Origin of the sequence: Paenibacillus sp. V4I3 (genome assembly GCF_030817215.1) — a bacterium.
Taxonomy (GTDB): Bacteria; Bacillota; Bacilli; order Paenibacillales; family NBRC-103111; genus Paenibacillus_E.
In genome coordinates, this window is the sequence record NZ_JAUSZA010000001.1 from 7,567,699 (window position 1) to 7,624,598 (window position 56,900).

The 56,900-nt window shown below is 43.3% G+C and carries 62 protein-coding genes, 2 pseudogenes and 1 other annotated feature (2 of these 65 only partly in view); of the genes and pseudogenes, 8 read left to right on the forward strand and 56 right to left on the reverse strand.

The window, feature by feature from the left end; translation table 11 throughout:
• On the reverse strand, positions 1–521 hold the 5' portion of the coding sequence (locus QFZ77_RS34740; protein ID WP_307447669.1) for a gamma-glutamyl-gamma-aminobutyrate hydrolase family protein. It extends 187 nt beyond the left edge of the window; 521 of the gene's 708 nt are visible here — the first part of the coding sequence; its start codon is at positions 519–521; its stop codon lies beyond the left edge, outside the window.
• A 45-nt stretch (positions 522–566) separates the two neighbouring features.
• The gene (locus tag QFZ77_RS34745; RefSeq protein WP_307447673.1) at positions 567–1,988 is read right to left on the reverse strand and encodes an NAD-dependent malic enzyme; all 1,422 of its coding nucleotides are present in this window, start codon (positions 1,986–1,988) and stop codon (positions 567–569) included.
• 222 nt (positions 1,989–2,210) lie between these two features.
• Between QFZ77_RS34745 and QFZ77_RS34750 the strand changes: the two genes are divergently transcribed.
• The 3 genes from QFZ77_RS34750 to QFZ77_RS34760 all read left to right on the forward strand — a co-directional run bounded on the left by QFZ77_RS34750 (position 2,211) and on the right by QFZ77_RS34760 (position 6,162).
• On the forward strand, positions 2,211–3,182 hold the full coding sequence (locus tag QFZ77_RS34750; RefSeq protein WP_307447676.1) for a LysR family transcriptional regulator: 972 nt from the start codon (positions 2,211–2,213) through the stop codon (positions 3,180–3,182).
• A 168-nt stretch (positions 3,183–3,350) separates the two neighbouring features.
• Complete coding sequence (locus QFZ77_RS34755) at positions 3,351–4,364, forward strand: hypothetical protein (protein WP_307447679.1); 1,014 nt, start codon at positions 3,351–3,353, stop codon at positions 4,362–4,364.
• Positions 4,365–4,731: 367 nt separating this feature from the next.
• Complete coding sequence (locus QFZ77_RS34760; RefSeq protein ID WP_307447682.1) at positions 4,732–6,162, forward strand: peptidoglycan DD-metalloendopeptidase family protein; 1,431 nt, start codon at positions 4,732–4,734, stop codon at positions 6,160–6,162.
• Positions 6,163–6,310: 148 nt separating this feature from the next.
• Here QFZ77_RS34760 and QFZ77_RS34765 read toward each other — a convergent pair whose 3' ends face one another.
• The 9 genes from QFZ77_RS34765 to QFZ77_RS34805 form a co-directional block, all read right to left on the reverse strand.
• On the reverse strand, positions 6,311–6,775 hold the full coding sequence (locus QFZ77_RS34765) for a Fur family transcriptional regulator (RefSeq protein ID WP_307447684.1): 465 nt from the start codon (positions 6,773–6,775) through the stop codon (positions 6,311–6,313).
• 25 nt (positions 6,776–6,800) lie between these two features.
• Positions 6,801–7,637: an AAA family ATPase gene (locus tag QFZ77_RS34770; RefSeq protein WP_307447686.1), complete on the reverse strand. Its 837-nt coding sequence runs from the start codon at positions 7,635–7,637 to the stop codon at positions 6,801–6,803.
• 36 nt (positions 7,638–7,673) lie between these two features.
• Positions 7,674–8,138 carry a hypothetical protein gene (locus tag QFZ77_RS34775; protein ID WP_307450065.1) on the reverse strand — a complete coding sequence of 155 codons (465 nt, stop codon included), beginning with the start codon at positions 8,136–8,138 and terminating at the stop codon, positions 7,674–7,676.
• 81 nt (positions 8,139–8,219) lie between these two features.
• A complete protein-coding gene (gene rpmG, locus QFZ77_RS34780) occupies positions 8,220–8,369 on the reverse strand; it encodes a 50S ribosomal protein L33 (protein ID WP_029195131.1) in 150 nt (49 codons plus the stop codon).
• 34 nt (positions 8,370–8,403) lie between these two features.
• Entirely contained in the window at positions 8,404–9,630 is a 1,227-nt protein-coding gene (locus tag QFZ77_RS34785; protein ID WP_307447691.1) for a GTP-binding protein, read from the reverse strand.
• A 65-nt stretch (positions 9,631–9,695) separates the two neighbouring features.
• Positions 9,696–10,661, reverse strand: a complete 966-nt coding sequence (locus QFZ77_RS34790) for a metal ABC transporter substrate-binding protein (protein WP_307447693.1) — start codon at positions 10,659–10,661, stop codon at positions 9,696–9,698.
• A gap of 13 nt (positions 10,662–10,674) precedes the next feature.
• Positions 10,675–11,562, reverse strand: a complete 888-nt coding sequence (locus QFZ77_RS34795; protein WP_307447696.1) for a metal ABC transporter permease — start codon at positions 11,560–11,562, stop codon at positions 10,675–10,677.
• Positions 11,508–12,215 carry a metal ABC transporter ATP-binding protein gene (locus tag QFZ77_RS34800; RefSeq protein ID WP_307447699.1) on the reverse strand — a complete coding sequence of 236 codons (708 nt, stop codon included), beginning with the start codon at positions 12,213–12,215 and terminating at the stop codon, positions 11,508–11,510. Before QFZ77_RS34800 ends, QFZ77_RS34795 begins: the two co-directional genes overlap by 55 nt.
• 303 nt (positions 12,216–12,518) lie before the next feature.
• Positions 12,519–13,211 (reverse strand): TetR/AcrR family transcriptional regulator, encoded by a 693-nt coding sequence (locus tag QFZ77_RS34805; protein ID WP_307447704.1) that lies wholly within the window; start codon positions 13,209–13,211, stop codon positions 12,519–12,521.
• Positions 13,212–13,245: 34 nt separating this feature from the next.
• Here QFZ77_RS34805 and QFZ77_RS34810 point away from each other — a divergent pair, with 34 nt between their 5' ends.
• Positions 13,246–13,467, forward strand: a complete 222-nt coding sequence (locus QFZ77_RS34810) for an alpha/beta-type small acid-soluble spore protein (protein ID WP_307447707.1) — start codon at positions 13,246–13,248, stop codon at positions 13,465–13,467.
• Positions 13,468–13,547: 80 nt separating this feature from the next.
• Here the strand turns inward: QFZ77_RS34810 and QFZ77_RS34815 are convergent, their stop codons facing one another.
• Positions 13,548–14,393 carry an ATP-dependent DNA ligase gene (locus tag QFZ77_RS34815; RefSeq protein WP_307447710.1) on the reverse strand — a complete coding sequence of 282 codons (846 nt, stop codon included), beginning with the start codon at positions 14,391–14,393 and terminating at the stop codon, positions 13,548–13,550.
• A gap of 890 nt (positions 14,394–15,283) precedes the next feature.
• A complete protein-coding gene (locus QFZ77_RS34820) occupies positions 15,284–15,550 on the reverse strand; it encodes a hypothetical protein (RefSeq protein ID WP_307447713.1) in 267 nt (88 codons plus the stop codon).
• A gap of 129 nt (positions 15,551–15,679) precedes the next feature.
• Between QFZ77_RS34820 and QFZ77_RS34825 the strand changes: the two genes are divergently transcribed.
• Positions 15,680–15,883: a hypothetical protein gene (locus QFZ77_RS34825; protein ID WP_307447716.1), complete on the forward strand. Its 204-nt coding sequence runs from the start codon at positions 15,680–15,682 to the stop codon at positions 15,881–15,883.
• 111 nt (positions 15,884–15,994) lie between these two features.
• Here QFZ77_RS34825 and QFZ77_RS34830 read toward each other — a convergent pair whose 3' ends face one another.
• From QFZ77_RS34830 to QFZ77_RS34845, 4 genes are all read right to left on the reverse strand, one after another.
• The gene (locus QFZ77_RS34830) at positions 15,995–18,244 is read right to left on the reverse strand and encodes a stalk domain-containing protein (RefSeq protein ID WP_307447718.1); all 2,250 of its coding nucleotides are present in this window, start codon (positions 18,242–18,244) and stop codon (positions 15,995–15,997) included.
• 561 nt (positions 18,245–18,805) lie between these two features.
• Positions 18,806–19,264 carry a hypothetical protein gene (locus QFZ77_RS34835; protein ID WP_307447720.1) on the reverse strand — a complete coding sequence of 153 codons (459 nt, stop codon included), beginning with the start codon at positions 19,262–19,264 and terminating at the stop codon, positions 18,806–18,808.
• 13 nt (positions 19,265–19,277) lie between these two features.
• A complete protein-coding gene (locus tag QFZ77_RS34840; RefSeq protein WP_307447723.1) occupies positions 19,278–19,580 on the reverse strand; it encodes a hypothetical protein in 303 nt (100 codons plus the stop codon).
• Between the two features lie 874 nt (positions 19,581–20,454).
• A complete protein-coding gene (locus QFZ77_RS34845; protein ID WP_307447726.1) occupies positions 20,455–21,627 on the reverse strand; it encodes a YbfB/YjiJ family MFS transporter in 1,173 nt (390 codons plus the stop codon).
• Between the two features lie 132 nt (positions 21,628–21,759).
• On the opposite strand from QFZ77_RS34845, the gene QFZ77_RS34850 reads away from it, so the two are divergent.
• Both QFZ77_RS34850 and QFZ77_RS34855 read left to right on the forward strand, forming a co-directional pair.
• Complete coding sequence (locus QFZ77_RS34850) at positions 21,760–22,629, forward strand: LysR family transcriptional regulator (RefSeq protein ID WP_307447728.1); 870 nt, start codon at positions 21,760–21,762, stop codon at positions 22,627–22,629.
• A gap of 165 nt (positions 22,630–22,794) precedes the next feature.
• Positions 22,795–23,895 (forward strand): GerAB/ArcD/ProY family transporter, encoded by a 1,101-nt coding sequence (locus QFZ77_RS34855; protein ID WP_307447731.1) that lies wholly within the window; start codon positions 22,795–22,797, stop codon positions 23,893–23,895.
• Between the two features lie 3 nt (positions 23,896–23,898).
• Here QFZ77_RS34855 and QFZ77_RS34860 read toward each other — a convergent pair whose 3' ends face one another.
• The 34 genes and pseudogenes from QFZ77_RS34860 to QFZ77_RS35025 all read right to left on the reverse strand — a co-directional run bounded on the left by QFZ77_RS34860 (position 23,899) and on the right by QFZ77_RS35025 (position 52,962).
• Complete coding sequence (locus tag QFZ77_RS34860) at positions 23,899–24,126, reverse strand: hypothetical protein (RefSeq protein WP_307447734.1); 228 nt, start codon at positions 24,124–24,126, stop codon at positions 23,899–23,901.
• Positions 24,126–25,292: a Ger(x)C family spore germination protein gene (locus QFZ77_RS34865; RefSeq protein ID WP_307447737.1), complete on the reverse strand. Its 1,167-nt coding sequence runs from the start codon at positions 25,290–25,292 to the stop codon at positions 24,126–24,128. Before QFZ77_RS34865 ends, QFZ77_RS34860 begins: the two co-directional genes overlap by 1 nt.
• Entirely contained in the window at positions 25,289–26,806 is a 1,518-nt protein-coding gene (locus QFZ77_RS34870) for a spore germination protein (RefSeq protein ID WP_307447740.1), read from the reverse strand. Before QFZ77_RS34870 ends, QFZ77_RS34865 begins: the two co-directional genes overlap by 4 nt.
• A gap of 230 nt (positions 26,807–27,036) precedes the next feature.
• Complete coding sequence (ltrA, locus tag QFZ77_RS34875; RefSeq protein ID WP_307440052.1) at positions 27,037–28,203, reverse strand: group II intron reverse transcriptase/maturase; 1,167 nt, start codon at positions 28,201–28,203, stop codon at positions 27,037–27,039.
• A gap of 249 nt (positions 28,204–28,452) precedes the next feature.
• Positions 28,453–28,641 carry a hypothetical protein gene (locus tag QFZ77_RS34880; protein ID WP_307440050.1) on the reverse strand — a complete coding sequence of 63 codons (189 nt, stop codon included), beginning with the start codon at positions 28,639–28,641 and terminating at the stop codon, positions 28,453–28,455.
• Between the two features lie 466 nt (positions 28,642–29,107).
• Complete coding sequence (locus QFZ77_RS34885) at positions 29,108–29,344, reverse strand: tautomerase family protein (RefSeq protein WP_307447744.1); 237 nt, start codon at positions 29,342–29,344, stop codon at positions 29,108–29,110.
• A 37-nt stretch (positions 29,345–29,381) separates the two neighbouring features.
• Positions 29,382–29,501, reverse strand: a pseudogene (locus tag QFZ77_RS34890) (NAD(P)H:quinone oxidoreductase, type IV); the annotation flags it as partial.
• A gap of 15 nt (positions 29,502–29,516) precedes the next feature.
• Positions 29,517–30,590: an NAD(P)H-dependent flavin oxidoreductase gene (locus tag QFZ77_RS34895; RefSeq protein ID WP_307447747.1), complete on the reverse strand. Its 1,074-nt coding sequence runs from the start codon at positions 30,588–30,590 to the stop codon at positions 29,517–29,519.
• A 63-nt stretch (positions 30,591–30,653) separates the two neighbouring features.
• Positions 30,654–30,977 carry an NIPSNAP family protein gene (locus QFZ77_RS34900; RefSeq protein WP_307447751.1) on the reverse strand — a complete coding sequence of 108 codons (324 nt, stop codon included), beginning with the start codon at positions 30,975–30,977 and terminating at the stop codon, positions 30,654–30,656.
• A 61-nt stretch (positions 30,978–31,038) separates the two neighbouring features.
• Positions 31,039–31,782: an SDR family NAD(P)-dependent oxidoreductase gene (locus tag QFZ77_RS34905; protein ID WP_307447753.1), complete on the reverse strand. Its 744-nt coding sequence runs from the start codon at positions 31,780–31,782 to the stop codon at positions 31,039–31,041.
• A gap of 209 nt (positions 31,783–31,991) precedes the next feature.
• The gene (locus tag QFZ77_RS34910) at positions 31,992–32,444 is read right to left on the reverse strand and encodes a DsbA family protein (protein ID WP_307447756.1); all 453 of its coding nucleotides are present in this window, start codon (positions 32,442–32,444) and stop codon (positions 31,992–31,994) included.
• Positions 32,441–32,623 (reverse strand): DsbA family protein, encoded by a 183-nt coding sequence (locus QFZ77_RS34915; RefSeq protein ID WP_307447758.1) that lies wholly within the window; start codon positions 32,621–32,623, stop codon positions 32,441–32,443. Before QFZ77_RS34915 ends, QFZ77_RS34910 begins: the two co-directional genes overlap by 4 nt.
• Positions 32,620–33,161, reverse strand: a pseudogene (locus QFZ77_RS34920) (NAD(P)H-dependent oxidoreductase). Before QFZ77_RS34920 ends, QFZ77_RS34915 begins: the two are co-directional and overlap by 4 nt.
• A gap of 70 nt (positions 33,162–33,231) precedes the next feature.
• A complete protein-coding gene (locus QFZ77_RS34925; RefSeq protein ID WP_307447761.1) occupies positions 33,232–33,672 on the reverse strand; it encodes an NIPSNAP family protein in 441 nt (146 codons plus the stop codon).
• A gap of 138 nt (positions 33,673–33,810) precedes the next feature.
• The gene (locus QFZ77_RS34930; protein ID WP_307447764.1) at positions 33,811–34,047 is read right to left on the reverse strand and encodes a tautomerase family protein; all 237 of its coding nucleotides are present in this window, start codon (positions 34,045–34,047) and stop codon (positions 33,811–33,813) included.
• A gap of 53 nt (positions 34,048–34,100) precedes the next feature.
• Positions 34,101–34,838: an SDR family NAD(P)-dependent oxidoreductase gene (locus QFZ77_RS34935; protein WP_307447768.1), complete on the reverse strand. Its 738-nt coding sequence runs from the start codon at positions 34,836–34,838 to the stop codon at positions 34,101–34,103.
• 91 nt (positions 34,839–34,929) lie between these two features.
• Positions 34,930–35,562, reverse strand: a complete 633-nt coding sequence (locus QFZ77_RS34940) for a DsbA family oxidoreductase (RefSeq protein WP_307447771.1) — start codon at positions 35,560–35,562, stop codon at positions 34,930–34,932.
• The gene (locus tag QFZ77_RS34945; protein ID WP_307447773.1) at positions 35,559–36,101 is read right to left on the reverse strand and encodes an NAD(P)H-dependent oxidoreductase; all 543 of its coding nucleotides are present in this window, start codon (positions 36,099–36,101) and stop codon (positions 35,559–35,561) included. Before QFZ77_RS34945 ends, QFZ77_RS34940 begins: the two co-directional genes overlap by 4 nt.
• Before the next feature lie 70 nt (positions 36,102–36,171).
• The gene (locus QFZ77_RS34950; RefSeq protein WP_307447776.1) at positions 36,172–36,495 is read right to left on the reverse strand and encodes an NIPSNAP family protein; all 324 of its coding nucleotides are present in this window, start codon (positions 36,493–36,495) and stop codon (positions 36,172–36,174) included.
• A gap of 60 nt (positions 36,496–36,555) precedes the next feature.
• The gene (locus QFZ77_RS34955; RefSeq protein ID WP_307447779.1) at positions 36,556–37,302 is read right to left on the reverse strand and encodes an SDR family NAD(P)-dependent oxidoreductase; all 747 of its coding nucleotides are present in this window, start codon (positions 37,300–37,302) and stop codon (positions 36,556–36,558) included.
• Positions 37,303–37,448: 146 nt separating this feature from the next.
• Positions 37,449–38,348: a hypothetical protein gene (locus QFZ77_RS34960; RefSeq protein WP_307447781.1), complete on the reverse strand. Its 900-nt coding sequence runs from the start codon at positions 38,346–38,348 to the stop codon at positions 37,449–37,451.
• A gap of 206 nt (positions 38,349–38,554) precedes the next feature.
• Positions 38,555–39,250 (reverse strand): DUF7002 family protein, encoded by a 696-nt coding sequence (locus QFZ77_RS34965; protein WP_307447784.1) that lies wholly within the window; start codon positions 39,248–39,250, stop codon positions 38,555–38,557.
• A gap of 23 nt (positions 39,251–39,273) precedes the next feature.
• Positions 39,274–40,197, reverse strand: coding sequence for a LysR family transcriptional regulator (locus tag QFZ77_RS34970; RefSeq protein ID WP_307447787.1), 924 nt, complete (start codon positions 40,195–40,197; stop codon positions 39,274–39,276).
• Positions 40,198–40,444: 247 nt separating this feature from the next.
• Positions 40,445–41,428: an SLAC1 anion channel family protein gene (locus tag QFZ77_RS34975; RefSeq protein ID WP_307447790.1), complete on the reverse strand. Its 984-nt coding sequence runs from the start codon at positions 41,426–41,428 to the stop codon at positions 40,445–40,447.
• A gap of 53 nt (positions 41,429–41,481) precedes the next feature.
• Positions 41,482–41,700, reverse strand: coding sequence for a hypothetical protein (locus QFZ77_RS34980; RefSeq protein ID WP_307447794.1), 219 nt, complete (start codon positions 41,698–41,700; stop codon positions 41,482–41,484).
• 165 nt (positions 41,701–41,865) lie between these two features.
• The gene (gene ilvN, locus QFZ77_RS34985; protein ID WP_307447796.1) at positions 41,866–42,414 is read right to left on the reverse strand and encodes an acetolactate synthase small subunit; all 549 of its coding nucleotides are present in this window, start codon (positions 42,412–42,414) and stop codon (positions 41,866–41,868) included.
• Entirely contained in the window at positions 42,411–44,156 is a 1,746-nt protein-coding gene (gene ilvB, locus QFZ77_RS34990) for a biosynthetic-type acetolactate synthase large subunit (protein WP_307447799.1), read from the reverse strand. The genes ilvN and ilvB overlap by 4 nt, the downstream gene beginning before the upstream one ends.
• 66 nt (positions 44,157–44,222) lie before the next feature.
• Positions 44,223–44,492, reverse strand: a binding site (T-box leader).
• A gap of 273 nt (positions 44,493–44,765) precedes the next feature.
• Positions 44,766–45,119, reverse strand: coding sequence for a DoxX family protein (locus tag QFZ77_RS34995; RefSeq protein ID WP_307447802.1), 354 nt, complete (start codon positions 45,117–45,119; stop codon positions 44,766–44,768).
• Between the two features lie 53 nt (positions 45,120–45,172).
• On the reverse strand, positions 45,173–46,243 hold the full coding sequence (locus QFZ77_RS35000; protein ID WP_307447804.1) for an LLM class flavin-dependent oxidoreductase: 1,071 nt from the start codon (positions 46,241–46,243) through the stop codon (positions 45,173–45,175).
• 43 nt (positions 46,244–46,286) lie between these two features.
• Positions 46,287–46,772, reverse strand: a complete 486-nt coding sequence (locus tag QFZ77_RS35005) for a MarR family winged helix-turn-helix transcriptional regulator (protein ID WP_307447807.1) — start codon at positions 46,770–46,772, stop codon at positions 46,287–46,289.
• 12 nt (positions 46,773–46,784) lie between these two features.
• Positions 46,785–47,558, reverse strand: a complete 774-nt coding sequence (locus tag QFZ77_RS35010) for a pirin family protein (RefSeq protein ID WP_307447810.1) — start codon at positions 47,556–47,558, stop codon at positions 46,785–46,787.
• A gap of 1,530 nt (positions 47,559–49,088) precedes the next feature.
• Positions 49,089–50,408 carry an MFS transporter gene (locus QFZ77_RS35015; RefSeq protein ID WP_307447813.1) on the reverse strand — a complete coding sequence of 440 codons (1,320 nt, stop codon included), beginning with the start codon at positions 50,406–50,408 and terminating at the stop codon, positions 49,089–49,091.
• Between the two features lie 1,023 nt (positions 50,409–51,431).
• Complete coding sequence (locus tag QFZ77_RS35020; protein ID WP_307447816.1) at positions 51,432–52,247, reverse strand: TrmH family RNA methyltransferase; 816 nt, start codon at positions 52,245–52,247, stop codon at positions 51,432–51,434.
• Between the two features lie 10 nt (positions 52,248–52,257).
• The gene (locus QFZ77_RS35025; RefSeq protein ID WP_307450068.1) at positions 52,258–52,962 is read right to left on the reverse strand and encodes a potassium channel family protein; all 705 of its coding nucleotides are present in this window, start codon (positions 52,960–52,962) and stop codon (positions 52,258–52,260) included.
• Positions 52,963–53,074: 112 nt separating this feature from the next.
• On the opposite strand from QFZ77_RS35025, the gene sspI reads away from it, so the two are divergent.
• Entirely contained in the window at positions 53,075–53,278 is a 204-nt protein-coding gene (gene sspI, locus QFZ77_RS35030; RefSeq protein WP_057307674.1) for a small acid-soluble spore protein SspI, read from the forward strand.
• 59 nt (positions 53,279–53,337) lie between these two features.
• Here the strand turns inward: sspI and QFZ77_RS35035 are convergent, their stop codons facing one another.
• The 5 genes from QFZ77_RS35035 to glpK form a co-directional block, all read right to left on the reverse strand.
• Positions 53,338–54,063, reverse strand: coding sequence for an MtnX-like HAD-IB family phosphatase (locus tag QFZ77_RS35035; protein WP_307447819.1), 726 nt, complete (start codon positions 54,061–54,063; stop codon positions 53,338–53,340).
• A 113-nt stretch (positions 54,064–54,176) separates the two neighbouring features.
• Entirely contained in the window at positions 54,177–54,521 is a 345-nt protein-coding gene (locus QFZ77_RS35040) for a hypothetical protein (protein WP_307447824.1), read from the reverse strand.
• Complete coding sequence (locus tag QFZ77_RS35045) at positions 54,493–55,311, reverse strand: glycoside hydrolase family 3 protein (RefSeq protein WP_307447827.1); 819 nt, start codon at positions 55,309–55,311, stop codon at positions 54,493–54,495. Before QFZ77_RS35045 ends, QFZ77_RS35040 begins: the two co-directional genes overlap by 29 nt.
• Before the next feature lies 1 nt (position 55,312).
• Positions 55,313–55,459: a hypothetical protein gene (locus tag QFZ77_RS35050; protein ID WP_307447830.1), complete on the reverse strand. Its 147-nt coding sequence runs from the start codon at positions 55,457–55,459 to the stop codon at positions 55,313–55,315.
• Positions 55,460–55,462: 3 nt separating this feature from the next.
• Positions 55,463–56,900 carry the 3' portion of a glycerol kinase GlpK gene (gene glpK, locus QFZ77_RS35055; protein WP_307447833.1) on the reverse strand. Its footprint extends 71 nt past the window's final position, so 1,438 of the gene's 1,509 nt are visible here — the last part of the coding sequence; its start codon lies off the right edge, out of view; the stop codon is at positions 55,463–55,465.

A 56,900-nucleotide genomic window follows, 5' to 3' on the forward strand; every position in this document is an offset into this window, starting at 1 on the left:
GCTTGATGGTGGTAGCTGTTCACCTTAAAACGGGTGGATTGAACAGCTTGATGGAGCAGCGAGTTTTCTGCAACATCTACAAAATGCGTTACGTGGCTCCGGGGCGCATTTTGTCTATGCTGCAAAAGCTGATGATCATGTTGGGCATAAATGTCCTGAAAGAGATCCCCGCCAGCAGAAACGTTAATCATTTGACTGCCTCTGCAGATGCCCAGGATTGGTTTGTCTAATTTCAAAAATTTGCTTATCATCATAATTTCGAAATGATCCCTTTCAGGGCATACTTCACCTAATTCCGGATGAGGTTCTTCTCCGAAAATATTGGGATCAACATCTCCTCCTCCAGTAACCAATAAGCCGTCAATTGATTCCACCAGCCGGTCTACTTCTGAATCCTCCGATAAATTAGGCAACACGATCGGCACTCCGCCCGCTTTTACAATTGCACGAATATTACTCAACCCGGTAGTCAGCAGTTTCTCATCTCTGATATTCGATGTAATTCCAATAATAGGTTTCAATTCATACACTCCTTCTGAAAAATACCACGAGTTTATATATCTTTATTAGCGGAAATCCTTCGGCACTTTTTTGGCTACACCCGTACGAATAGCCGCTTCAATTACCCGGTTCCGAACTGCGCTAACTACTTTATGATTAAATACGCTTGGTATAATATGACTCTTGCTTCTGTCCTCGTCAGTAATGATCGAGGCGATAGCTTCGGCTGCTGCAAACTTCATTTCTTCATTGATTGTAACTGCTCTGCAATCCAAGGCCGCACGAAATATTCCTGGAAAACAAAGCACGTTGTTGATTTGATTCGGATAATCCGATCGTCCTGTTGCAATTACCGCAGCTATATCTTCGATATCCTCCGGGAGAATTTCCGGATCGGGATTGGCCATGGCGAACACGATTGGATTTGCCGCCATCGTCATGACATCCTCTCTCGTTAACAAACCTCCAGAGGAAAGACCGATAAATACATCTGCTCCTCTTAACGCATCGCGTAAGGTGCCCGAAAGCCGCTTTGGATTCGTTTCCATTGCGAACCATTCCTTCATCGGATTATCATACTTTTGGTCAGCGGTCAGTATCCCCCGCCGGTCAACGCCCACGATCTCCTTTACACCTGCGGCAAGCAACATACGGGTACAGGCCACCCCGGCAGCGCCAACCCCGCATACAACAACCTTGATCTCCTCCATAGATCTGTTCACGAGTTTCAAAGCATTGAGCAACCCTGCATACATGACAACCGCTGTCCCATGCTGGTCATCATGAAAAACCGGAATATCCAATTCTTCACGCAGCCGTTTTTCAATCTCAAAACACCGTGGCGCTGAAATGTCTTCAAGATTAATCCCGCCGAATACGGTGGCTATATGCTTTACGGTTTGGATAATTTCTTCCGTATCCTGAGTACTGATACAGATCGGGAAGGCGTCTACTCCGGCAAATTGTTTAAACAAGACCGCCTTTCCTTCCATGACCGGCATAGCTGCACTGGGCCCAATGTTTCCAAGCCCGAGAACAGCACTTCCGTCAGAGACCACAGCTACTGTATTTTTCTTGATGCTGAGAGTAAACGCTTTGGCAGGATCTTCTTTGATCGCCATACATACTCTGGCTACATCCGGTGTATACACCCGGGACAAATCGTCACGGTTTTGAACCGGGCTTTTGGGCACTGTCGAAATTTTTCCACCAAGATGCAGCAGAAAGGTACGGTCGGATACATGGATCAGCTTTATCCCTGGGATTCTAGAAACCGCTTCCTCAATTTTACCGATTTGCCCTGCGTCAGCGGCATTTATCGTGAGGTCTCTTACTGAGATATTCTTTCCCGCATCCACCAGATCAATGGCTATGATGTCCCCCCCTGCCCCTGTAATGCCTGTCGCAACCTCACCGAATTTGATATGAGAGTCCATTTCAATACGCAGTATAATATTTTCTCCTTTATTAAAGGCTATTTTCCCCATACTCTTTCCCCTCTCACAGCGCTTATGAAAACGCTTTACTATGTTTATAGTTTAATACGACATGAGAAAAATTGGAAATACTGCTTCCTTATAAATATATAAGTAGAAATTATTAATTGTCGTTATCCTGATAGTGTTTCGAACAATTCCGGTTACAAAAGCAGATTGAAATGCTATAATAAATTGTCGAATCATATTGTCATATATTAGGAGATAGCTCATATGCAAGTAAGTTATTTGTCATTACGTTATTTTATGGAAGTCGCTTTTTGTCTTAACTTCAGCCATGCAGCCCAGAAATTGCATATTTCCCAGCCCGGATTGAGCCAGCAAATCACAGCGCTCGAAAAAGAACTCGGCATTAAACTGTTGAACCGTTCGACCCGAAACGTTACATTGACCGCAGAAGGCGATTATCTTCATAAAAATCTTTTACCCTCATTCGATAACATTGAAAAAACCATCTCGCAGCTTGTGGAAGCCGGAACTGTCCCGCAAACGACTATTCGAATCGCGACCGTTCCGTCCGCTGCAAGCAATATGGTCCCTTACCTTATTAAAAAATTAAAAGAAGAGCATCCGTTAATCGAATTTTATATCAAGGAGACAACCTCCGTTCACGCAGCCGAGCTTGTACAGAAAAGCGAATATGATCTCGCCTTTATCCGAACTCCTATAGACCTCAAACAGACGATACAGCCGCCGCTTAAGTGGTTAGAGTTTTCCAAGCATCCTATGAAGGTGGCTTTATCCTGCCAGCATCCGGCAGCCGTACAAGATGAGATCGATCTTTACGAGCTTAAAAACGAAACTTTTTTACATTATGACCCTAAGCATTCGCCGTCTCTTTATTATTTGCTGGAGCATGCATGCCTTACCGCAGGATTCATTCCAAAAACCATCGGGGCCGGGCCGGAAATTTTGACCATTGCCAATCTGATCTCCAATGGAATCGGGATTACCTTAATGCCGCAGGATATGCTGGAACTTTTAAATTCTTACAAGATCAAAGCTATTGCATTGAAAAACCTGTCTCTTTTCAGTTCGATTTCTGTCATTTGGAACGACGTAAGCGTACCTTTAATTACGAAGGACGCATTGTCTATATTGGAGCATTTACCGCATTACACTACAAAAGAGTCTATGAAATCCAAGACATTATCATCTCAAACCGTAGGACAGCATCCATCATGAATCGGGATGCTGTTTTTTTAATGGCGAAAACGGTCTCTCAACCTTGAGGGCCTGGCATAACTCTACTTATAATCCCTGATTATAAATGTATAATATATTCATATTTTCACTTTATTTCTGATGATGTTACATTGTTCATGAAATACATTTAAGAGAGGGGTAAGGTTCATGAATTCTGTAAAAATGAATGTCATTTCCTATGGCTTAGGTCCAATAGGCATCAAAATTATGCAAAGCTGTTTGCAATCCGATCATATTCGGTTAATTGGTGCGGTTGATATTGATCCTCAAAAAATCGGAAGGGATGTAGGAGAACTAGCAGAGAGTACTGCTGTGGGGATTAATGTTGTTCAGAGTTTAGATGAAATCGATACGGCACGGCTGGAGGGGCGCAAACTTGCACTCCATGCAACAGGATCCAACCTGCCACAGGTTTGGCCGCAAATTAAGCAGTTACTTGATCAAGGATATTCCGTCATTTCTACCTGTGAACAATTAGCTTATCCATGGCACCGCTATTCGGAATTGTCCAAAGAAATTGATTTATATGCACGCGATAAAAGGCAGTTTGTAATTGGTACCGGAGTTAATCCGGGATATATCATGGATTCTATGACTTTATTTTCCACTTCTGTGACGCAATCGTTGTCGAAAATTAAAATCTACCGTAAGGTAGATGTTTCCAAACGCCGTATTCCACTGCAGAAAAAAGTGGGTATCGGTATGTCACCGGAAGAATTTCACCAGCTTGCACAAAACGACCGCATAGGTCATGTCGGACTTGAGGAATCATTGCGTCTTGTTGCTTATGGTTTGAATCTGACCTTAACCGAAGTTATTAACAAGATTGAACCAACCATCTCCCAAGAAGACACTGTCTTAGCAATAGGACCCTTAAGTAAAAATGAAGTAAACGGCTTGCATCAAAATTCAACGGGTTCTACGAAAGAAGGGATACCCATTGAATTGGACCTGATTATGTCTGTAGACGTTGTTACGGAGGACAGGATCATTCTGGAAACGAATGATATGGGTACTGTAGAGTTTGTTGTCCCACAAGGTATTTTTGGCGACACCGCTACCATCAATGTTGTAGTTAACACCGCAAAAACGATGCATTCGTCTAATCAGGTTGGTTTGTTAACCATGGCAGACATTCGGCTTACCAGAAATTTAATGTAAGGTACACGTTCTATTTTTAAAAATATCATTTCAAACATATAAAACAACTAATCCCTTGCCTTTCATACAAGCATGGGGTTATTTTTTTAGAAATTTAGGCGAATATATAACCCCTAATTATAGAAATATAAGTATTTCGTATTTCATTTAAGAAATTTTCAATGTTACAATTCAAAAAAGAAAGCGTTTACAAAATTATCCTGTTCAATTTCTTGCATATTAGAAAGGAGGTGAGGCCATGAGCTCTACATTAGTTTTCCAGTTTTACTAACGTTTTTTCTATGGATTTGTTAGTTAGGTTCGTTTTAGAACAACGATGCTAATTTCGTACAGGATCTATATTTCGATACGATTAGGAGGAGATTTTATGTCTACGTTACAGAAGCAGAAGCGCTTATTAAAGAAAAGCATTTTTTGGAGTTTATTGATGAGCGTACTTTTCCTTGTATTATTTAATACGAATGTCCTTGCAGCACTTCCCGCACCCACCGGACTTAAGGCTAATTCCGGGAATGGCCAAGTGACTCTGTATTGGAATGCCGTATCCGGCGCTGTTAAACATAAGATTTCGCGGGCTACCTCCAGCGATGGCAAATACAAGCACATTGCCAACAATATTACATCGACGTCTTTTACCAATACCGGGGTAGACAACGGGACTACTTACTGGTATAAGGTGGCGGCTATCGATTCCGAGGGAAACACAAGTGAGTATTCCAGCGCTGTTTCAGCCAAACCGAGTGCGGTTCCAGCTGCACCGACCGCATTGATAGCAGTATCGGATGATGGACAAGCTGTTCTCTCTTGGGAAGCATCGGGCAGCAATACGAGCTATACGGTTAAGATGAAAACATCCTCGACCGGGTCTTATTCGACTGTGGCAAGCGGAGTAAACAATACGACATTTACCAAATCAGGCTTGACAAACGGCTCTATATATTACTTTGCCGTCAACGCTACCAACTCCGGCGGTACCAGCGCCGATTCGAATGTCGCTAGGGTTACTCCTGTGGCCCCGCCTGCAAGCAGCGTCTATTGGCCTCTAAGCTTTTCAACTGCTGTCAATGGGGACGAAATCCGCTATCCATACGGTCCCCGCAGGCCCGGGGATTATGATTACCATGGTGGGATCGACATAAATGCTCCGGAAGGCACCCCTGTCTATGCCATGATGGATGGAACCGTAACTAATATTACTCCGGATAACGGCAGCTCAGGTCCCGGCAACAAAGTCCTTGTCAATCACGGAAATAAACATTGGACCGGTTATTTACATCTTAGCGCGTTCGCTTCGGGACTGACTGTGGGTCAAACGGTTCAAGCCGGCGATCTGATTGGATATGTGGGGCACACCGGCGCGAATTCCGACCATTTACACATTACTTACATGGTAGGACTAACCTCCGAAACCAATAACGAATCCAGAAGCAAGAACCCGTTGGAAATACTGCCTCATAGCCAACCGACGGTCACCGCAGCGTTCCGCACCGATACAAGCAATACAGTTGACATCAACATCCCTGTCCAACAGAGCACTATTCGCTGGATCATTCTGAAGGGCCAAGGACAAACAATAATCGCAGATTACTATGATATCGTTGGCCAAGGTTCAACGAACCGTAACAATCAGAGCCAGTATGGCATGTATATTGACGTTGACGCTCCTGTCGATCCATACCCGGCAGGCGGAGGAAATCTGCATCTTTTTGTGCGGCCTGATCCTTCTTCCTCCTTCGTCGCGGACAGAATTATCATTAAAGACTTTAACGGTAACACACTGATTGACGAGACAAAATAAAAAAGTCTGCATCAAAAAGGAGCTGTCCTAGTCAGTTATGACTTTGGAGACAGCTCCTTTTAAATTGCTGCACCCGTACGTCCGTTCCATGGACAACCCTGTCCTCACCGCTATATTAATTAAATATTGCAGGAGCCTTACTTCCTTTCTAGGCATGATCTGAATGGTTAATTAGAATGCAATCTGTACAATAACCATAGACATCAAGCTTGTAGCTAATGGGCTTGAAACTGTTGGTTAGTGTTGGGAGCTCGATCCGCTCGGTCACTAAATCAATGGGTACGGATCTCTCGCAGTCAACACAGATCAGATGGTACTTTGGATTCTCCCGATCAATGATTCGAAATCTCACCTCATCCCCCAGAACAAAGGATTCAATGATCATCAGTTCAATAAAAAGTTTGATGTTTTGGTATATCGTGCCATAACTCAGTCCTATAAATTGTTTTTCCATCTTCTGATAGATATCAATGGCAGATAGAGGCCTTGCGGAGTTTAAAATAAGATCTATCATTGCTTTGCGCTGTTCAGTTAAACGCATGCCTTTGCTAGCTAATTTCTTAAACTGTTCCTGCAGGTCATGTTGTTCAATTATTGGATGCTGTCCCTTCATTCGAAGCGCTCTCCTTCTACTTCAGCTATGATATGGCTCCAACTGGTGCGGCATCTCTAGGTAAAGTTCTTGGATTGTAAGCTGCATAACCGTGAGCGATTTTGTCGTAACTCATTTCACTATCTTCAATAATCATTTTGCGCTTGGCCTTCAAAATAATTTGTTCAATGTCGGCAAAACTGCAGCCCTGCAGCAGCTCTTTCGACTGTTCAATGAGCTTTCTCTTTTCCTGCGAAACCCCAAGTAGTTTTGTCAAAAATACATCAAGCTCCGCCCTGCCTGGCAATTCATACGTCATTCGCGTATCAAACCGGCGCCACACTGCCGTATCCAATTCCTCTTCCAAATTCGTCGCAGCCATAAATGTGCTATTACTATGGAATTCATCGAGGCATTGCAGCAAAGTATTGACCACTCGCGCCATCTCTTTCACTTCATCAATAGAATCTCTAGCCCTTGCAATGGCATCGAATTCATCGAGAAACAGCACACATGGCGCCAGCTTGGCGAATTCGAAAATTTTACGAATATTCGATCCCGTTTCACCGAGATGACTATGAATAATCGCATCCAATCGAACGACAATCAGTGGAAGCTCCAAGCGGGACGCCAGATAATAGGCCGTTAGTGTTTTCCCTGTTCCCGGAGGGCCAAACATAACGATTTTGTTCGGAATTGATACCTCGGCTTCTTCGAACTTCTGCTTCATATTCTGAATGGTTATAAATTCTTCCACGATTTGCTGATTGTTTTCTTGCAGGACGATATGTTTGATTTTCTTCAGGCACTCATCAGGTGTATAAACAGTTGCCGTTTCAATCCCTTTGGATTTGGGCAGCCTGATATTTTTTTTAGTGGTCATTCTTTATTTGCTCCTCGTTTTGTACGTATTCGGTGCCTAAACCTCATTCTCAAAAGACTCAGCGCATTGCTGGATCATCTGACAGAAGGAACGGTTGTGGCCTATGTAAAAGGATGAAAGATCGTATCGGTTCCTTGCGGGTTCAAAGGAAATCAATAAGCGATGTCTCATGCGCTTCATGGTCAATTGGACAAATTGCTCGGCTCGCTGAGATGCTATGATCGTGAGATAAGCATACAGGGAATGGTCTTCTGGTTCATCAAGTGGGCTTACACCTGCACAAGAGAATTCAGTCGCAATTTGCTTCTGCTGAAGCAGCATCAAGGCTGGAAACAATTCCGCATCCACGTGGATATGTCCGAGAAGTGTCGTCTTCTTAGCATGCTTGCGCTGTTTCTCACGTGCTGCCCATTGCAATAACTCTTGCTCGCGGCGGCGCCACTGAGCATCTGTGTGATGACTTAGAATGACTTCGCTTTCCTCATTGGGTTTCAAACTCATCAACCCCATCAGCCTCCTCTGGGATAATCTCCTTCACAAAGCAGAAAACCCGGACAAGTAAGCCCGGACTTTCTTGGTTTATTAACGTGTTTCACGATGAAGTGTGTGACGCTTCAGACGCGGACAATACTTTTTCAGCTCTAAACGAGATGTTTGGGTTCTTTTATTCTTCGTCGTTGTATAGTTTCTGTCACCAGTTTCCGTACACGCCAATGTAATAATGACTCTCATGCTGTTCACCTCCTATCATACATCATGGCTGAATTTATTGTGGCAAAGGGCAGGCTTCTTCCAACTCCATCATGGAATTCGGCAGCTCATCCTCGAAAAGATTCCAATCTCCTTGCATTTCAACATCCGTTAGCAAGCAGGCATCCAAAGAAGCGACGATACCAACTCGGTCCATCTCCATGCCGATGAATACAACCTTATTAATGCGATCTCCATAGGTATCATCCCAGTGTGTGATTTGATCCGCGTCTTCTTCGAGAACAGCTTCTCTTTCACCATCTGGCAGCGCAGATACCCAATACCCTGCTGGACCGAAGCGAATAGAAGGACCAGCTTGGCTTAAGTTCTGAGCGTGATCGTTGCGCGTTGCAAGCCACATGATCCCTTTAGCTCGGATGATCTCAGCCGGCCAATCTTCCATCCAACTCATGAGCCGCGAAGGCTCGAATGGACGAATTCTTTCGTAGACAAAAGAGGAAATGCCATATTCTTCAGTTTCTGGTGTATGTGATTCCTTTTCCATTTCCCGCATCCAGCCTGCGGACGTACTCGCTTCATCGAAATTAAATAAATGAGTGTTCAAAATATCGGTTGGAGCAACCTTCCCGTGAACCGAGCGAATGAATTTGGCTCTAGGTTGTAATGTGCGTAGTACGCCCTCTAGCTCAATCAGCTCATCTTCTTCCAGCATGTCACACTTGTTCAAAATCAGGACATCACAAAACTCAATCTGATCAATCAGCAGATCAACAACTTCGCGTGTATCATCTTCACCCACAGCTTGACTGCGTTCAAGAAGCGTTTCTCCAGAGGAATAATCCGTCCAGAAACGGTAGGCGTCTACGACGGTTACCATCGTATCGAGACGGCAAAATTGCGTAAGATCAATCCCTTGCTCTTCATCCATATACGTGAACGTTTGTGCAACCGGTAAAGGTTCACCTACACCCGTTGATTCAATAAGGATATAGTCAAATTTATTCTCTTTAGCAAGCCGCTCTACTTCCTTCAACAGATCTTCACGTAATGTACAGCAGATACAGCCATTAGACATTTCAACCAAACTCTCATTCGTACGGGAAAGCCCGTTGCCTTCTCTAATCAGCTCGGCGTCGATGTTGACCTCACTTAAATCGTTAACAATAACCGCAACTTTTAAGCCATCACGATTATGTAGGACGTGGTTTAATAGCGTTGTTTTGCCTGCTCCCAAATAGCCGCTTAAGACGGTTACAGGTATTTTTTGATCTACCAATGTCATAACCTCTCTCTATTCGTAAATTTTACGTATTCAAATGATTAAAAAAAGCAAACTCATGATTCTATTTATTCATTTAACGCTTTTTTCAATGCTTCTAGGTTATTCGTCATAACACCGATGTAATCAAGGTTTTTCTTTTTATCATCGTCCGTTAATCCCTCTAATGGATTCAACACAGCCGTTTTCGCACCGACTTCTTTCGCAATTGTATTCGCAACCTTTGGATCTACCAAAGTTTCAAAGAAAATCGTTTGTACCTTATTATCTTTCGCAAATTTAATAATATCTGCCATTTTATCAGGAGCTGGCTCTTCTTCAGGGGAAAGTCCGGCAATAGGAACCTGTGTCAGCCCGTATTCTTTGGCCAAATAACCAAATGCAGCATGCTGCGTGACGAATTCTTTACGCTTTACATTTGTAAGACCTGTTTTAAATGACTCGTCCAAGGCTTTAAGCTTTCCGATATAGGCATCCGCATTTTTTCGATAATCCTCTTTGTGAGCAGGGTCAGCTTGCGTTAATCCAATCACTATGGCCTCAACCTCTTGCACAGCAAGAACCGGAGTTAACCAAACATGCGGATCTAGGATTTTGTCTCCATGCGCTTCTTCTTTATGGTTTTTATCTTCTTTCTTGTGATCCTCTTCATGCTCTTCTTCCGCTAAGCCTTCCATTAATTCAATTCCTTTACTGGCTTCAACAACAACACGATTCTTATTCTCAGCGCTCTTAAGTGCTTGCTCCGCCCATCCTTCTACAATACCGTTGTAAACGAACACATTGGCGTTCTTCAGTTGTTTCATATCTTTCGCACTAGGCTCCCAGTCATGGGGTTCAGCCCCCGGCGGGATTAGAGCAATCACATTGGCATGATCACCTGCAACCTGTTTTGTGAATTCATACATGGGATAGAAGCTTGTAACGACATTTAATTTCCCATCGCTTGAAGCGGTGTTAGATGCACAGCCCGATAAGAGAGCAGCTGATAGTACGGTAAAAGCAAGTGATTTCGTTACCCAGATTTTTTTCATTGTTTTTTTCCTCCTAATATTTGTTGAATGATGAAATTGTCGTTTCTTTGGACATACGAGGCATGGTGTCAATTGCATTTTTTGCTTTGCTTTTGCTTAATGTCAGCACGACCTTTTTCAAACCCAAGCCAGCAATAAGAATAAATAAGAGAAGCAGCGCTATCGTTCCTCCCGGGGGTGTACTAAGCTGATATGACGCGGTAAGTCCGGAAATGACACCAAGTAAACCAATACTCATAGCTATAAAAAGTGCGGATGTAAAACTAGGTGCAATCCGAATGGCAAGTGCCGCGGGCAGTACAATTAATGCCGAAACGAGAAGAACTCCCACAATGGGCATAGCCGCAGATACAATCATACCTGTTAAGACGCTAAAGCCAAGTGAGATCCATTTCACAGGAAGCCCATTTGTCTTAGCTGTATCTTCATCGAATGTAATCTGATAAAGCGGACGACGGAATATATAGAAAAAGATGCCCCCAATCATCGCTACCACAAACATGAGGAGAAGCTCGGTTTCGTTCACAGCAACCACAGAGCCGAATAAATAAGCGGAGAAGCCTTTATTAATGCTTTGATTGAGACTCATAATGATCACTGCTGTAGATAACCCACCCACCATGATGATAGCAACCGAAATTTCACTATAGGTTTTATAGGACCTCCTTACATATTCAACAGCTATAGCTCCTAACGTAGCTACGACGAATCCAGTCAAGGTTGGATTGATATTTAGATACGCACCTCCTGCAACCCCAGCCAAGGAAACATGGGAGAGCATGTCAGCCATCAAAGCTTGTCTGCGAAGCAGCAGATACACACCCAGAATCGAAGCCAGGATGGCAATTAACCCACCGGCACAAAATGCCCGCTGCATGAAGTCGTAGTGCAGCATTTCCATCCGCCATCCTCCTTCCTCTCCAGCTCAATGATTCGATCCAGATAGGGAGCGACCTCGGTAAGGCCATGCGTCACCATAACAACGGTTCGCCCGTGAGCTTTCACTTGATGATGCATCAACTCATAGAAACCAAAGCGGCTCTCCTGATCCATCCCTGTCGTCGGTTCATCGAGAACAAGCATATCGGGCTCCTGTGCAAGCGCTCTGGCTATGCAAATTCGCTGCTTTTGACCGCCAGAGAGCTCACCGATCTTGCGCTTGCGCAAATCCCACATCCCAACCTGACGGAGTGCTTTCTCCGTCTGCACCTCATCTTCTTTGTCGAGTTTACGAAACCATGAGCGGCTTGCGTACCTGCCTGATTGGACAAACTCCAATATGGTGCTAGGGAATCCACTGTTGAAGGCGGAGATTTGCTGAGATACGTAACCCACTCTTAGCTTCCTCCCCTCTTTATTGGTTGAAGACAAGAAAATACTCCCTTTCCAAGGATCAAGCAAGCCAAGAAGTAATTTCAGCAAGGTCGACTTGGCTGCACCATTGGGGCCCGTTATAGCTACAAATTCACCCGACTGAATCTCTACACTCGCGTCTTGAATACAAGGGACATCATTGTAACCGAATTCCACCTCATCCATGGAGGCTACCAGCATAAGAACAAATCCTTTCCAACTTTATATGTAAAAATTACGATTTTATATCATGACGATCCTCGATTCATATGTCGAAGCCCAAACTACAAGAAAGTTATTAGGCATTGCGGTTGACAAATCGTAATAATTACTTATTACAATGAAGAATATATCTTTTTCCAGAGGTTGTGTCAATAAGAAATCTTTGCAGGTAATATGCGAAACTTGAGGTAACTCATAGAAAAATGGCGTTCACCCCATGGAGTGAACGCCGTATATGGAATCTAATGTGCCGCTCGTCTATACTGAAAAGCGCATATCGTTTTATTTTTTTATTAAACCAAACGAAGTATTTAGAATGGTTTCGATTTGTTCCACAGGCACCCCTGTTTTCTCTAGAATACGGGTACCACGCAAGGCATTAGCCAAGAAGGCTCCTAATTCTTTGCTTGTGAAGCGTGTCGTAATCTCTCCTAATGCTTGCCCTTTACTAATCACTTCCTCGAGCACAAGCTGGACGTCACTAAACATTTTTTCAACTTCATTGGTTACTTCCTCATCACTAATTCCAAATTCCAACGCCGTGTTTACCATCAGACATCCGTTGCGGCTATCTTCATTTTTCGAACAAAGTGAAGCCGATTTAACAGCATCTAGAATTTCCGTTGGCGACCCGCCTCGATCGACCACTTCTCGAAGTGAATCGAGATTTTGCGCTCGATACAGGGCAAGTGCTTTTAAAAAGAGTGAACGTTTGTCTTCAAAGACGCCATACAGACTTTGTTTTTTGACATGAGTCTTATTGGTGAGATCTTCGAATGAGGTTGCTTTGTAACCTTTTGCCCAAAAAACTTCCATCGACTGATTCAATACTTTATCAACATCAAATTCTCTTGGTCTGCTCATAAGTGAATCATACAAATAGTTGACTACGAAGTCAAGAATATAAGGAGATGATTTCCTGAGTTTTGCAAAATTAATTTTAACAAGATGAATAAAAAACCATTTAATCCACAAAATACTCCTACACCACAAAAAAGGAGTGAATCAAATGTCTAGAAGAAGAAACAGCAATACATTAGTCGTGCAACAAGCAAGAGCAGCTCTTGACCAAATGAAATATGAAGTCGCTCAAGAATTAGGTATTCAGATTCCTCAAGATGGTTATTACGGCTACATGGCTACTCGTGATACTGGCGCAATCGGTGGTAACATTACGAGAAGATTAGTTCAACTGGCCGAACAACAGCTAACCGGCGGAATTAGACGCTAATTCCTTGGGTGATGTGCAAGCAAAACAAAAGACTGTAACCACCACTTCCTCCTTTGGTGATTTCAGTCTTTTTTTTATGCTCATGTAACGAATTCTATGAATACTGGGGACCGAAGTTTTCCATTTTTGGTCCAATTTCTCGTCTTAATCTTTGCCATGATTCGTGGTTCCATATAAGCAAAATTCTTGTCTTCCTTGAATACTAAGCGATTCTTCAAGCTATCTAAAGCTTTCTGTTGAATTGGTGTTACACCTGACTCAATAACCCCGACTGGGAACTTCGAGCCATCAGCTGCATCAATAGAGGCCAATAAGGCAAAATTATTTTTTCTGTAACCGGATATGTACACATCCGCATAAGTCCAATTGATCACCTTTTGCCACTGTTTGGAGCGTTTTTCTATTTCGTATTTGGAATTCTCTTTTTTCGATTTAATGATGATGCCCTCAAGTCCCCGCCCACGAACCTGCTCAAAATAATCAACTGCATTTCCTTCAAACACTTTAACCTTTTTATAATTCTCAGTTTCAATGAAAGCCTTGTCCAACAGTTCTTTACGCCCCAGTAAAGTTAGACCCGTGACGTCAATTCCTTTATATCTCAAGATATCAAATGCGCAGAATATCACAGGTGTTTTGTTTTTCCTAGATAAAAACCTGGCCGACATGGCTTCAAAGTCTGGTTTCCCTTGATCATCAACAATCATTAATGCACCATCAAGTATCGTTCCTTCAGGCAGGGGGCAATTATACAATTCGGGGAATTTATTTGTGATCAAATTATTATGCCTCGTATAAACATAGAGTTTATCCATGTTGGAAATAATACACCTTAGACCATCTAATTTTAATTCCGCTATATGATTTTTACTGTAAAATGGTTTATTATCTTTTGCGTTGTACGCTAGCATAGGAGAAATGAACATTTTTTATCACCCTAAGCTAAATGATACTTCACTGTTATTCATCTGCCTAATGGAACTTGGAGGAAAACTCATTTGAGGTAAGGACGCATCTCTTACTTTACCGCAATCGCTCTACTGTTTCCTGTTGGAATTGCTTTCGCTCCTTTCGTTGTCGAATGATATGCATATCCACAATTTCACTTAGCCTAGTAAAAAATCCATAGCTAACTATACTAAATAAGGTAAACTTCGTCGCCTTACCCTAACCTAAAAAATATAAATTCTTATGTAAAAAAAGACACATACCTGTGCCCTTTTCACCTATCTGTTATTGTCTGATAACTAAAATATCACGAGGAGGGATACCGGTACTTTGGATCTGTTGAATTTGGGAATTTGTAAGGTTGCGTCCTACTAAAATTAAGGAAGAAGTTAGATTATTGAAATTACCTAAATTCGACACGTTTTGGCGTCCACGAAATATGCGAATGGATCCCTGGAAGTTAATTCGTGAAAACAAAACTAGTGTCACAGAATCTGTGGTTGAAACATTTCTTAGACGGAAACTGGATAGGACGTTATCAAAACGGAATGCGCCCAGATCTCGAACTGCTACACCTCCACGTCTAAGAGCAATCCGCCGATTTGTAAAATTATTGCCAGAGAAAAGTTGGAGCCTTACATCTGTGTTTGCCAATTCTATCATCCTTTCTTTTGGAATAATATATTCTATGATTGATTCATAGGAATGGTTTGGACAAATATGCATGGCAAAACAACCGTTTTTCTGTATAAAACTGGATGGAACAAAATTGAATACGGAAAACATGGGAGAGCGACTGAAAGAGAAAAAAGCCCCTGATAGGGGCAAATTTAAAGTAGACGATCTTCATTATCCTAATCGATTCGATTCAGCTTTGTTGAAAGATGTAAGATCCGCTACATGGTCCTTTAGTTCTAATCGCGACTTTTGTGGTGAACCCGCCCGCCAAACTGCCAATTCTAGCGATACCATAAGGCATAACAGTAATAGTCACTGTGTTATTTAAGAGCAATACGAAGGATTTGCTACTGTTGTTAGATATTGCTAATGTTCCGTCCACTTTAGGGACTACAAATAATGGTTTTGTACCTGATGTTGGGAAATTAAATGACCCGGCATGCGAATATTTAGACATACTTTTCCACCTCCTCTTACTGACTCAATTAAATTATTCAGATCAATATATTTTGTCCGGGTGTTTGTTGATCATTGAGTAAATTGGTGGATAGGAAAATGAACATTTAGGCTCATGAGGAGGTGCAAGATGAAGTACAAAGTTTGGGAAGAGTTTTTTCGGTGGTGTATGATAGTTGGCAGAAATGTTAACAAGCGAACCGCCGACACCGTGAAGGCCCGAATGAAACTATACGAAGCGATCAAGAAGGCTGAGGCAGATAAAGAATATCTAGCTCGGATGAATGGAGCTGAACCGCAAAAACCCCCGCCTAACAAAGATTCGTTCTTCTAGCATAATCACCTCCTCATTTTTCGTAACGGATTTCATTGAACGTATGAAGTTCAGATAAAAAAAAGTATTTGACCCCGAAGAGATCAAATACTTTAATAGGCGTAAAAATGGTTAGTTTCCCAAAGGCTTACCGTCTTTAAATTGCCCTTCATACGTAATTTTCCCATAATAATCTATTAGCTTGCCGGTTCCTTCCGGCACACCGTTTATAAACATTCCTTCATAGATTTGTCTATCCGATATAAAAAGCCTTCCGTAGCCTTCCCTTACTCCGCCTACAAAAACACCTTCATACTCGAGATATCTCCTATAGTCTTGGCCCTTGCCATGTTTTTCTCCATTTTTCCATTCGCCAATATAATCTTTGAAATAGTGAATTCCATAACCTTCGAATTTGTCGTTTACAAACTCTCCCTCGTACTCTAAAATTTTAAATCTTGTGTTATCATATAACTTGCCTTTGCCGTGACGGTTATTCTCTTTAAACCCGCCTTCATACAATAGTCGTCCTTGTGAGTATAACTTGCCAGATCCATCATATTTGTTTTTTGCGAATTCGCCTTCATAAAGAAGCATTCCTTTTACATAAAACCGACCAATACCATCGTATTTTCCGTTTTTAAAACTGCCTTCGTATATCATTTCACCAGATGGATCATATCCGGCCCCTTGCCCTTCGGGTATTCCATCCTTAATTTCTCCGACATAATAATAATCAGTCATATCATTGCCTTCAACGAATCCTTTTTGGATGAATTTCCCTTCTTCTTCAATCTCATTATTCACGAATTCAGCATCATACCACAGGGAACCATCCTCCCGATAAAGTTTACCTTTGCCATGCATTTTTCCATCATGTAGTTGTCCCTCGTATCTTAACGTTCCGTTTGAATAATAAAGCTTTCCTTCGCTGCTGGGATCAATGATGTACACTTTGCGAAGTTCATTGTTCCAAATCACTTTTCTCCCAGTTGCCTCCCCAACGAGTCGTAGCGGAACCATCGTAACGTCATTTTTGATTTTTGGCGCTGCCTCCAAGGTGATTACAACTCCGTTAACGATTGCTCTAGGCTCGTCGATCTGCAACTGAATCGTTACGCCATCTTTAGAACCGGTCACGGTTCTTGTTTCGGCGTCCCACTTTATTCCTAGCCCAAGCTTCTCGAAAATAGGACGGAATTGAACCAAGGTGGAACCATTCTCGATAAAAGGCTGCTCTTCAAAAGTTACATTTTGTCCATCTGCATAGACCTTAACACGCTTAGCATCCGACTTACGCAGAGGGGCTAAAGGTGCCAATGATTTATCCAGTTCTGGGAATTCAGGTCTAATTATAGCAACTGGCGCAGGTGAAGGAGGGGGATCTGGTTTGAAGTTCGTTGGTCCGTCCACAGATTTTTCAATCTGTAGCGGCATCGCCTTCATTGTTACCCCATCAAGCCAAATGAGCGTGTCGCCAATAAATGCGATTGGCAACGCGGGTATCAATTGTTCCTCGGACTGTGTCAATTGCATGGTCGTGCCGTCATCTATTCGAGCTCCCATAAGTTGATGAATGCCATTCTTGTCTTCATTCACCCAAGCTACATAATTATCGCCTACCGCTAATTGGGCATAAAAGCGCGTACTGTTGTTAAACGGTGTTAAGTACTGAATTTTGGGTGAAGTCCCACCTAGCTGCAATAACGCTAATTGTCTTCCTTTATCATTTTTTGATACATAATATAGAGCTGTATTTCCTTTAAACTCAACAAAACTATTGAAAGTGTAGCCACCCGGAGGAGCGATCTCAAGCTTTATAACGCCCGACTTAAGATCATATAGATTTAATTTCCCCCCAGATTTAAAAAGCACATTGCCGTTGTCAATAATTGGTTCTCTACCTGACCCAATAGTCGATACGGTACCCGTGGCCCATTCATAGGCGAATAGACTGCCTCCCGTTTCCCAAACGATAAACTCGCCATCAGTGCTTGGCGCTGAGAGTGGTCCAGGTGTGTCCGTAAGCTTTTTCTCAGCTCCTGTACTTAGATCATAGGCATAAACATTGAAATCGAATTGGGAATCGGCTTTTTCCAGCCACACTACAAGTGTACCACTGATGAAAGCGCTTCTCTTATGCTTTGGTGTGGTTGTGATTTGCTGCTTTTCACCGGTAACAATGTGCTGTACCGTGATTTGGTTATTGTCCAGCCAAACCATATTTTGTCCTGAGATTGTGGATTCCCCTGAGTATCTTGTTGGGAAAATCGTTTCCTCTGCGAATGCTCTAGGAATGTAGGAATTCCCGAACAGACACCCTATAGCAATAGCTAGAGACATGATTATGTAAAGATGTTTTCTAAACGTTGTTTTAACCATGGGTATGTTCAGTCCTCCGTTATGAAATAAATACAACAAGTTCCCCTAGATTATCCAATAGTTCTTCTGATATCGACATAGGGCTTTTGTCATATTTATGCAAAGGAGCAGAACGCACCAAAACCTAACATGAAAATCTTAATACCATCTCAAGGCGACAGGCAGGCATTGGATAAACAAAACAAGGCTCTCCAAACGTTTCATCATCGTATTCACCCTTTCAAAAAGACAGAAAACGCCTATCCGTGTAGGATAGGCGCCATTGCCTTAAGTATTAGTTGCACTTTGTCGTGCGGTTAATTGAATTATACTTCCAGTTGGACTTCGTGTCAATTATAGTGACACGAAATAATGTTATTCTTGTTTTTTATTAATATAAAGATATTAAATGGTATATAATATGACATTTAATCAGTGAAGGGAAACCAAAAGCGGTTGTAACTCGCACGATTTCAGTATGAGGGTGTAATAAGAAGCGACGGAAAAAGCAATTTACGGCATTGCAACGTAACAAATACAGCCGGCCTCTCAAGAGGGCAGGTTGTATTTGTTTAAAGGATTTTAATTGGATGGAATGATTCGAATATCCTTATCCAAATTGGCAAGCATCATGAAATTGCGATTGAAAGTAAAGATGCGTTTTACCTGATAATAGGACATGGTCACAGCAGTGAATGCTTCGCTGAGCGAGAAACGGAGCTCGGGCCTGTCCATAAGCAGTCTGCGCGATTCCCCCTCAATTTCGGGGCCGCTAGAGATGACCGCCAGCTTGCCTTTACTCACTGCTTTATCAATTGCATTCAGAAAATATTCCGCCTGCTCATAGCTGTATTCATTGCGAAGCCATTCGTGAAGATCAAATATAATGGAGTTGGTCGTCATGTAATTACGTTCAAGGTCATGCAAATCCAGAAACAGGGAACGGGCTTTCGCATAGCGGGGGTCTTCAGGGTTCATTAAAGCGGCTAAAGCTGTTTCATCCAGAAAAATTGCATCTTGAATGTTCAAGTGATTATCCATATGTCAGCACTCCTTAATCCTCTAGTCTGCAAATACCATCCAAATACAGAAGCGGGTTATTTTCCTTTTGATCCACTGAGATGGGGGTTAATTCGTATGGGGCGCTTTCCAGGTATTGGACAATGATTCCATTGACGATCGCTTGTACGGTCGTATGCTGCATATCGGCGATTGCTTTCAGCTCAACATAATATTGCGGATCGAGTTCTATAGTGCCTTCTTCTTGTTCTTCACTTCTTGAAGAAATGAATTCGGAAGCGGTAGACTTCGCTTTTTCGAATTGATTTTGAATGAAGCGTTTGTAATTATTCGCCATCGTGATTCACTCCTTATGCATAGCTTTTATAACGATTCGTCGAATTCTGTCGATTTCAGGGGGTAATGTCGGGCGGAAAGCCAGCTTCTGGCTTCCTGCAAGGTGATGGGTGTCTTGGGAAAATAAAGAATTAGAGTGGTTTAGACGTATCAAAATCAAAAATTGCTATCGCTGATGAGGGTAGGAGTGAATCGCGGTACTGGGGTACTATCGTCCATACGAAAGAAGCTGTTCGCAAATTGATTCAACAACTCGTAGAACGGAAGAGGTAACGCTTGAAGTTTGCTATGAAGCTGGACCTACTGGGTATGTGCTGTATCGTTGGCTACTAGAGGTCATTTGCACCAAACGGTAGAGAAAAAGGAAGGGACAGGGATTAAGTTTGAAGGAAACAAAGAGAACAATCGAGGAACGACTGATAATACAGGGAAAATACAGGATTCTCAAGGCTTTAGGAATATACCTTATTCCAATTTCCTATCCCCATAAGCCAAGTGGAATCAAGAGTGAATGCGTGAAATCAGCTCAGCTTGCATTCATAGTTTGTAATCTTTAATCGGAATTTGTAAGCTTTGTGTGGAGTTTATTGGGTGTTAACATGAGGAAGCAAAAACGGACAAGCCTTTTTGACTTGAGCAATTAAAGTTTGCAGTTTATCAGGAGAATAATGGCTGGATGGGATCGGAGATGGCACGGGAGCCTGGAGAAACAAAAAGCCGAGCGAAATCAGGAATGGATGGCTGTAAACTATATTTAGCCAAATAGCATGGGTTTATTTAGGAATATCTTTCCAGCCCACCATTTGTTGAAAGCGTTGAGCCAGTCAAGATTACCGAAGCCCCCTCCTTTAGATGGGGTAAAGCGACTTGTATTATCATTTAGCTAGTTTGAGCTGCTTCCGGTCGGTTCGGCCTATACCCAGCGGCAAGCTAAGCGCCCCCAAGAAGACGATGAAAGCCGCTCCGATTAAAGCGGTACGGTAGCTGCTATTTCCCAATATCAGAAGACCTGCAATGAGCGGTCCGATTATTTGCCCCAAGCCAAAGAAGGTGGTTAGCAAACCTATAATCTTTCGGTTGTTTTGCGGGTATAAATCCTTGGCAAAAGCGACGGACAGCGTCGTTATTCCCATAAAGGTTACGCCGAACATAAGGGCGCCTGCTAATACGGCAGTTGAAGAAGGAATAAGAACTGGAATCGCAATGCCTATGGATTGCAGCAGCATGGCAACGGTCAATGTCCACTTTTTTCCCCATCGAGAGGCAAGCATCGACCAACCGACGCACGAAGGCGTCGCGGCAATACCAACCAGTATCCAACTAAGTGACGCAATATTGGGGATGTTTGAAACCGACTTGGCGAAAGCTACAAGATAGGTCCCGGTAACAATGTAGCCCAAGCCTTCCAAGCCATAGGCAATCATCAAACATATCAAGACCCGCCGAACGGCCGAAGGGTGATGGTCGTGGTCATGAGGAGAGCTTAACGTCTGCGTACCGGTATGCCTGTCCCGCAACGAATACCAGGCTGCCAGACCTAAGATCAGACTGATCAGTCCCAGTCCCTTCCATACTTCGGTCCAATCGCTGTTTCGGGCAAGCAGCGGAACTGAAAGTCCGGTCAGCAGAATGCCCGCTCCCACGCCTCCGTAGAATATTCCGGCTTGGAGCGCCGATAAACGATCCAGTACGATGCTGGATGCGATGACAAACACGATTGCGCTGGCAAGGCCCGACAAAGACCGGAGTACGAGCCAGGCCTCTAGGCTGTGGAACACACCCATTCCCCATGTGGTCGCAATACTGACGATTAACCCGGCGAACAGCAGCGTGGATCGGCCTTTAACCTGGACCAGCGTCAGGACAAACGCGCCGATCAAATACCCCAAGTAATTGCTTGAAGCCAGATAGCCCGTACCCGCGGCGGAGAACAGATGGTGATCCATCATCATCGGGAGGATAGGAGTAAAGGCGAACCTTCCGATTCCCATAGCCACCATCAATGCTGCTATGCCTCCGAGCAAAACGATCAACGTCCTTCTCTCCATGCTTTCCCTCCTGTCTTTACCTTCGTCTATTCATTCATCATACAATGATTCCTGTTATCATGTATAATACAGAATAGTGATATTGAATATCTTAAATTCAGATATCTAAACCTAAATATACAGGAGGTCTATATGGATATTCAGTTGCTCAAAGTGTTTTTTACCACGGCGCACGAAGGTAGCATTTCTAAAGCGGCTCATAAATTAAACTTTGCCCAATCCAACGTCACCCATAAGATTCAACAGCTGGAGACCGATTTGCAGACTCAGCTTTTTTACCGCCACAATCGGGGTATTACGCTTACCCCTTCCGGTCAAATCCTTGTTTCCTATGCGGAGAAAATATTGCATGTCATTCAGGAAGCCAGATTGGCCGTCGGAGACTCCTCCGTTCCCGCAGGGCCGCTTTATATCGGGTCTCTGGAAACAACCGCCGCCGTTCGGCTGCCTACGCTGCTTACCAAGTATCATACCGAATATCCGGCGGTCGACTTCTCTTTAATTACCGGTACTTCCGAGAACCACATTCATGCGGTTCTTCATTATGAGCAGAACGGAGCATTCGTGGCCGGTCCCGTGGAGCATCCCGATTTGGTTCAGGAAAATGTCATTGATGAGGAGCTGGTACTTGTCACCTCGGTCTCCCATCCGCCAGTTAATTCCATCCATGATGTGCAGCTGTCTACACTTCTCGTATTCCACAGCGGCTGTTCCTACCGGGCAAAATTAAATCAGCTGCTCCATGATGAAGGCATATTGCCCGTTAAGCTGATGGAATTCGGGTCGATTGAAACGATTATAGGCTGTGTAGGCGCCGGCCTCGGCATTGCTCTTCTGCCGCGTTCCATCATAACCGAGTCGGAAAAGCAAGGCCGAATCCGCTGCCATGCGATCCCCGGCAAGCATGCCATCGTCACAACCGTGTTCATCAGGCGCAAAGACGCTTTAATCACGCCCGCATTGTCAGCCTTCTTATCGGAGATGCGAGCCCATTTTAGCTAAAGTACTGGAATAAGAGCAGACCCAGTGCCGTGTTGGCACTGGGTCTGCTCTTATATTTCTTAACCACGAGAGGGTACTTTAACCATTCTCGGATTACTTGCCAACCGTATACAAGATGTTAAGAAGGGAATACTTGGAGAGAATCTGCTCTGAAGGAGAACGTGAATGAAGTCCACTGAAAAAATATCGGGAAGTCAATTATGCTTGTTAATTTTTTCCTTTATAGCTCCCATCGTCATTCTTATGATACCAGGTTTGGAGTCGGATATCTCCAAGCAAGATGCATGGATAACGATTTTTCCTGCTGTCTTGATCGGGTCATTAACGATTTGGGTGATGATCATTTTGTCGAATCGCTATCCGGGTCTTACGATTATACAGTACAGCTCTCAAATTATAGGGAAATGGCCTGCAAAATGCTTAGGATGTTATTTTATTTATTACTGGATTAATTTTGATTTCATCGTTCTTAATCAACACATACAGTTTATAAATACCGTTCTGCTTATGAGAACTCCTGCTATCGTTGTCAGTCTAACGTTGGCACTCTTATGCGGTATAGCAGCCTATATGGGTATCGAATCTATCGCAAGATCTAATGAGTACATTTCCTTACTCATCTTTGTTTTGTTGATTCCACTCTTGATACTCATGCTCGCAGAATCTGATTCGGAGCGGATCCTTCCCGTGATGAGTCAAGGAATGGTTCCAGTCCTTCAGGCGTCCGTTTTCCCAACCGCTTACTTAAGTCAATTTTTTATTTTGGGGTGGCTTCTTCCTTATTTGAATCAACCGAAGAAAGCAACCAAAGTTTCGTTCATCGCATTGTTGCTTATCGCTAGTCTTCTCTGCATTACTGTTATACCTCTGATTATGATCTTTGGGCCGTTAGCCGGTAAATTGACATTTCCAGTGTTAGAAGTAGTTCGGTATATAGGTATAACAGGAAGCTTTGAACGCTTGGAAGCTATAGGGGTGGCTATATGGGTTATGGGTTGCTTTGTAAAAGATTCTCTCGTCTGCTTTATTATATGTCTAAGTATATGTCATCTTTTTAACATTAGAAATTACAGGAACTTTGTATTCCCTATAACGATTTTGGCAGCGATAGGATCTGTTTCGGTTTTTAAATTTTATTCCACTGATTTGAATACTTATTTTAGATATTCTTTTCCAAGTTACGCATTTTTTACACAATTAATTTTACCCCTTACACTTCTAATGATTGATACAATAAAGAGGCGCTGGAGGAAGTCAGAGGTTTAGATTTCATTGTTTTAAAATGATTTTTCCGATGGGCTCAAAAATGAATCTAACAGGAGCTGTTATGCTAATATGAACATGGGCAAATAATAAAGAGCCTAGAATCATACATAATCCCATCAAACAACTATATACAACAGCTACTTTAAGCTGTTTTTTATTTAGAAACATCTGAACTCTATAGCAAGACCAACCCAACGTTAAAATAACAAAAGTTGATATTTGCAGGATCATTATTCGGACTCCTTTTCTTTCGATTCGAAGGAAGAATGTACCATTCCCTCTCCTTTTATTGTCAGGTTAACTTCAACCGATATATCTGCCTCTGGGAACCGAGTATCCCATTGATTTTTCAAAATTGCCCACTTCTCAGGGTTATGCTTATAAATTTCTTGACCAAAGCCCACGCTATCCACTTTATATTTCTTTTGGATTTTAAATATAACATCTTGGACTTGTTTCTTGACTGCATCTTCCAACGCTTTTGTTATTAGCTTCAAATTCTTTGGTTCGTTGATATCCAGACCGGAATTATTCTCGACCAAACTTCCTTGACCTTCCAGTTGGATCTTAAATTTTACTGAATCAAGTGGAGTCTGCGTAATGATTTTGCGGTCAGCATGGGTTATCAACATCCCAACTTCCCCATTACCTTCAGGTAAATTTGCCGTGATTCGACCGAACTTCAGCTTGTCCGTCACCCACATCAGCCCCAATGTTTCATTTATATCTAATAAACCGGATAGTTTTAAATCTTTAAAAACGCCGGCGCCCGCTAACCTAAATAGTTGCTTATGTGGATCTTTGGAGTGGATATCGGATTCAATTACCCCTACGACGGGATGAACACCCTCACTTTCAGACGAAATAAAAAAATCCTTCAATGTTACTGCTAAATCATCTCCCGAATTTTCCATTTCCCTCACCGCTTCGATGGGCGCTTGCTTTAAAGGATAATTCATTTGCAAAATATTCTTCCCTTCTTCCCCTTTAACAACCATGATATAGGTCTTTAAGCGATTTCTTGGGTCATGAGTAAAGATATCCAGTACACCTTGAATTCCATGCTTAGCTAAACGTTCACTAATAAACACAACGCTGCGATGAGAGTAGAACAATATACGTGAGCTTTTCTTCTGAAGTTTTTGATGAATTTCATTTCCATTTTTTCCTTCTGCGGATATAACGAAAAATTTATCTTTGCTGCCGCTCCCTCCACCACCCATTCCTCCTTCAGTGGATGGAGTTGCGATTTGAAGGGAACATAGCAGCATGTTGCCGTCGTCCGACAGGTCCATTGCAGTACCTGTGACAAATGCAAGATCATTCATTTCCATACGATCCCAACACCCGCTAATAAAGACAAATACGAGAAGAATCATATATTTTAGTCTTCTCATCTCTTAACCCCCGATCGAAATTTCGCCCAAATCGGTATCCTTATCAAAACATCCTTCAAGCCGGTCAACTTAAGCGGAGAGACTGGAGAAAAATAAAGAACCCCGAAGGAACGAAGGGAAGTCACGTGTAATATGATGCCTATCAATCCTAGAACAATGCCATAGAGGCCCAGTGTCCCCGCTAAGAATAACATTGGAAAACGAAGTAATCGGATCCCATTTCCAAAACTATATCGAGGAATCGTAAACGCCGAAATGCCAGTGATGGACACGATAATGACTACTGGAGCAGATATTAATCCCGCTTGAACCGATGACTGGCCAATGACTAAACCTCCAACGATACTTATGGTTGGGCCTATCTGTTTAGGCAGACGGTTTCCGGCTTCCCGCAGGGCTTCAAATATGACTTCCATAAGTAAAGCTTCAATCATCGCAGGAAAGGGAACGGCTTCCCTTGATGCAAGAATACTCAGCACAAGATTAGTGGGTATCATTTCCTGATGGAAGGTCGTAATAGCTACATACAGCGGAGGTGCAAATATCGCTAAATTGATAAAGAGGAATCGAATCCATCGAACAAAAGTAGCGACTGGCCAACGACTATAGTAATCTTCACTTGCCTGAAGTCCTGTCCAGAACGTCATCGGAACAATAAGGACAAATGGGGTAGTATCCACAAGAATGGCTACTTTTCCTTCAAGCAATTCAGCAGCCACCACATCTGGACGTTCTGTGCTGTGAACTTGGGGAAATGGTGAATACGGTTGATCCTCAATAAATTCTTCGATATACGCTGAATCGAGTACACCGTCCAATTGTATGGAATTCAATCTCGTTCTAACTTCGTCAACTAATGTTTCCTGCACAATACCCTTTAGGTATGTAATGGCTATTCGAGTCTGGGAAACCTCTCCTAAAGTAATATACTCTATCTTTAATTTTGAAGTTTTGAGTCTTGAACGTATCAAACTTATGTTTGTTGAAATATGTTCAATGAAACCGTCCCTTGGGCCGCGTATAACAGGCTCGGATGACGCTTCTTCAATACTTCTTTTGGATGAACCGGGAATTGAGACCGTTATCACATTGCTGCTACCTGTAATTAGAATGGCGGCATAACCCTCTAATAGGTTACGAATGGTTTCCGATACTTTTGTAGAGCTATTCGTGGTTCCAACGGAGATCATCTCACTTTTAAGATCTCCTGCTTCCTTCGGAAATTTATCATTTGTTATGCTCGTGAGCATTGGTTTAATTACATGCTCATCGAGCATTTTTGTATCAATCAAGTTATCTATGTAAACAATGAGCCCTTGAAGGTTATGATTACCTTCTATCCTTCGGTATTCCAAGTCAGAACAATCCTGGAATGTTTCTCTTAAAATCTTTTCGTTTTGCTCGATATCCGATGTAAACTCATTATTATTGTCTTCCTCTAGGTTATTGCTTTTCATTTTAGGAAGATTTTCATAATTATTGAATGTATCTTTACCTCTTATAAACCATCTCATGAAAACTCCTCCTGGTTGACACAGTCACTGCTATTATTCCAAATAGAGTAAGACATATACGATGAATAAAGACGCCCCTTATAAGTAGGGTAAGACGGGGGATTACTCCCCCGGACTCCCCATCAAACCGTGCATGCGGATTTCCCGCACACGGCTTTCCTTCGTCAGTTCCCCATCTTCAGGAGTGAGTCATCTTCACCCGTCACCGGGCTGCATATTTCACAACTGAATTAGAAACGTGTGGTGAGTAAGTTTGTTAGAAATACCATTCCTGCCGATTCCAACACTTTGTTGGGTATCAGCGAATTAGAAACCGTAGATTTCTTTTTACACATAAAGGCTCGCACCCTCATGCGCGTCCATTCGTCTAACCGTTGAAACTTCTTCTTTACATTCCCTATGCCGAAGTAATTACCAAACCCTCGCACAATTTCATTTAGTTTCTTGAGCATTCCATCAAGGTTAATCCCTTGTTGCCTGCGGGTGATCTTACGGACTTTATCTTTGTATTTCTTCACTTTCGTGTCAGGTACAATGAGATATCCCTTCCAGAAGTCGAATCCAAGAAAGCGAAATCCATCATCGAAATGTACAACCTTCGTTTTCTCAGGGTGCATTCGTAGTTGTAATTCGTTTTCCAGAATGGTCTTTGCCGCTAGGTATGCCTCTTCAGCCTGTTCCTTTGTTTTACATAGAATGACTGCATCATCCGCATACCTTACCACTGCAAAACCTCTCTCCTTCATCCCCCAGTCGAAATGGTTCAAGTACAAATTCGCAAGCAATGGCGACAAATTTCCGCCCTGTGGAGACCCGATTTCCGTTTCATGGAACTGATCATCTTCCATGAATCCCGCCGTTAGCCATCCGCGAATGAGCGTCAGTACTTTTCCGTCGGCGATTCTCTCATGTACTTTCTCCATCAGTAATTCGTGTGGAATTTCATCGAAGAAAGACATAATGTCCAGGTCAACCACATATTCGTATCCGCCGCGTTTCGCGCGTCGAATCGTATTCACTGCTTGGTGCGCCGAGTATCCTGCTCGAAAGCCAAAGCTATAATAGTAGAAGTCTTTCTCGAAAATCGGCTCGATGATCTGGCGTACCGCTTGCTGACATACGCGATCTCGGATTGTAGGAATACCTAACGGTCTTAATTTCCCATTCTCCTTCTCAATGTAATGACGTCGCACAGGGTCAGGCTTGTACCGCCCTTGTTGCAATAACCTTTGGAGCTCCCTCAGGTTCATACTCACATTCTTCTCGAACATGGCAATGCTTACGCCATCGATTCCGCCGCTTCCTTGATTCTTCCTCACGGATAGCCATGCTTCGTACAGATTTTCTATTTGGTACACTTTATCGATCAGGGAGTAATATCGTCGTTTCGGTTTCATTGGTGTTTCACCACCTTTACCGCTACTCACCAAACTGGTCTTGTTTCCGCTACAGATGATCGATTCCTTGCTTGTTCCACGGGCGTAACAAATGCGTCTTAGACTCATTGTCAATCACTCTGTTGGTCCGCCGTGTACTCAGGTCGCCAGTAGTCCTTATCCGTTGGCGTTCTTCGCCATTGGCGGGACGCACCCACTTGGAGCTACTCTCGTTGGTTTAAGGCGCTTACGATCTCCACTCACGCAAACTCACAGATTTTGACGAAGCACGTCCCCTTTGCCTCTGTCTTCCCTCTTTTGAAGCGGAAGCAGGTTATGCGACTGAGTCTTCTTTCTCGCGCGCATACTCATCCGAGTTTTCCCCTCCAGACTGTTACCAGCTTTCATCGGCTCGGACTTACTCGCTATTACGGAACGATCCGCCATCTCGCAGCCCATTGATTCGGCTTTCCCTTTAAGGTTATACCTCCCCTACCTTGTCCGCGTTTGCGTCAAGGAAGCTACGAGACTTCCCTCAGTTATCTGCACATTCTATTCCATCCATCCTGACCCTAATCACGTCGATGAGCCTTGCAGGTCATATCCCTTTGTTTGTTTCCCTACAAGATATACATATTTGCATAAGTTTCCCCGTTTGTTTGGCGGGTCACCCAACATCGCCGCCACCTCTGGTTCACCGCATTCCGGGCTGGATTTTGCCTGCAGGCCCTTCGGATTCCCTCTCACAAGAGACACCCTGCCAATCCTAACCCTGCTGGATTAGGACCTCTACTTCGGCTACGGCACTTTAAAGGGTAAAGTTACCGAGTGGATTTGAACCACTTAGATTGTGCGACTGTGAGGCGCACAAATCAAACCCAGTGCCAACACGGCACTGGGTTCATTTATAAAGATATTAACGTAATTACTTCATCTTAGCGGCAAGCTGCCGGCGATATTCCAACGCAGGTAGTCCGCCCCAACCCCAATTTTCGGTATCAACCTCTTCGATAACTACGAAGGTAGATTCTAACGGCTTGTTCAGAACATTGAGCAGAAGTTCGCTGGCTCCTTTAATAAGCGCTGCCTTTTCTTCTGCTGTGATAGACTGACGGTCTGGAGTAGTCCCCTCACGGGTCACTTGGATCGTAACGATCGGCATGAATATTCTCCCCCATTCGGAATGATATGTTTAGTTATTATTGTTCTAAACCGTTTTTAACCCATTTAGCAACGGATACGGTGCGTTTTGCTTGATGCTCGGCAGCAGCGCGCACGTCTTCCTTCATTGCTCCATTTTGATCCACGGATACACTTGTCATGTGTATCGCTTATTAGAGAATAATTTGCACCTGATTGATAGTTTCTTGCACGATACTCTCTGCACTTTGGCCAGAAGTAAGCATCCGCAAACCTTGTCCTGCCCACAAAGACATATAATCGGGATTATTTTGCTTGGCCGCAGCAGTTCTAATATCCCTTGTCGCGGTATTTTGGGTAGGGAACGGAAGCGGCTCTAACCTGCTCTTCTCCCAAACTTCGATAAATTCGTTAGCAACCCCTCTGGCTGGACGACCGGAAAACACGTTCGTGATCACCGTGCTCTCCTCGGTGCTGGCAAGCAGTTTTTGCCGATACGAGATATGCGCTCCCGATTCAACCGAAGTCAGGAAGCGCGTTCCCATCTGCACACCCTGTGCCCCAAGTGCGAGGGCGGCGACAAGCCCGCGGCCATCCATAATCCCTCCTGCCGCAATTACCGGAATATGAACACGGTCAACAATTTGCGGCACTAAGGCCATTGTGCCAATATTAGCACCCATGGGTCGATTGGAAATGTCAAATGTTCCACGATGCCCCCCGGCCTCGCTGCCCTGAGCCACAATCGCGTCGCATCCCGCCTGTTCAGCAAGGAGCGCTTCATTGACCGTCGTCACCATTGTGACAATTCGAATGCCGCCCGCTTTGGCTTGCTCAATCATATGTGCAGGAAGAACGTCAAACGCCGTGCTGATAACCGGGACTTTTTCCTCCAACACAACGGTGAATTGTTGCTCGAAATGATCTGGCGTCCGCACGCCTTCTCCCGCGACCTGCGGTAGCCCGAATTTATTTCGGATATCATTCAGTTCCCGTTGAACTTCGCCAGTTCTCGTATTGTCGTCGGTAGCCCGAATAGAAAATAAATTCACTCCAAAGGGAGCATTCGTTAACTTACGAATGTCACGAATCGCACTACGGATCGCTTCGGGCTCCATATAAGCGGCTCCTAGCGTGCCAAGCCCACCCGCATTGGATACGGCCGCAGTCAAGCTGACCGTTCCAGGTCCACCTGCCATGCCAGCCAAGAAGATTGGGTAACGAATATTAAAAATGCGACAAAGTTCTGTGTCAAGTTTAATGTTCATCTTCCTCCCCTCAAAAAATTTATCTTCCATCCCTCATCATTATAGGATAGTGTTTTCGCGCTTTTAATCCATTTGGAAAAACGGCGCGTTTTTCATATAGACAATATCGATTTTCTCATGTAAGGGACCGTTTTGTTCGGTTCTATCCTTAAGCTCCAGCCATTCTGAATCTTCCAGAAAGGCTTGGAAGTTCCGTTCACGGGATGCCGCGTCCAGATGCTCAAGTACGTAATACAACCGATCCTTTGATTCGTCCACATCTACCCAAAAATTCGTTACCTTTATATCATGTTTAGCAAAAATTCTTATCGTATCATCCCGAAACCGATTCAGTATCGCTTGCATGCGGCCGGGAACCACTTGGTAAATCCGCAGTTCATACAGCATAAACGCCATCCTTCTTGTTTTAATTCAGTATTTGTCCGCATTCAAAAGATTATTTTACAGCTTACCACTGTCCGGCATTTTGACCGCCATCGACATGAAGAATCTCTCCGGTCACGAATTGTGCGGATTCCAGATACACAATAGCGTCAACAATATCCTGAGCCTCGCCCATTCGGCCCATTGGGTGCAATTTCGCCAAAAAGTCGTGTGTCTCTACTGAATGCATCGGCGTTTTGGTGATCCCTGGCGCGACTGCGTTCACGCGAATGCCCTTGTCCGCATACTCAATCGCCAGCGATTTCGTTGCCGCGTTCAAGCCTCCTTTGGTCAGTGCGGCAAGTACGGATGGCACGGCTTTAAGGGGCTGCTCTGTGGTTCCGCTTGCCGTGATGTTGACGATGTGGCCGGAGCCCGCCTTCAGCATCTCGGTCACCGCACGCTGAGTAACTTGGAAGAATCCTGCCACATTGATGGACAATACCGAATCAAAATCCGCTTCAGTGAAGTCCGTGAATGGTTTCGCTATAAAAATACCGGCATTGTTCACCAGTGTGTCGATACGTCCAAAGCGCGAAATTGCTTCGCCGATTAAGCGTTCAGCTATTTGGGGATCTGAAATGTCGCCGGCAACATATGCCACATGCGCGCCTGTCGGATCGATTTCATTTGCAGCCTCAACCAATGCTTCTTCGCGGCGGCCATTGATGACTACATTGGCTCCTCGTTTCACTAGTTCAATTGCTGCTGCTTTTCCAATACCGCTGCTTCCACCTGTAATTACTGCTACTTTACCTTGAACACTCATTTCTCTATTCTCCTTTATCTACCTATTAGAAGGTAGTTTGTATTTGAAAAAATATCAGACCTTCTGATCTGCTCGTTCATCATACAATGATTCTGTTATCCTGCATAATACAGAATAATGATATTGAGTATCTCAAATTCAGATACCTAAACCCAGGAAGTCTATATTCTAGAACAATGGGAAAGTCGATGGCGAGCCATTGCAGCAGCTTAACTATTCTCAAACACTCTTATAAAATCACTAGGAGATTGTAGACCAGATAGGCTGACCTTCTCGTTGATGACAAAGTAAGGCACCCCTCTGATTCCCAGCTTTTCCGCGTTGCGCTGTCCTAGTTCAACCTTTTCAATCCCATCGCCTTTAATAAGCCGCATTTTAAGTTCAGCAGCATCATCAGTGATCCCGTTTGCTCTTGCTATTTCCACAAGTTCATCCACATTACCGATATCGATGCCATTTTCAAAATAAGCCGTATATATCTTCTCAATCAATTGCTCTTGCAAGTTCTCTGGCGTAATAGCTATTAACTGATGGGATAAGGTAGTATTCGGTGTATATTTCACAATATCCATATTAAATCTAAGACCGAATTGAGCACCGGTTTCATTATACTGCCTCATTCTTGCTTCGAATTGAGGAACCCCGCCTAATCTGCCCATCATAACCTGGCGATAATCTTCTCCTTCAGGACGAATGCCAGGATTAATCTGTAAGCATGCCAACGAACGATTGCCTTAGTGCCTTCTGGCAATTGTTTCAAAGCGGTTCGCAGACTGGTAGTTCCCATACGACACCAGGGACACATCGTATCCATATAAACATCAATCATCAATTTTTTCATGATTCAACCACAATTGGCTTTACCGTTTTAATATGATTAATATAATCGATGCTGCTCTGTGCTAATCGTTCATCCGTAACGATAGAAGTGTCGTTTAGTGAAAAGTGAGGCAGATAAGAGGCACTAATAAAATGAGCAAGTGCTTCTATAGGTCGCAATATTTCTCGGAGGGTAAAGCGATTGAACCCGGTTGCTTGATACGACTCTTCCGTACCATAGGTCGAGATCGCAACACCGATTTCTTTACCTGCTGTTTTAGTGCCATCCGGACCATAGGCCCAGCCGTATAGCAAGACGGAATCAAACCACTTTTTGAGTAATGGCGGTGTGCTGTACCAATAAAGCGGATATTGAAAAATAATCCGGTCATCGCTTCAATCAATTGCTGCTCTCTAACAACATCGATATTCTCGTCTGGGTACGATTTATATAATTCATGAATCGTGATATCGCCATGCTTTTGCAATTCCTCCACCCATGCTTTATTCCAATTGGATGCGTCGATGTTCGGGTGAGTAACGATTACTAAAGTTTTCATTTTATTTGCTCCATTTCATCATTGTTTTTAGGATCTTTTTTAATTTACGGACAGGTTTCCTGCATGATTTTCATTTGTTTATTGAAAATCTTTCTTGCTTGTTAACTAAGGGTCCATCAAGTTCTGAGATTCGTTTTACTTCAATCCATTCAGGATCGTTGCGGAAACGATCGTAGTTAAGGTTACGCATTTCCATATTGGCATGCTCAACAACATAATAAAGACGGTTATTTGCTTCATTTAAATCTTCCCAGAATTGCGTCACTTTCATACCATAATTCATAAATAATTGAACAACATGATCTCTTAACCTTTCTTGGATAACCTTCATCTTATCTAGATTTACATCATAAACTCGCAGCTCATATAATATCCAAGTGTTTGTGAGGCGAATAGCCCGTGGACATTTACTTGATTCGTCCACAACTACCCAAAAATTAGTTACCTTCATGTCATGCTTAGCAAAAGTTCTTATCGTATCATTCCGAAACCGATCCAGTATCGCTTGCATGCGGTCGGGAACCACTTGGTAAATCCGCAGTTCTTATATTGGGTTTATCCTATGTCTGTCTATTAGGGGTAACTTTTCGTCAATTTGTTATTTCGGCATAGACGCTTAATCACGCCCTCATTATCAACCATCTAGCGATTACTTCCTCTTATCAGCAAGCTGATGTCGATACTCCAACACAGGCAGTCCGCCCCAACCCCAATTCTCGGTGTCAACCTCTTCGATAACTACGAAGGTAGATTCTAAAGGCTTTTTCAGAACGTTTAGCAAAAGCTCGCTGGCCCCTTTAATAAGCGCCGCCTTTTCTTCCGCTGTGACAGACTCACGATCTGGTGCGGTGCCCTCACGGGTCACTTGAATCGTAACGATCGGCATGGATATTCTCCCTATTCAAATTAGATTTGTTTTGTATCTACTGTTGCATTTGCTTAGTGACCAGCATTCTGTCCGCCATCAACATAAAGGATCTCACCAGTTACGAAGTTGGCTGAATCCAGATATAAGACTGCTTCGACGATATCATGTGACTCGCCCATACGTCCCATAGGATGCAATTTAGCTAGAGCATCGTGCGATTCAACAGGGTGCATTGGTGTTTTAATTACCCCAGGTGAGACTGCATTCACCCGAATTCCTTTGGAAGCATACTCAATTGCTAATGATTTCGTCGCCGATTTCAGACCGCCCTTCGTCAATGAGGCGAGTACGGAAGGAACGGCAACCGACGGTTGGTCAACCAGACTCGTCGTGATGGTAATAATGTGTCCCGTTCCTTGTTTAAGCATCTCAGCTACCGCACGTTGAGTAACATGGAAGAAGCCGACGACATTCGTGGATAAATATGTTTCAAAGTCCTCTTCTGAATACTCCGTAAATGGCTTGGACATGAAAATTCCTGCATTATTAACTAGCGTATCGATGCGTCCATAGTGAGCCAAACTTTCGTCGATTAAGCGCTGCGCGGTCTTAGGATCTGAAACATTTCCGGCAACATACCGCACTTGTTTTCCTGTAGGATCGATTTCTTTTGCAGCTTCAGCCAACACTTGTTCGCCGCGTCCATTGATGACTACATTCGCTCCTAGATTCACCATCTCAATCGCCATGGCTTTCCCAAGACCGCTGCTTCCGCCAGTTATCACAAATACTTTTCCTTGAATATCCATGTGTTATTTCTCCTTATGAATTTCTAATTATGAAGAATAAATTAAGCGTAATGAATCTTATTATTGCCCTAAACCGTTTTTAACTCGTGCCTTAATTATTTTCAAACAATTTAATAAATTCATTAGGAGATTGTAGTCCAGATAAGCTGATCTCCTCATTAATTACAAAGTAAGGAACCCCTCTGATCCCCAGCTTTTGCGCATTACGTTGTCCTAATTCAACTTTTTCAATACCGTCGCCTTTAATAAGCCGCATTTTGAGTTCAGCAGCATCATCAGTGATTCCGTTTGCTCTTGCTATTTCCACAAGTTCATCCACATTACCAATATCGATGCCATTTTCAAAATAAGCCGTATATATCTTCTCAATCAATTGCTCTTGCAAGTTCTCTGGCGTAATAGCTATTAACTGATGGGATAAGGTAGTATTCGGTGTATATTTCACAATATCCATATTAAAGTTAAGACCGAATTGAGCACCGGCTTCGTTATACTGCCTCATTCTTGCTTCGAATTGAGGAACCCCTCCTAATCTGCCAATCATAACCTGCCGATAATCTTCTCCTTCAAGACGAATACCAGGATTAATCTGAAAAGCATGCGAACGAACGGTTGCCTTAGTGCCTTCTGGTAATTGTTTCAAAGCGGTTTGCAGACTGGTAGTTCCCATACGACACCAGGGACACATCGTATCCATATAAACATCAATCATCAATTTTTTCATGATTCAACCACAATTGGCTTTACCGTTTTAATATGATTAATATAATCGATGCTGCTCTGTGCTAATCGTTCATCCGTAACGATAGAAGTGTCGTTTAGTGAAAAGTGAGGCAGATAAGAGGCACTAATAAAATGAGCAAGTGCTTCTATAGGTCGCAATATTTCTCGGAGGGTAAAGCGATTGAACCCGGTTGCTTGATACGACTCTTCCGTACCATAGGTCGAGATCGCAACACCGATTTCTTTACCTGCTGTTTTAGTGCCATCCGGTCCATAGGCCCAGCCGTATAGCAAGACGGAATCAAACCACTTTTTGAGTAATGGCGGTGTGCTGTACCAATAAAGCGGATATTGAAAAATAATCCGGTCATGCGTTTCAATCAATTGCTGCTCTCTAGCAACATCGATATTCTCGTCTGGATACGATTTATATAATTCATGAATCGTGATATCGTCATGCTTTTGCAATTCCTCCACCCATGCTTTATTCCAATTGGATGCGTCGATGTTCGGGTGAGTAACGATTACTAAAGTTTTCATTTTATTTGCTCCATTTCATCATTGTTTTTAGAAATCTTTTTTAATTTACATACAGGTTCCTGCATCATTTTCATTTGTTATCGAAAAATGATACGTTTTTCATAAATATACTTTCTTGCTTTTTAACTAAGGGTCCATCAAGTTCTGAGATTCGTTTAACTTCTATCCATTCAGGATCGTTGCGGAAACGATCGTAGTTAAGGTTACGCATTTCCATATTGGCATGCTCAACAACATAATAAAGACGGTTATTCGCTTCATCTGAATCTTCCCAGAAATGCGTCACTTTCATATCATGATTCATAAATAATTGAATAACATGATCTCTGAACCTGTCTTGGATAACCTTCATCTTGCCTGGATTTACATCATAAACTCGCAGCTCATATAACATCTTTTCCCTACTCCTTTTATGAATCCAGTATTTGTCCGCATTCAAAAGATTATTAACGGCTTACCACTGTCCGGCATTTTGACCGCCGTCGACATGAAGAATCTCTCCAGTCACGAATTGAGCGGATTCCAGATACACAATGGCGTCAACAATATCCTGAGCCTCGCCCATTCGGCCCATTGGGTGCAATTTAGCCAAAAAGTCGTGTGTCTCTACTACCGAATGCATCGGCGTTTTGGTGATCCCTGGCGCGACTGCGTTCACCCGAATGCCCTTGTCCGCATACTCAATCGCCAGCGATTTCGTTGCCGCGTTCAAGCCTCCTTTGGTCAGTGCGGCAAGTACGGATGGCACGGCTTTAAGGGGCTGCTCTGTGGTTCCGCTTGCCGTGATGTTGACGATGTGGCCGGAACCCGCCTTCAGCATCTCGGTCAGCGCACGCTGAGTAACTTGGAAGAATCCTGCCACATTGATGGAAAGTACCGATTCAAAATCAGCTTCAGTGAAGTCCGTGAATGGTTTCGCTATAAAAATACCGGCATTGTTCACCAGTGTGTCGATACGTCCAAAGCGCGAAAGTGCTTCGCCAATTAAGCGTTCAGCTATTTGGGGATCTGAAATGTCGCCGGCAACATATGCCACATGCGTGCCTGTCGGATCGATTTCATTTGCAGCCTCAACCAACGCTTGTTCGCGGCGGCCATTAATGACCACATTGGCTCCTTGTTTCACCAGTTCAATTGCTGCTGCTTTTCCAATACCGCTGCTTCCACCTGTAATTACTGCTACTTTATCTTGAACACTCATTTCTCTATTCTCCTTTATCTACCTATTAAAAGGTAGTTTTTATTTTAAAAAATATCAGATCTTCTGATCTGCTCATTCATCATACAATGATTCTGTTATCCTGCATAATACAGAATAATGATGTCGGGCATCTCAAATTCAGATATCTAAACTTTGTTGTTTCTGAACTGACGGTATGCTGCAGAAATACACATCAAAACTCCTGTTGTAACAAAGACACCAACTGGAAAACCCCAGGTCCCCCATACTGTGAATATAAGTGGCATCAACGAGACACCAAATGCAACAGGAACAGGTGCTTTAAACAAATTACAAAGAATGAGTGTAATCAAAACATTAACGACACCAACCCAAATGATTGAACCTGCCAACAAGTGATAGACTCCGACTGAAAGAATAGCCGTTATCGTCAATACCGCTAAACGGGGTGGAATCAATTTCCAAGTGAATTTCTCAGCATGAAACACCTCAAAAATCAGGGCAAATACAGGTGGAACTACTAAAACTTCTAGTCTTGTAGAGAATGCCAGCCCAATCCAAAGAGCTAAAACAATGGTTATGATAACCGTATCCGTTTTCTTTCGAAAATTCTGCGGACCACCAGACAACTTTTCTGGATTTCTCAATCTAAAAGCAGCCAACATAATCACAAACGTAAAAACAGCAGTTGTGATTGCAAAAACATAGTCATGTAGACCTAAAAAGATCGGCAGCAATGTAGCAGGAATCGTTGGTCCAAAATTGACGCGAAATATATGCATTAGAATGACAATAATCACAAGACCAAACAAAATTTTCGGCAGAGGCATTAGGGACAAATCGTTCAAAGAGGTGCCAATGAATGCACCTAATGTTGGGGAAAGCCACAGGTGAACCGGCTTCTTCATCCAATGCGGTACAGGAAACACCATAACCCCCATGGCCATACCAGCAATTTCTGGGAAGAGTATATCCTTTTGTTGTAGAACTACAGCAGCAACAAGCATAAGAATGACTAAAATGTATGCTGATAAAAAACTTCTGGATTTTAGGATATTCCAAATCATTTCAATCGTTCTCCTTGTCGAGACCAGTCCATTACTATGACGAAAATGTACTGATTCCTTTGTCATTTGAGATTTCAGTTCAATCCTTAATAGGCTTGTTCAAAATCGTTATCGATATCGACGTTCTGACTCTTGAATTGGATAATCATACGTATTATCCGTTGACAAATGGATTTTATACGCCTACCATCCCTTATTACGCGATCCTACATAATGACTCGATTCTTAAAATCCTGAAAAGATTGTGCATACTTCCTCAATCTTTCGGGAATCTCCTCCATATTTTTGCAATAAACGGCCTGTAAATAACGGGACAAGTTCGTTACTTTCTCTTCCACAAGGACCTCGCGTATCTCAGAAGGTTTTGAAGGCACATCATTTTCCCGCACGATCTCGAATTGGTCTAGTGGCAAAAACATTTGCAAACTTTTTTTATAGGAACAACGAGTTGGGTAACGAGGTGAGCTTCCCGAATCGTACTTAGACAACTTAACAGTGTCATAGAAGTCACAAAGCAATGAATGTGCATCCAATTGAAGGATAGCAAATGCTTCATCTGGTTCTCTTCTTGAATAAATCTCCAGCATTTTTTGACAATCTCTTTGCGTCGGCCAAAAAAATACGTGCTGATCCAGATAATTATGAAATTGCCGATGAGTTGTTTTTGCATCCATAACTTGATCTGCAATTCGTAGATGAGCGTTTGCTATAAAAACATTTCCGTGAAAATGAATTTCTCTACTCACTATCCGTCTTTCATTCGATAAAGTAGGATCAACCTTATTACATGAATACAAAGCATCGAGATGCACAATTGAAGGCAAATTTCGGACTCTCGTAAAATGAAATAATGACTTCCTTTTTGAACTATTCGTTATTTTTTTTACAACTGAATCATTCATACCATGATACCTCTTGTCCGATCTCATTTTGCTTCCTGATCGCAATATACTGTAGGTTCTTCCTTCTTAATAGACTTAATGTAAGAAACAACAATATCGATAAATCCGCTGGCTGCCCGCCCCAAATACTTATCTTTATGATAAACAATCCCTACTTCTCGGCAGAGCGTTGGGTTTAGGATTGGAATGATGATCAAATCCTCATATTGATACATCTCGATTAATGTTTTAGATAGAATAGTAGACCCCATCCCAGACCTTACTAAATTAAATAAAGAATCGATCGTTGTCGTTTCAATAAAAGGCTTTAATTCTAGACCTGCATTTTGACAAGTAGAATCAATCAGTTGTCGGCATCGGTGTGTTTCAGGAAACATCACAATGGGAGTTGTTACTAATTCCTCAAAATTAATTTGAGGGTAGCTGGCCAAAGGATGGTTAGCGGTAGTCACGAAAAAGAAAACTTCTCTGTAGAGAGGCTTAATCGCCAATTTATCATGTTCTACAGGTAAAATGGAGATGGCAAAGTCGAGTTCATTTTGCAGGACCCGTTCAACGACATCTTCATTAGCAATCAACTTTATGCGTATATTCGGATAATTGCGATGATAGTCGGTTAAAAGTGATGAAACGAGTTCATTTAATTCACCCGGCAAGGCGCCAATCGATAAAGTGCCGCGTTCTACTTTCTGAAGCTCTTGAATTTGCTCGCGTGCACTTGCCAATGATCCTATAGCTTTATGGGATTGCTGATACAAGATCATCCCCGCTTCTGTGATCATCGTCTTCTTACCGATTCGATCAAACAATTGAACACCAAGCTCGTTCTCAAGCGCCTTAATTTGATGACTTAACGTAGGCTGTGTAATTCCAAGCTTATTTGCAGCCCGAGTGAAATGGAGTTCTTCGCAAGTCGTCATGAAATATTCTAGTTGTCTTAATTCCATCCTCATTCACCTCCTGTTTCTTGCTTCACGTAAACATGCCACTAATGGTTGTTATTATTTGTTACTGACAGGAGGACAATACATGCGAAAACCTCACTATCACGATAAGGTTTTGAAGTTAACTTGCTGTTTGTCCGATTGATTCTTCTCGTGTTGTAATGAGTCCCTTTCCGATATTTCGAAAAGGGACTCATGACGAACTAATTTGTGCACTGTGCACGATTACTACCTTTATTTGAAACCTGAATTATCCTCTAAGCAATTTGCCATTGAACAGAATGTTCAGCGTTCGAATAAACAGAACGATCAGAACGATACTAAGCAATACCAGAATGATCGCGGCGATGGCGATTAACAGCCAGGAATGCACGAACAGTGCATACTCCAAAGCAGCGTTGCTGAGCGCAGCCATCGGAAAGCTTACACCCCACCAAGAAGCGCCGAACGGTACAGACTTTTTGAAGACTTTAAAGAACAGGACGATGAATAAAAATAAGCCAAAGTAAAACAATATTGATGCAAACTGATCAATTTGTTGCATGAAGTTTGTATAACTAAGAAAGCCAACCTCAAATGGTGCAATCAAAATGAGCATCGAAGGCGTCATTCCAGCTGGCATTGGAGCATGATGGATCAATCTGGATACGATAATGACAAAGTAAACTAAAGCAACAATACCGCCTATCGCTAAGCACAATAGGTTGATTTCATGCGCCCAAGGAAACGGCATCGTTCCGCCGGCGACGCCAACGTCGAGTGTAGCCACTACAGGAATAATCCATGCAGGAACCGCATTTGCCGGTTCTTGATTCCCATTTAACAATCGCGAAACGAAGACAAAACTAAGCACTAAAGTGGTCGCCGTTCCGATGATCCAAACCGTTTGGCCTAATACTTGACTGTAGGTACCTAGCACAGAAGAAAGCAATAGAATCGAAATCGTGATTGTACCAAAAAAGTTCCCTAAGATAGGATGCGTAAATTCGCCTGCCACTTTCTGAGGGTATAGAACCCATTTTGAAATATAACCTATGCTTAACGCGATAAACATAAGAATCGCAACGATTCCAATAATATCAGCGATGACGGGGGAAGTCCCAAATAGCTTGCTCGCTTGTCGCCAAGCCAAAGACAAACCTGAAATACCCATAACTGACGCGAATAAATTAACTGGCAAGAATTGCACGGAACCGATCCTACTTTGTTTCTGTACGGCAGCTATTGTTTGCATAGAAAGTCACCAATTCCTTTTTATTTTTTTATCCAATTAACTAATTGTTTGGTTTAATTAGGAAAAATCATATGCACTTCAGGTGGAGGCATATGATTGAACGATGATTGTGTACGTAAATGTTCCCTGCCGTTTATCCAAACGTACTTTTCGTCATAACTTTCTATTAATCCCCCACCTGAGGCTTTCTCATCAGTTACAACCATCACATAATAACCAAAAAAAATAGCATTTTCAAAATCGATGTCAAATTGAAGCGTAGTATGGTTCATCTACTTCCATCCTTTCTTTCGTATTATCCAATGGCCGGATGTACTGTTCTACCTCAAACCAATTAATCTCCCACATCTAACAGCTACCACTACACCTAAGGCAAGCTCCATATTCGATAGATACCAAATGTCCAAGCTCCACCCTTCTGCAACGATTGCCTAATTTTAACCTTGGCCCGAAAAGTGATCAATATCGTTGTTTCTATTATTCCTATAGATAAGACTACCACTTACGACCTCTCCACGAGTCATAGCCGTCAAACCTGTACGAGTCAGTTCCAAGATGCCATAGGGTCTCAGCAGCTCAATTAATGAATTAATTTTATCCTGATCGCCAACAACTTGAATTATCAGACTTTCCAATCCAATATCGACTATAGAAGCACGAAAGGGTTCAACAATACTTGAAATGACCGGTTTCATTTTGGACACAGCACTTACTTTGATAAGTGCAAGCTCGCGGTCAACCAGCGGATAAGCGGTTAATTCAACAATTTGAATAACATCGATTAGTTTATTAAGCTGCTTTTGCACTTGTTCGAGCATTTTATCATCCCCAGACGTAACAATGATCATGCGGGACAATCCAGTTTCTTCTGACTGGCCTACAGTTATACTGTCAATGTTGAAACCGCGGCGTCCGAATAATCCAGCAACTCTCTGTAAAACACCCGGATGGTTGTTTACAAGAACAGAAATCGTGTGACGTTTCATCTTTCATCCCCCATAATCATGTCATCTATCGTGGAACCCGGAGTAACCATTGGAAAAACATTCTCTTCCTGACTGACAACAAAATCAATAAGTACAGGGCCCGGTATTTCAAGAGCTTTTTTCCACACCTGACGAGCCTCTTCTTTATTTGTTGCCCTGAGCCCTTTAACACCATAGGCTTCAGCCAGTTTTACGAAATCTGGACTACCAGAGAGGTCCATATGACTAAAGCGACTATCGTAAATGATTTCTTGCCATTGCCGTATCATGCCGAGGACTTGATTATTCAGAATAACGATCTTCACGGGAATGTTATGAATAGCGCAAATCGCAAGCTCTTGTGCATTCATTTGAATCCCTCCGTCGCCATTGATGGACACCACGAGTCGGTCTGGGGAACCTACCTGTGCCCCTATCGCCGAAGGTAAACCAAAGCCCATTGTTCCAAGTCCACCTGAGGTAATGATCGAACGCGGATGCTTAAACTTATAAAATTGAGCCGCCCACATTTGATGCTGCCCTACGTCCGTAGTGACTATCGCTTCGCCATTGGTCGTTTCGCTGATCATTTCAACAACGAATTGTGGTTTTAAAGTTATTTCCGAATCCGTATAACGAAGAGGATTCTTTTTTTGGTTTTCTTGAATTTCTGTCATCCATGCTTCTGATTTTACCGGTTTCGCATGAACGTTAACCTGTTGAAGCACGGATTTCACATCGCCAATACAAGGGATCGCCGTTTGAACGATTTTCCCAATTTCTGCTGGATCGATATCAATATGCGCGATAGTTTTCGCCTTAGGAGCAAATCCACTCGTTTTCATCGTTACTCTGTCGTCAAAGCGAGCTCCAATACTGATGAGAAGATCGCAATTTTGTAAGGCTTTATTGGCTGTGTATGTTCCATGCATCCCCGGCATGCCCATCCATAATTTATGTGCACTTGGAAATCCTCCTAAACCAAGCAATGTCGTCGTAACTGGTATCCGGGTTTTTTCTACAAATTCGAGTAATTCCTTGGAAGCGTCCGAATATATGACGCCCCCGCCAGCCAGAATGACAGGGCGTTCGGCTTCTTCGATAGCCATGAGTAATTTTTCGATTTGTGTCACATTCGGATGGATGTCCGGGTGGTACCCTTTAATCTTAGGAATACCTAACGGATATTGAAAGATCATCGTTTGGCTCGTTACATCCTTTGGAATATCTATCAAAACCGGCCCCTTTCGTCCAGTGGAAGCAATATAAAATGCTTCATGAATAATCTTTGGTAACTCATTGACATCACGAACTAAATAGTTGTGCTTCGAGATAGGCATTGTGATGCCGGTAATATCCGCTTCCTGAAACGCATCTGTACCAAGTAATGGCGTCGGAACATTTCCTGTAATCACAACTAATGGAACAGAGTCCATATTAGCAGTGGCGATACCCGTAACTAGATTAGTTGCCCCAGGTCCCGATGTTGCAAAGCAAACCCCAACTTTTCCTGTAGCGCGCGCATAGCCGTCTGCAGCATGAATTGCCCCCTGCTCATGACGAGCTAAAATATGTTTAAACCCTGGAATGTCATGAATGGCGTCGTAAATGTTTAGGACACTTCCTCCTGGAATCCCAAAAACAGTATCGACACCTTCAATTAACAAGCTTCTGATAAGCGCCTCCGATCCTGTTATCATATCGCTCTTCATTAGCTTAGTAAGCCATTCATGCTTCGAGTGTTGTCCCTCAATCTTAATCATGGTTTTTACCTCCAATTTTCTAAAATATAAAAATCCTTCCATCTCTAACCGCAATGTTACACAGCGATTAGGGACGAAAGGATCATTTCGTGGTACCACCCAGATTCACCGGAAATCTCATGACTTCCAGCCTCATGAAGTCAAAGTAAACTCTTTGACCTCTAGCATAATAACGTGTGCTAAACGTTTGAGCTTATTACCAGGTTTAAGGTTCAATCTGGTTTTCACTCAAAGGCTCCGAGGTGACCGTACAAGGGTTTAAGGCAAAGCTTCCACCAAATCCTTTGCTCTCTGGACATAAGAGCCCTTGTGCTTTATTCTCTTCATCGCATGGAATTATTTGATATATTTAAAAGTATCTTGAATACCTTGTAGACTAGGTTATCATAAAGTGATCTATTTTGGTTATGAAAAGACTCGATACCTGGTATATCAAAACTAGATAACAAAGGCGATGTCAGAATAATGATTGGATTACTATTTTCCCTTCCAAAAAGAGGCCGACCCGAATTTTTACGTTTCAGGTCAGCCTATTGTAAGAATTATTCCAAATCATTCATTTGACAGTTTGTAGATGATCTTTTTTATTCGAATGGTCCTAATGGTTTATTAGAGTATAATTCCAAAGTTTATCAGTATCACTACTAATCCTAAAATTAATAAAAAAATTGGCATCATCATTTGTTTTATATTATCTTTAATTTTAATATGAGTAAAAATTGCCCCGATCATCGTTATAATAATTAATAAACTACCCCAAGCGGCCAATTTCCCATTCCAAATACCTGCAATAACCAAAACCCCTGAAATGACTTCTACCATTCCTGTGAATACTTTAAACCACCCCGGATAACCATAATGCTTAAATCCTTCCACCATTTGTTTCGATCCGAACTTCATAAACCCAAACATTAAAAAACCTAATCCTAAAATAACTTGAAGAATAATTGATAAAATATTCATTACTTTCTCTCCTTATTTCTTAATTCTTTTATCCTAAACGTTAGATATCCTTGTTATAGGTTTTCTACGCGTCCCTCATTGTCGGCTTCCCATCTTGCGACCTCTTCCCGAACTCGCGGTGCGACTTCCTTACCCAATAGTTCAATGGATTTCATAACATCCTCATGTGGCATGCTGCCGGCAGGTAAATGTAGGAAAAATCGTGAGAAGCCTAAATGTTTTTGCATATAAATAATTTTGTTGGCCACCGTTTCGGGATCGCCTACGTAGAATGCGCCTTCTGGGCTGCATGAGGCATCGAATTGTGAACGGCTATAGTGTCCCCAACCACGCTCTTTACTCATTGAATTAAACACTGCCTGAGTGGGAGGGAAATACTTTTCCACCGCAAGTGAGGTACTCTCCGCAACGAACCCGAGTGAGTGTACGGCTATTTTTAATTTCGATGCATCATGTCCTGCACGAGTAGCAGCGTTCTTATAGAGCGGCACGAGCGGAGCAAATTGCAAGGGGCTCCCGCCAATGATCGCCAAAACAAGAGGCAGTCCCAGTTCCCCTGCTCGTATGACCGATTGCGCATTCCCCCCACTGCCAAGCCACACGGGTAAAGGGTTCTGAACTGGACGCGGATACACACCCAGATTCGTAAGGGCAGGCCGATGCTTTCCTTTCCAGGATATCTTCTCCGAGTCCCTTAATTTTAATAATAGTTCCAATTTTTCCGCGTAAAGCTCATCATAGTCTTTTAAATCATAACCAAACAATGGAAACGCATCGACCATAGAGCCTCGACCCGCGATAATCTCAGCACGACCATTTGAAATACCATCGAGCGTGGCAAATTGCTGAAACAAACGTACTGGATCAACAGCAGAGAGCACGGTAACCGAACTGGTTAAGCGTATCCTTTTGGTCATGGACGCCGCTGCAGCCAGCACGACGACAGTAGCGGAATCCGCAAATTCCTTACGATGATGCTCACCGACCCCAAATATATCCAACCCAACCTGATCGGCAAGCACGATTTCTTCAACAACCTCACGCAACCGCTCCGCATGACTTATTGTCTTACCCGTTTTAACATCCGGAGTTGTTTCGACAAATGTATCTACGCCTATTTCCATTTTCAAATCCCCCTACATACAAAATTTAAGTAAAATCCTTCTTTCAAAAAGAATCTGATCCATCATTATTGGTATTGCCTTCACGATTCTTGATACCATACCCAATTTTCTTCAGCACGTGAATTAGTTCGAGCTTCTCCCCTTCCGTTGCGAAGGACAAATTATCGGAGATCGTTTGAACATGCCTTGGGAAGATATTATCAAAGTAGCTTCGCCCTTCAGCAGTCAATGTCACATTCGTTTTTCGTCGATCACCCGGGATGGGGAGCCGTACCACGAAGCCCTTCTTCTCAAGCTTATCGACCACGTAGGTGATACTCCCGCTTGGAATCGTGAAGGTGTCGCTTATTTTCTGGATGGGCTGCGGTCCTTTATTATAAAGAAACTCCAAAATTTGAAAGGTCTCCCCACTGAGGCCATAGCTGTCAATGTCACGTTCTAAGCTCCCGTACAACTCTTTTACCATGTTTCTTATTACGCGTATTAGTTTTAAATCAAGTTCCTTACCCTCAGCATCGCGTTCAGTCATTCTCCATCCCCCTTATCTGGCCTTATCATACAAAGGATATTCAACCTCAGTAGGAACTTCAATTAGAAACATTCGAAGCTTTTCTCCTGAAGCGCGTATGTTGATTTCTCCTTCTTGTTCAGATTGAACGATCGCAAAGTCTTTATTCTTGAATGAGGTTGGTTCTTGGCCGGATACCCAGATGGAACCACCTGTACCTCTAATCGACAATCCTGCAAGTGTCCGGTTTGGCAATAGCCTATGGATAAATGATGCTCCTGGCTGAATCTCGACGTCGTACATCCGCGCATCTGTTACCAGGTGAAGGACGGGCGAGCCTTCACCCAATATCGTCTTTACGTTTACCCCATCCTGGCCTGTCTGAGGAAATTTCTCGTGCTTGAACAGCGAATAGGTCGGTTGTCTTCTTACCGCTTCATTCAAGTAAGGCTCAAGCCAAATTTGGAAACCCTCGTAACCCGCTTCGACGCTTTCCGCGTGTTGAATACCCGAGCCTGCTTGCATCAGTTGAATATCACCCTGTCCAAGAACGCTTTCGGTGCCGAGTGTGTCTTTGTGAAAGCCTTGACCGGCAATGCCATATGAAATAATCTCAAACCCCTGGTGAGGATGAAGCCCGATCCCTCCTTTTGCCGCAGCATGCGCCCAAGACCAGTAAAAAAGAGGACCAAGCCTGACCGTAGCAGCCCCTTGCCCCGAGAAACCTAGAGGTTTCTGAGCTTGTATTTTGCCGCGGTCGAATTCTTCTTTAGCTTGATATTCAGGTTCTAATATTTGAATATTCATTTGAAAAACTCCTTTTCTTAAAGGTTTGCTCCAAATCAAATGGACAAAAGCCGCAGATTCCGCCAACCGCAGCAAGCGGGTCCACAGAAAAGATATCTTATTAATAATATTCTTATGATTAGATATACTAACATTAGTTATTCTAATATTAGAGTTTATATTTGTCAACCTGTAAAAAGTAGGAACATCTGCGAAGAGAACGCAAACCAATTTCCCTACAACAAGGGGTCGTCCTTCAGCTGTTTGATCGCAAGTTATAAACATGCAAATAGGGCAGCAGCCATGAATGGGCTGCCACCCTATTGGGAGAGCTTCTATTCCACAATATTAATTTTCACATCGATATTCCCTCTTGTAGCTTTGGAGTATTTCCAATGGCTGCATCACAGGGTAACCCTATCGATGCTACAATTGTACACTCTTGATTGAAAACAGACCCCAGAATGCTGATGCACTGAAAGGAGCTGACTCGGCAGCTCCTTTCATTTTAATTGTATTATGTATCAAGCTTTAAGAATTTCGCTGTCCACCTTGAGAGTCAGCTCAATAGCTATAAAATCCCCTACCTATCAAAAGGTAAATTATTTACAAAAAATATCCGCTTTCTTTTTTAAGTATTTTCAAACACTCTAATAAGTTCATTAGGAGATTGTAAACCAGATAGGCTGACCTTCTCGTTGATGACAAAGTAAGGCACCCCTCTGATTCCCAGCTTTTCCGCGTTGCGCTGTCCTAATTCAACCTTTTCAGTCCCATCACCTTTAGTAGTCACTTGGAGACAAAACATCATCATTCCTATGGTGAGCCTTACTTCCTCTCAACAAAGCAAGGCTACCATTCGAGATGGCAGCCTTGTCATGGTTAACCTATAATCACCGAGCATTCATCAACTAGCTCGATTTGGTACAATCTTTTCGGTTAAGTTATTACCGTTACTATTCGCAACTATTAAATATATCTTTTGTTTCATTACCACGCTATTCTACCCATAGCGGACTGAAGGGCTGCCATGCGGCAGCCCTTCAGATGTTTAACTCGTTCTTCGTTTAGCTTAATCCTACTCAACAAGATGGTTTATATTATTTTTATAAGATTTTTTCTATCCTACATATCCATTTATAATACCCTAATAAGATTATCATAAGGAGAGGATTAATAACTACTGAATGCCAACATTTCCACCACCCGTAGTGAAAGTATCCCCAAGGTTCAGGTAGCAATGTAATGGACTCATAAATTACTGTACATATGTCCTAATAGATCAAGTAAAATATTTGTTTTCTCAATGGACTTTTTAAAAGGATACCAATTTAAAAATATCATATTAACGGGAGGAATCAGTGCACCATGGGCTGGAAAAGCCTACCAATCAATAACTTTTGTAAAATACCAATAGCCATGGTATTTAAAATCCACAAAAAAATCGAAGGTATCTTGAAACGCCATGTAAATGTTCAAATATGAACAATTTGGTTTACTGTCAAATTATGACCGCCTTCTCCACATTTCCCTCTAGTTCAAATATCAATATTAATCCTTCTTTTTATTAGCGTCGAGTTCTGCTTCGATTTGGGAGACTTTTGAAGACTCCCCCATACGCCAGTAGACAAAAAAACTAATGGCAATGCAAGCAGCTACGTAAAAGTAGAAAAGCGACTCAGCTCCAATGCTCTTGAACCATAATGCAATGAACTCCGCAGTCCCACCGAATACCGCGACGGTGAGCCCGTAGGGAAAACCCACGCCAAGAGCACGGACTTCTGTCGGGAAGAGTTCGGCTTTCACGATTGCATTGATGGAAGTATATCCTGTGACAATAATGAGACCCACCAGCATGAGCAAAAAAGCACCGATAGGGTTCTTCGTATCCTCCAGGATCAGGAACAGTGGCACTGTCAACAATGTTCCAAAGATTCCGAAACAGAGCAATAACGGGCGCCGTCCAATCCGGTCGGATAACATGCCAGCAAGCGGCTGAAGTACGACGAATACCAGCAGGGCAATAAAGTTGATCCAACTGACAACCTCCTTTTGGAGCCCCACAGTATTTACCATGTACTTCTGTAAATACGTCGTGTAGGTATAGAAGGCGACGGTTCCGCCGAGTGTTAGTCCAATTACTGTCAGCACCGCCTTAGGGTGCTTCATCAAAGCCCGAACCGTTCCAGCGCTAGCCCGGCTTTCAGAACTCATTTTTGAAAACTGCTCCGATTCATCCATCGTGCGGCGCAGCCATAATACGGCCAAAGCTCCCAATGCTCCGATAACGAAGGGAATACGCCAGCCCCAAGACTTCATATCAGGTTCACTGAGTATTTGCTGGAGGATGATCTGCACCCCCAGTGCCACCAGCTGTCCGGCAATAAGTGTGACGTACTGGAAGCTCGAGTAGAAGCCTCGGCGGCCACTGCTGGCCATCTCGGACAAGTACGTTGCCGAGGTTCCATACTCTCCACCTAGCGACAACCCTTGGAGCAGACGAGCAAGAACCAGAATAATAGGAGCCAGCATGCCAATGGTACCATAACTCGGGGTGCAGGCAATGATCAGGGAACCACCGGCCATGACGGAGATGGAAAGAGTCAGCGCCGCACGCCGGCCATTACGATCAGCGTAGCGGCCTAGCAGCAGGCTCCCTATCGGGCGCATTAAAAAGCCGACGGCGAAGATCGCAGCTGTGTTTAGCAGTTGGCTAGTCGGATCTCCCTTGGGGAAGAACTGGGACGAGAAATACACTGCGAAAGCAGTATAGACGTACCAGTCGTACCATTCTATCAGATTTCCAACCGAGCCTTTGAAGATGTTGCTTGTGATGCTTCGTGTCTTTGCGCGCTCAATGGAATGAGTCATAGTTACATTCTCCTCCTGAATTATCGGTGTTAGATCAGGTGCCTTATGAATTATGTTGCTCAAATTGTAAAAAAGTCATGTTTCCTAATTTAAATAGAACGCTTGTCAGACATATGATTCATAAATGGAAGCGCAACCAATTAAAAAACTCTCCTAATGAGCTCATTATAACAAGGTTTTAATCACTTGGAAGCGCTTTACATCCAAGATGTATGATAGTCAACCTAAGATGTTATAGTTCGATCCTGAAACGCAATTCGCTTACTTTGTTAATTCACAATTAAACTGCCCGGTAGTTGAGCGAAAGGCTTGACTCGATTAGCAGCCTTTTTCTATGCTGTTGTACCGGATTGGAAGAAACATAATGAAATTACCTTAATACGCATTAACAACTAAAAACCCTTAAAGTGAATTACTTTAAGGGCTTCATTTTAGTTTTATATCTACTGTTTATTAAAAAATATATACGTTTAATATGATAGGGGCTTGTTTGTACTAAATAAAAATCTAGCCGGCATGGCTTCAAATCTGGTTTCCCTTTATCCTTCTTGATAATCAATTAATCAAACATCTTGGTTCCGCATCCAGTTCTCTAGAGCACTAATTAACTGTTTTTCTAAATCATTGAGTCCCAAATTGGATTTATCATATACTGATTTATTTTGACTCTCAGTTCCATTTAACAATCATTCAAGTGAACATCCGAATTTCAAATGAATGGAAACGACAGTTTCTACGGAAGGCTTGCTTTTTTCGGACTCTATCCCCAATGACATTCAAAAAAACCCTCCAAATCGAAACGAATTATGACAACGTTTATTACAGAGATTTTCGAGACCAATTTTCTAAGTAATTTTCAACTAAATATTTCGCTATTAAAAATTCTTTCCACGAATGATCATAAAAAATCCCGATGTATCAAGGCTTTGAGCCACATCGGGAATGACTTAGTTGTGACAAATCTACGTTCCAAATCTATCAAATAAATTACAAACGGTGACAAACTGAATTATAAATCACATATTATGAGTTTATTTGCTGTGGAGTCAACCGCTGCCGCGAAGCCTCAAACAACAACACCGTCGCGGCCATCGCGACGTTCAGCGATTCCGCTTTGCCCTGCATCGGTATAATCACCTGCACATCCGACTGTGCAGCAACCTCCGGCGACACGCCCTTGGCTTCGTTGCCGAGGATCAGCCACGTCGGCTGCCGCAGGTCCGTGTCGTAGCACGAGCGCTGCGCCTGCAGGCTCGTGGTTACAAGCCGCACGCCGCGCTCACGCGCACGCGGCAGCAGCTCAAGCAGATCTGCCTCCACAATCGGCAGATGATACATCGATCCCATCGTCGAGCGGATCGTCTTGGGATTGTACAGATCGACCGTGCCACGGCCGAGCACAACAGCCTTGGCCCCGACGGCATCCGCGCTGCGGATGATCGTGCCAAGGTTGCCTGGGTCCTGAACGCCGTCCAGGACAACCACAAGATCATGCTCGCCGGCGAGCAGCTCGTCCATACCAAGCTGCGGCCGAGCCACAACGGCCAAAACCCCCTGCGGCGTCTGCGTATCTGAGCATTTTTCCAGCACAGCCTGGCTGACGCCAACCCATTCCACAGATGGAGTGGCCTGCTCAGCTAATCCAGCAGGAACCCCTTTTTCCAAGCTATACATAATGGTCTCTACCGGCGCTCCCGCACGCAATGCTTCCTCGACCAGATGATAACCCTCAATGATATATTTCCCTTGTTTGTCCCTGCCCCGGCGTTCTAAAAGCTGCGCCCATTCTTTGACTCTGGCATTTTGAACAGACATAATTTCCGTATGTATACTTGTCATTTATTTTTACCTACTCTGCAAAAGTCACTTCAAAAGTTTGAAGATTTGAATTTTTTCCTACAATAACTAGAATATCGTCTATTCTAAGAGGCTCTTCCGCACTTGGCGGAATGATCAGCTGTTCATTTTGTTTGATCGCAATAACATTACAGCCATATTTAGCCCGGATATCCAGCTGTTTGAGGCTTTTACCAATCATTTGTGTAGATACTTTAATCTCAACGATACTGTAATCGGCAGAAAGCTCTATGTAATCGATAATATTAGATGAGATCAGATGATGCGCCACACGCTGTCCCATATCTCTTTCCGGATAAACGACTTTGTCTGCGCCAATTTTCTTTAACACTTTTCCATGCAGATCATTTACAGCTTTCACTACTGTCGTAGGTATGCCCATTTCTTTGAGGATTAATGTAGTCAAAATACTCGCTTGAATATCCTCACCAATAGCCACAACCACAACGTCAAAATTACGAATACCTAGAGCTCGCAGCGCTTCTTCATCCGTAGAATCTGCTTGAACGGCATGCGTGACGAAAGCTGAAACCTCTTGAACTGTCTCTTCACGATGATCAATAGCGAGGACCTCAAACCCTAATTGTGACAATGTTTTAGCGACGCTAGACCCGAATCTTCCCATCCCAATAATCGCAAATTGCTTTCTCACTGTTGGCGTGTCCTCCAAATTCCTAAGATGATTATAGTATAACATACACATGGTCGGCATCTCACTATGCATGGAAAGGTGGCGAAGTGTAGAAGGATGAACGGCTTGAAACTTGCGCATATTAATAACGACAACGAAATGGAAGCGAGGTCCACGAATGAACATCACCTTAAGACAGGCCATCGTCCAGCGAGTCCAGAATAAATCGAATAATGAGCTTCAGGAAGTTATTGAGGATTCCATCGGCGGAGAAGAACGGGTTTTACCCGGACTAGGTGTGCTTTTCGAAATCATATGGCAGCATAGCGAAGCGAATATTCAAAACCAACTCGTAGAAACACTCAAAGAACATCTCGAATGACTCTACAACATCTAGCTGGCTAGGGGGTTGCCTGTGGCATTCCCTTAGCTGGTTTTATCCTAATCTGGGAACTTACAGGCAGCAGGAAATCTCCCTTGAAGACGGCGAAGCGCAGTGCCACTCAGATACGAATCCCAAGCTGGTCTTACTATGGTTAAAATATCATGAAACGTCTCAAATGGATAATAGGCCGTTCCTTCCTCTTTCAAATACTTAGCAAGACTCGCTCGCGCAAAAATCCAATCAGCAAAGCCGGAACCATAATAGTCACTGCTGCCATCACCAATGTAAATGACAAGCCATCCTTCCTCTTTTAGCTGCTTAACAACACTTGCCTTGCAGCACCCGCACCATTTGCATGCTGAATTCGTATTCTGGACCCCGAACTGAAATTCACCATCTGCCAAAAAAGTAATCGGATTCCCGATAATACGGTCCACTTTCACCTTCAGACGACCTAAAATATGCTCAATATAATAAAGCATCCCATCACTTAAAACCGTAACGGGCACATCTTTCTGCTTGCAAAAATCAATAAAATCCCGCGCACCATCCCGTAAATACACACTCTCAATCAGCTTATCAACCTGCTCCTGCCGACCTGCAAGCATGGGGTATGCCGCTTCAATCCAAGCCAAAGAACCGACTTTTTTCTCTCGAAAAAGTCTTGATGCAAGGATAACCTGCGGTTCATTTAGCACATCTAATCCTTCCATCAATACATCGCCAAAATCCTGTTCCATCAATGTTCCGTCAAAGTCCGTCACGACAGCAATTTTTTGCATGGCAGCTTGTCCCCCCTTTTAAACTCAGAATCCGATAATCTTAATTTTCTATAGAATAACCTAAAAAACCTGCCCAAAGGGACAGGTTCTACTCTAACTATTCTACTTTCACCTTATAATTTAGCCCACTCAAGACCGCAAAAAGCATCAATTGGAGACTCTCCTCGAAACGGTTGCTTGCCAACCAAACATCTAATAATTTCCTTCTGTACCGCCAAAGTAGCGTTATATGCATTTATCATCGTAGGCATAGACGGGAGTTCATAAAGTGTATACGGATTTCCCAGCGAGATAAAGACGGTTGGCACCTGAGTAGGGTACCATTTGAAGAGACCTCCTGTCTCCTGGGGAGAGAGACGCATGGAATTTTGCATGAATCCTGGCGATTTCTGAACAAGAAAAATAACCGCATCTATTTCGTTACCCTCTTCAAGCCAATATTCTTGTGACCGCCTCATTCAGCCGCTCCTCCGTAAGCACGCCGTCATGGACGCCCTGAAGCATAGCCTGAAAATCTTCATGCATATCATTCGTAAACAGGAACATGTCAACGCCCGACGCAATACATTGCGGAATGATATCTTTACGTCGGCCAAAGCTCGTCATGCCAATCATCGATGTAGCATCGGAAACGATAAGTCCGTTAAACCCGAGCTCTTCCCGCAGAAGCTTCGTGTTCAATTCGTACGATAAGGATCCCGGTGTATGTTTAGTTCTTACATCCGTGATTCCCAATTCTTCATAATAGCTTGGCAGCGTGATGTGAGCGCTCATGACTGTCTTGATCCCTTTCTCGATCGCCGATTTATATACACGGCCATAGGTCTTACGCCACTCTTTCATCGTTAATGTATTATTCGTCAGCACCTTATGCTGATCTCGGTCATCCATGCCGTCACCAGGCCAGTGCTTCACACAGGTAGCCATCCGGTTGTTCTTCTGAATAGCATTCATAACGGGCAGCGCAGTCTGTTCCACGATATCTGGCGTATCGCCGAATGATCGGATGTTGACGATGGGATTTTGATAGTTGTAATTGATGTCAATGACCGGACCGTACACCCAGTTGAACCCCATAGCGTAACCCTCAACTTCTATTGCTGCTCCAAAGGCTGTTGCAAGGTCTGGTTCGTTTGCGGCAGCCAACTGCATATTTGAAGCCAAATTCGTTCCATCGGCTGCCCCGCCTTGTCCGCCATTTTCAAGATCGCCTGAAACCAACAGCGGTACTTTACTGCGCTTTTGCAAGTCACGGATTATAGATGCCTGATGCTGCTTCGTTGCATGTGGGGAAAAACCAAACACATGGAAGATGAGGTAAATATTTTAAAATTACGGCTCGGCCTGCTGGATTCTCCCAAATTTGACCTAATTTTGAATTTTCATTTAACGTCATTTTCTAGGCCTCCGTCTTCTTGTTTGTGTATAGTACCGAAGCTACCGCACGATTCCATCCGGCGATATGCTGTTCACGTATGTTTTCCTGCATCTTTGACTCATAGACGGAATAAGCTTGGCCCCGGTTCTTAAGCTCATCAAGCGATAACCAAAAACCGACCCCTAGCCCTCCCAAATAAACAGAACCCATCGCAGAAAGCTCGACAACCTCCGATTTGATGACTCTACGTTCCAGCATGTCTGCTTGAAACTGCATAAGAGTGGTATTATCGGAAGCGCCTCCATCTGCGCGCAGTTCTTTCAACCGGATGCCGGATTCAGATTGCATCAACGCTACCGCATCATTTACTTGGTAGGCAATGCTCTCTAGCGCTGCACGGATGATGTGCGACCTTCCACTTCCCCGGCTCATCCCCATAATAGCCGCCCGGGCATAGGGATCCCAGTAAGGAGCGCCTAATCCAACGAAGGCCGGAACGACATATACACCTTCGTTATTCGGAGCTTGAGCAATCAATTCCTCCATCTCCTCAAAACTGCTAAAGAGACCCAATTGGTCGCGAACCCATTTGATCGTATCGCCGGAGGTGCGGATGATGGCCTCAAGCGCATAAGTGATCCTGCCGCTCATCCCCCATGCAATTGTAGTCACCAACCCATTTCCAGGCTGATCATGCTTCTCGCCAGTGTTCATGAGTACAGAGGTGCCGGTACCGTATGTCGCTTTAGCCATACCGGTATCAAAACATTGATTCCCAAATAAAGCGGCTTGAGAGTCACCTATAATGCCAGAGATAGGAATCTTTGCTGAGAATAACTCTGGATCCTGTGTATAGCCGAAAATTTCATTAGAGGATTTAACCTCCGGCAGTAAAGCGTTCGGAATCTGGAACCATTCACATAATTCTTTGTCCCACTCCAGTGTATGAATATTGAATAATGACGTTCGGCTAGCATTCGTAAAATCAGTGGCATGAACGCTGCCTCCCGTTAGCTTCCACAGGAGCCAACTATCTATAGTCCCGGCCAGAAGCTCCCCTTGTTCAAGCTTCTCCCCAGCGCCTTCTGCATGCTCCAATATCCATCCCCACTTAGTTGCAGAAAAGTAGGGGTCGAGGAGCAGACCCGTCTTGGCGCGAACGATATCTTCCATGTTGGCAGCTTTATATGCAGCGCATCGATCCGCTGTCCGCTGACACTGCCAAACGATAGCAGGATAGACGGGCAATCCTGATGTTCGATCCCAAACAACGGCTGTTTCTCGCTGATTGGTGATGGTCAGTCCGGCTAACTGATCGGCGTCAATACCGGCCAATTCCATGGCATGATGAGCTGTTTTTTTCAAATTGTTATAAATCTCAAGGGGGTCGTGCTCGACCCAGCCAGGTTGCGGATAACTCTGCTTATGTTCGGCTGTACTTCGGGCGATGATACTTCCG

Excerpts from the sequence above, each read along its gene's own strand:
- QFZ77_RS34915 (WP_307447758.1), bottom strand. The coding sequence starts at position 32,623 with ATGAAAAAATTGATGATTGATGTTTATATGGATACGATGTGTCCCTGG.
- QFZ77_RS35025 (WP_307450068.1), bottom strand. The coding sequence starts at position 52,962 with ATGTTATACTATAATCATCTTAGGAATTTGGAGGACACGCCAACAGTG.
- QFZ77_RS34820 (WP_307447713.1), bottom strand. The coding sequence starts at position 15,550 with ATGTCTAAATATTCGCATGCCGGGTCATTTAATTTCCCAACATCAGGT.
- QFZ77_RS34810 (WP_307447707.1), top strand. The coding sequence starts at position 13,246 with ATGTCTAGAAGAAGAAACAGCAATACATTAGTCGTGCAACAAGCAAGA.
- QFZ77_RS35035 (WP_307447819.1), bottom strand. The coding sequence starts at position 54,063 with ATGCAAAAAATTGCTGTCGTGACGGACTTTGACGGAACATTGATGGAA.
- QFZ77_RS34965 (WP_307447784.1), bottom strand. The coding sequence starts at position 39,250 with ATGAATGATTCAGTTGTAAAAAAAATAACGAATAGTTCAAAAAGGAAG.
- QFZ77_RS34950 (WP_307447776.1), bottom strand. The coding sequence starts at position 36,495 with ATGTTATATGAGCTGCGAGTTTATGATGTAAATCCAGGCAAGATGAAG.
- QFZ77_RS35010 (WP_307447810.1), bottom strand. The coding sequence starts at position 47,558 with ATGAATATTCAAATATTAGAACCTGAATATCAAGCTAAAGAAGAATTC.
- ltrA (WP_307440052.1), bottom strand. The coding sequence starts at position 28,203 with ATGAAACCGAAACGACGATATTACTCCCTGATCGATAAAGTGTACCAA.
- QFZ77_RS34840 (WP_307447723.1), bottom strand. The coding sequence starts at position 19,580 with ATGGCGAATAATTACAAACGCTTCATTCAAAATCAATTCGAAAAAGCG.
- QFZ77_RS34745 (WP_307447673.1), bottom strand. The coding sequence starts at position 1,988 with ATGGGGAAAATAGCCTTTAATAAAGGAGAAAATATTATACTGCGTATT.
- QFZ77_RS34835 (WP_307447720.1), bottom strand. The coding sequence starts at position 19,264 with ATGGATAATCACTTGAACATTCAAGATGCAATTTTTCTGGATGAAACA.
- QFZ77_RS34970 (WP_307447787.1), bottom strand. The coding sequence starts at position 40,197 with ATGGAATTAAGACAACTAGAATATTTCATGACGACTTGCGAAGAACTC.
- QFZ77_RS34795 (WP_307447696.1), bottom strand. The coding sequence starts at position 11,562 with ATGGAAATGCTGCACTACGACTTCATGCAGCGGGCATTTTGTGCCGGT.
- QFZ77_RS34935 (WP_307447768.1), bottom strand. The coding sequence starts at position 34,838 with ATGGATATTCAAGGAAAAGTATTTGTGATAACTGGCGGAAGCAGCGGT.
- ilvB (WP_307447799.1), bottom strand. The coding sequence starts at position 44,156 with ATGATTAAGATTGAGGGACAACACTCGAAGCATGAATGGCTTACTAAG.
- QFZ77_RS34900 (WP_307447751.1), bottom strand. The coding sequence starts at position 30,977 with ATGCTGTATGAACTGCGGATTTACCAAGTGGTTCCCGGCCGCATGCAA.
- QFZ77_RS34905 (WP_307447753.1), bottom strand. The coding sequence starts at position 31,782 with ATGAGTGTTCAAGGTAAAGTAGCAGTAATTACAGGTGGAAGCAGCGGT.
- QFZ77_RS34825 (WP_307447716.1), top strand. The coding sequence starts at position 15,680 with ATGAAGTACAAAGTTTGGGAAGAGTTTTTTCGGTGGTGTATGATAGTT.
- QFZ77_RS34750 (WP_307447676.1), top strand. The coding sequence starts at position 2,211 with ATGCAAGTAAGTTATTTGTCATTACGTTATTTTATGGAAGTCGCTTTT.
- QFZ77_RS35040 (WP_307447824.1), bottom strand. The coding sequence starts at position 54,521 with ATGAGGCGGTCACAAGAATATTGGCTTGAAGAGGGTAACGAAATAGAT.
- ilvN (WP_307447796.1), bottom strand. The coding sequence starts at position 42,414 with ATGAAACGTCACACGATTTCTGTTCTTGTAAACAACCATCCGGGTGTT.
- QFZ77_RS35020 (WP_307447816.1), bottom strand. The coding sequence starts at position 52,247 with ATGACAAGTATACATACGGAAATTATGTCTGTTCAAAATGCCAGAGTC.
- QFZ77_RS34860 (WP_307447734.1), bottom strand. The coding sequence starts at position 24,126 with ATGATCCTGCAAATATCAACTTTTGTTATTTTAACGTTGGGTTGGTCT.
- QFZ77_RS34955 (WP_307447779.1), bottom strand. The coding sequence starts at position 37,302 with ATGAGTGTTCAAGATAAAGTAGCAGTAATTACAGGTGGAAGCAGCGGT.
- QFZ77_RS34850 (WP_307447728.1), top strand. The coding sequence starts at position 21,760 with ATGGATATTCAGTTGCTCAAAGTGTTTTTTACCACGGCGCACGAAGGT.
- QFZ77_RS34775 (WP_307450065.1), bottom strand. The coding sequence starts at position 8,138 with ATGAGTTTGAAACCCAATGAGGAAAGCGAAGTCATTCTAAGTCATCAC.
- QFZ77_RS34975 (WP_307447790.1), bottom strand. The coding sequence starts at position 41,428 with ATGCAAACAATAGCTGCCGTACAGAAACAAAGTAGGATCGGTTCCGTG.
- QFZ77_RS34755 (WP_307447679.1), top strand. The coding sequence starts at position 3,351 with ATGAATTCTGTAAAAATGAATGTCATTTCCTATGGCTTAGGTCCAATA.
- QFZ77_RS34815 (WP_307447710.1), bottom strand. The coding sequence starts at position 14,393 with ATGTTCATTTCTCCTATGCTAGCGTACAACGCAAAAGATAATAAACCA.
- QFZ77_RS34855 (WP_307447731.1), top strand. The coding sequence starts at position 22,795 with ATGAAGTCCACTGAAAAAATATCGGGAAGTCAATTATGCTTGTTAATT.
- QFZ77_RS34930 (WP_307447764.1), bottom strand. The coding sequence starts at position 34,047 with ATGCCGATCGTTACGATTCAAGTGACCCGTGAGGGCACCGCACCAGAT.
- QFZ77_RS35005 (WP_307447807.1), bottom strand. The coding sequence starts at position 46,772 with ATGACTGAACGCGATGCTGAGGGTAAGGAACTTGATTTAAAACTAATA.
- QFZ77_RS34800 (WP_307447699.1), bottom strand. The coding sequence starts at position 12,215 with ATGCTGGTAGCCTCCATGGATGAGGTGGAATTCGGTTACAATGATGTC.
- QFZ77_RS34910 (WP_307447756.1), bottom strand. The coding sequence starts at position 32,444 with ATGATGGGCAGATTAGGCGGGGTTCCTCAATTCGAAGCAAGAATGAGG.
- rpmG (WP_029195131.1), bottom strand. The coding sequence starts at position 8,369 with ATGAGAGTCATTATTACATTGGCGTGTACGGAAACTGGTGACAGAAAC.
- sspI (WP_057307674.1), top strand. The coding sequence starts at position 53,075 with ATGAACATCACCTTAAGACAGGCCATCGTCCAGCGAGTCCAGAATAAA.
- QFZ77_RS34790 (WP_307447693.1), bottom strand. The coding sequence starts at position 10,661 with ATGAAAAAAATCTGGGTAACGAAATCACTTGCTTTTACCGTACTATCA.
- QFZ77_RS35015 (WP_307447813.1), bottom strand. The coding sequence starts at position 50,408 with ATGACTCATTCCATTGAGCGCGCAAAGACACGAAGCATCACAAGCAAC.
- QFZ77_RS34845 (WP_307447726.1), bottom strand. The coding sequence starts at position 21,627 with ATGGAGAGAAGGACGTTGATCGTTTTGCTCGGAGGCATAGCAGCATTG.
- QFZ77_RS34895 (WP_307447747.1), bottom strand. The coding sequence starts at position 30,590 with ATGAACATTAAACTTGACACAGAACTTTGTCGCATTTTTAATATTCGT.
- QFZ77_RS34785 (WP_307447691.1), bottom strand. The coding sequence starts at position 9,630 with ATGACATTGGTAGATCAAAAAATACCTGTAACCGTCTTAAGCGGCTAT.
- QFZ77_RS34995 (WP_307447802.1), bottom strand. The coding sequence starts at position 45,119 with ATGAATATTTTATCAATTATTCTTCAAGTTATTTTAGGATTAGGTTTT.
- QFZ77_RS34960 (WP_307447781.1), bottom strand. The coding sequence starts at position 38,348 with ATGATTTGGAATATCCTAAAATCCAGAAGTTTTTTATCAGCATACATT.
- QFZ77_RS34980 (WP_307447794.1), bottom strand. The coding sequence starts at position 41,700 with ATGAACCATACTACGCTTCAATTTGACATCGATTTTGAAAATGCTATT.
- QFZ77_RS34945 (WP_307447773.1), bottom strand. The coding sequence starts at position 36,101 with ATGAAAACTTTAGTAATCGTTACTCACCCGAACATCGACGCATCCAAT.
- QFZ77_RS34830 (WP_307447718.1), bottom strand. The coding sequence starts at position 18,244 with ATGGTTAAAACAACGTTTAGAAAACATCTTTACATAATCATGTCTCTA.
- QFZ77_RS34870 (WP_307447740.1), bottom strand. The coding sequence starts at position 26,806 with ATGAGATGGTTTATAAGAGGTAAAGATACATTCAATAATTATGAAAAT.
- QFZ77_RS34770 (WP_307447686.1), bottom strand. The coding sequence starts at position 7,637 with ATGACCACTAAAAAAAATATCAGGCTGCCCAAATCCAAAGGGATTGAA.
- QFZ77_RS35000 (WP_307447804.1), bottom strand. The coding sequence starts at position 46,243 with ATGGAAATAGGCGTAGATACATTTGTCGAAACAACTCCGGATGTTAAA.
- QFZ77_RS34880 (WP_307440050.1), bottom strand. The coding sequence starts at position 28,641 with ATGGGCTGCGAGATGGCGGATCGTTCCGTAATAGCGAGTAAGTCCGAG.
- QFZ77_RS34765 (WP_307447684.1), bottom strand. The coding sequence starts at position 6,775 with ATGAAGGGACAGCATCCAATAATTGAACAACATGACCTGCAGGAACAG.
- QFZ77_RS34925 (WP_307447761.1), bottom strand. The coding sequence starts at position 33,672 with ATGCAAGCGATACTGGATCGGTTTCGGAATGATACGATAAGAACTTTT.
- QFZ77_RS35050 (WP_307447830.1), bottom strand. The coding sequence starts at position 55,459 with ATGACGTTAAATGAAAATTCAAAATTAGGTCAAATTTGGGAGAATCCA.
- QFZ77_RS34865 (WP_307447737.1), bottom strand. The coding sequence starts at position 25,292 with ATGAGAAGACTAAAATATATGATTCTTCTCGTATTTGTCTTTATTAGC.
- QFZ77_RS34885 (WP_307447744.1), bottom strand. The coding sequence starts at position 29,344 with ATGCCGATCGTTACGATCCAAGTGACCCGTGAGGGGACTACTCCAGAC.
- QFZ77_RS34760 (WP_307447682.1), top strand. The coding sequence starts at position 4,732 with ATGTCTACGTTACAGAAGCAGAAGCGCTTATTAAAGAAAAGCATTTTT.
- QFZ77_RS34940 (WP_307447771.1), bottom strand. The coding sequence starts at position 35,562 with ATGAAAAAATTGATGATTGATGTTTATATGGATACGATGTGTCCCTGG.